This window comes from Streptomyces sp. NPDC007971, assembly GCF_042958635.1.
GTDB lineage: Bacteria > Actinomycetota > Actinomycetes > Streptomycetales > Streptomycetaceae > Streptomyces.
Genome location: NZ_JBIBJK010000005.1, coordinates 410,298 through 466,447, shown reverse-complemented (window position 1 = coordinate 466,447; position 56,150 = coordinate 410,298). Strand labels below are relative to the sequence as shown.

The following is a 56,150-nucleotide window of genomic DNA, read 5'->3' as shown; positions in this document are numbered from 1 at the left end:
GGCGCGGCCCTTCACCACCGGGCTGGTGACGCAGCTGGTGAGCCGCGGCATACAGTTCGCGCCGGTCTCGCTGCACACGGGGGTCGCGTCGGTGGAGGCGCACGAGCCGCCGTATCCGGAGCGGTTCACGGTGCCCGAGGCGTCGGCGCGGTCGGTCAACGCCGCGAGGGCCGGGGGCGGGCGGGTGATCGCGGTGGGAACGACGGCCGTGCGGGCCCTGGAGTCGGCGGCCGGGCCGGACGGGGTGGTGCGGGCCGTCGGCGGGTGGACCGACCTGGTGGTCACCCCCGAGCGCGGGGTACGCGCCGTCGACGGGCTGCTGACCGGGCTGCACGAGCCGGAGGCCTCGCATCTGCTGATGTTGCAGGCCGTGGCGGGGCGGGCCGCGGTAGCCCGGGCGTACGAGGAGGCACTGCGCGGGCTCTACCTGTGGCACGAGTTCGGGGACGTCCACCTCGTCCTACCGGAGGAGACCCCTCACACAGAGCGTTGCGACGGCAACTCCTGGTGAGACTGTTGCGCCTCCGATGTGAGCCCGCACATAGGGCGCGCATCACGTACGAACGGACATAGGAGATATACCGGCCCCAGATGAACGGGACAGACGGTCCAGTCTGTCCTGTTTTGCCCCTCCCTGATCCACTATGAGGGATCGTACGTCACACCTTTGCCACGGCATTTTGCGCCCGCTAAGAATTACTCCCGTCGCTCAGCGCCGCAGGGGTTCCCCCCCTCGGCGTTCGTGCGGAGGGACCGATTCCCCCGGCGGACGCAGGAGCGACCTCCGCGCTACACGAAGAGGTCCATCAGCCATGCCCAAGAACATCCTCACCCGTGGTCATAGTCGTACGCTGACCAAGCAGCACAAGATCGCGATCGCCGGTGTCGCCGCGCTCGGTGCCGCCGCCGTGGCCTTCTCGGCCGTCCCCGGCAACGCCCAGACCGTCACCACCGGTGCCCCGGCCGCCCAGGTGCAGTTCGCCACCCAGCCGGTCAAGGATGTCCAGGGCACGCTGACCACCCAGCTCGCCGCCCAGACCGTCAAGCTCGACGCCTTCGCCGCCAAGCAGAAGGCCGCGACCGCGGCCGCCAAGCAGCAGGCCCAGGCCCAGGCGAAGCAGAAGGCCGCCGAGGCCGCCAAGAAGGTCACCCAGGTGCGCGCCGCCCAGGACACCGCGAGCCGCTCCGCCCAGCGCCCCCAGATGCAGCTGGTCGCCGCGAAGTCCTACGCGAACAACCTCGACGGCTGGATCCGTCAGGCCCTGGACATCATGAAGTCCAAGGGCATCCCGGGCAGCTACAACGGCCTGCACAAGAACATCATGCGCGAGTCGTCCGGCAACCCGATGGCCATCAACAACTGGGACATCAACGCGATCAACGGCATCCCGTCGAAGGGCCTGCTGCAGGTCATCCCGCCGACCTTCAACGCGTACCACGTCGCCGGCACGTCCTGGGACATCTACAACCCGGTCGCCAACATCACCGCCGCCGCCAACTACGCGGCGGACAAGTACGGCTCGATCGACAACGTCAACAGCGCGTACTGAGGTCAGGCGCGGGACCTCTGACATACGCGGAAGGGCGGCACCCCTCGGGGGGATGCCGCCCTTCGCGTCGTTGCAGGTGCGGTTACTTCCGCATGACCTCCGGCTCGTGGCGGCGCAGGAAGCGGGCCACGAAGAAGCCGCAGATCACACCGAGGACGATCAGCGCGACCATGTCGATGCCCCAGGCCGAGGCCTGGTGGTTCCACAGCGGGTCCGTGTTGCCCGGGTCGTCGGCGTTCGGCGCGATGTTGTTGAAGTCCAGCGTGGCGCCCGCGGCGGCCACCGCCCAGCGCGACGGCATCAGGTACGAGAACTCGTTGACGCCGAGGGTGCCGTGCAGGGTGAAGAGGCAGCCGGTGAAGACGACCTGGATGATCGCGAACATCACCAGCAGCGGCATGGTCTTCTCGGCGGTCTTCACCAGCGAGGAGATCACCAGGCCGAACATCATCGAGGTGAAGCCGAGCGCCATGATCGGCAGGCACAGCTCGAACAGCGTGGAACTGCCGAGGACGAGGCCCTGGTCGGGGATCTCCCGGCTGGAGAAGCCGATCAGGCCGACCATCAGGCCCTGGAGCACCGTGACGGCGCCGAGGACGACGACCTTGGACATCAGGTAGGCCGACCGGGACAGACCGGTCGCGCGCTCCCGCTCGTAGATGACCCGTTCCTTGATCAGCTCACGCACGGAGTTCGCGGCACCCGCGAAGCACGCACCGACCGCGAGGATCAGCAGCACGGTGGTGGCCGTGCCGTTCGGCACGTGCTGGCCGGTGCGCGGGTTGACCGCCGCGTTGACCAGCAGGCCCCGGTTGTGGTCGATGAGCAGGCTGACCGCGCCGAGCACCGCCGGCAGGATCACCGTCAGCGCCAGGAATCCCTTGTCGGAGACGATGACCGCCACGTACCGCCGGATCAGGGTCATCAGCTGGGAGCCCCAGCCCTGCGGCTTGGGCGGCTTCATCGCCTGCGGCGGAGGCATGTGTACGGACTGCGGGGCGACCGCGTCGATGTCCGCGGCGTACATCTGGTAGTGCTGCGAGCCCTTCCAGCGGCCCGCCCAGTCGTAGTCGCGGTAGTTCTCGAAGGCGGAGAAGACGTCGGCCCAGCTGTCGTAGCCGAAGAAGTTCAGCGCTTCCTCCGGCGGTCCGAAGTAGGCCACCGCACCGCCGGGCGCCATCACCAGGAGCTTGTCGCAGATCGCCAGCTCGGCCACGGAGTGGGTGACCACCAGGACCGTGCGGCCGTCGTCCGCCAGGCCGCGCAGCAGCTGCATGACGTCGCGGTCCATGCCCGGGTCGAGGCCCGAGGTCGGCTCGTCCAGGAAGATCAGCGACGGCTTGGTGAGCAGCTCCAGGGCCACCGACACACGCTTGCGCTGACCACCGGACAGGGAGGTGACCTTCTTGTCCTTGTGGATGTCGAGCTTCAGCTCGCGCAGCACCTCGTCGATACGGGCGTCGCGCTCCTGGGCCGTGGTGTCGGCCGGGAAGCGCAGCTTGGCCGCGTACTTCAGGGCCTTCTTGACGGTCAGCTCCTTGTGCAGGATGTCGTCCTGCGGGACCAGACCGATGCGCTGGCGCAGCTCGGCGAACTGCTTGTAGAGGTTCCGGTTGTCGTACAGCACCTCGCCCTGGTTGGCGGGCCGGTAGCCGGTCAGCGCCTTCAGCAGGGTCGACTTGCCGGAGCCGGACGGGCCGATGACCGCGATCAGCGACTTCTCCGGGACGCCGAAGGAGACGTCCTTCAGGATCTGCTTGCCGCCGTCGACGGTGACCGTCAGATGGCGCGCCGAGAAGGAGACCTCACCGGTGTCGACGAACTCCTCGAGGCGGTCGCCGACGATACGGAAGGTGGAGTGGCCGACGCCGACGATGTCGCTCGGGCCGAGCAGTACCGAGCCGCCCTTGGCGATCGGCTGGCCGTTGACGTACGTGCCGTTGTGCGAGCCCAGGTCGCGGATCTCGAAGCGGCCGTCGGGCGTCGAGTGGAACTCGGCGTGGTGCCGGGAGACCTGCAGGTCGGAGACGACCAGCTCGTTCTCCAGGGCACGGCCGATGCGCATCACGCGGCCGACCGCGAACTGGTGGAACGTCGTGGGGCTGCGGTCACCGTAGACCGGCGGCGCCCCCGCGCCACCACCGGGTGCCTTCTGTGCGAACTGCTCCGGCGGCCCGCTCTGCTGCTGCGGGAACGGCGCGGGCTGCTGCGCCTGCTGCCAGTCGCCCGGAGCCGCCTGCTGCGGCACCTGCTGTGCCCAGCCGGGGCCCGCGCCCTGGGCGGCGTACGGCGCCGCCTGCTGCGGCTGCTGCTGAGGCTGCGCCACTGCGGCCGCGGCGGCGGACAGGCTCAGGCGCGGTCCGTCGGTCGCGTTGCCGAGGTGCACCGCCGAGCCGGCGCCGATCTCCATCTGCTGGACCCGCTGGCCCTGCACGAAGGTGCCGTTGGTGCTGCCGTGGTCCTCGATGACCCAACTGCGGCCGTTGAAGCTGACCGTGGCGTGCCGCCAGGAGACCCTGGCGTCGTCGAACACGACGTCTCCCTGCGGATCGCGTCCGAGTGTGTAGGCCCTGGACGAATCGAGCGTCCAGGTCCGTCCGTTTGATTCCAGTACGAGTTCCGGCACTCCATGCCCCACTGAGTTGTCCCCCGAGTTACCCCCATCACAGGGAGTCTAGGGATGTCGAACATCGTGGGGAACTATTTCAGGCTCGGCCCGGTGACCGAAAGTCGGGCCTTGTGAAGGGCGCCCGCGCGCGCTTCAACTCGCCCCGTTGACGGGGTTGAAACCGGGCCGGAGAGTGGTAATCCCCCGCGAGGGGGACAGGCGCGGCTGCGGTGCCGCGCCGCGGATCGGGGGGTCTGCCATGAGCGCTGCCACGGGCGTCGAGACCGCACGGCACGGCACATCGCTGCCGTGGGGCGACATCCTGCTGTCCGCGATCGCCTCGGTGAGCTGGGCGTTGATGGGGATGGCGGGCACGGCCGCGCTCGGTCTGCATCTGCTGCAGGCGGACGCGGCGGGTTCACTGGGCCCCATGACGGCGGCGGTTGTGGCGCTCGGGGCGGGTGGTTCGGTCTCTCCGGCGGGCGATGTGTCCGCTTTCGGACTGAAAGGCGCCGAGGCCCACACGGCCGTCGAGATCACGCCACTCGGCGTCAGCCTGGTCGGAGCCCTGCTGCTCTCCTGGTTCTTCCTGCGGTCCCTGCGCTCGGCCGGAGTTGTCGTCGCGCCCGCCGAACTCCTCGCGCGCGCAGGCACGGTGGTCGCGCTCTTCGTGGCGATGCTCGGCGGGCTGGCCTGGGCCGGACATGACGTCATCACGATCGACGGAGGCGCGCTCGGCCTCGGCGGGCTGCCCGGCGGGGGCGGCAAGGGGGGCGGCCTGAAGATCCCCGGCCTGGGGGATGTCGGCGGGCTGCTGCCGGACCGGATCACCGACCTGATCCATGCCAAGGCCGCCGTCGGCTTCACCGTGGACACGGTACCCACCCTCCTCGGCGGTCTCGGCTGGTCCGCAGGCATCCTGCTGATCGCCCTGCTCGCCTCCCGCCGCACTCCCCTGCCGCGCGGCTGGGAGGCCGTGCACCGGGTGGTGCGGCCCGCCGCCTCCGCGCTCGTCACCGTGCTGCTGGTGGCCGTCGTCGCCGGGCTCGCGGCGGCGGCGTACGCGGCGACCGGCGACGACCATCCGCGCCGGATCGCGGGCGCCGCCCTGCTCGGCGCCCCCAACGGCGTGTGGCTGGGCGTTCCCCTCGGCCTGTTCGTGCCCTGGGACGGCAGGGCGACCGGCGCGCTGGGCGGGGTGCTGCCCCACCCGCTCGACCAGGTGCTGAGCACCCGGTCGGACCAGCCCGTCACCCTGGGCCGGCTGGCCGGTCTGGACGGGCGGGTGTGGCTGCTCGCGGTGGCGGCGGCGCTGATGATGGTGCTCGCCGGGGTGCTCACGGCGGTCCGGACACCGGTACGGGGCTCGTCCGCCGAGCCGGGCGGCGCCGTGGGCTTCGCCGGGCGCTGCGCCCTGCGGCTCGGGATCGTGACGGCGCTGGCCCTGCCCCTGCTCGCCTGGCTGACCGACGTCTCGGTGGACGCCTCGCTGTCCGTCCTGGGCTTCGACGCCTTCGGGGCGGGCATCGAACTCCACGGCCACCTGGGCATGGCGCTGCTCCTTGGCGGCGTGTGGGGCGCGGGGGCCGGCGCGCTGGGAGCCCTGCTCGCCCGGGCGACGGGGGCCGCGGGATCCCGGGCGGTGTGGCCAGCCTCGGGTGACGCACGAGGCGGGACGGCCACTGGAGGGGGCGGGGGCGGGCACGGCGAGGGCGGACACGGCGAGGGCGGACACGGCGGGGTCAGGCGCTCGGAGTACTCCGGGCCCCCCGGGTATGCCGGGCATTCCGGGTACGACGGCACGGGCCCGGGGCACCCGGGGTACGACGACGGGACGTCCGGGCGTGGTGGCTACGGCGGCGGGGCACCCGGGCAGGCCGGGCACGGTGTGCATGGTGGGGTGGCAGGGCACGGGGGCGGAGCCGGGCAGCCCGGGCACGGTGGGGTGGCCGGGCACGGTGGGGTGGCCGGGCACGGTGGGGTGGCCGGCCCGTACGCGCCGGGCCTGCCGTACCGGCCGCCGAACCCCGACACGAACCCCTACCTCCAGGTGCCGGAGGAACTGCGGGCGGAGCCCGAGGACGCGCGACCGGCCTCGTCCGGGGACGACGTGTACGGCGCCCCCACCGTCGCCCGGCCCTTCGACCCGCCTCCGCCTGCGCGCCGGAACCGTCCCCGCGGGCAGGCGCGTGATCGCTCGCAGGACGAACCGGACGACGGACCACCGCCTCCGCCGCCCCTGCCCCCGCGACCGCCCGGGAAGCCCAGACGGTGAGCCCGCGGCGCCCACGGTGTGGATGAGGGCGGAAGGCCCGGCGCCCGTCCTGATGGGCCTGTGCGCCGAGGGCGCCGCCGTGGCACAGTCATGGTGAGGCGGTACTTCTCGTGCGGTCCCGTCCGGCCCGTCCACCGTCATTGGACCTCGTCCGACGTCATCCGGCCTCGTCCGGCCTCCGTGGAACCCCATCGGTATCGAACCCCATCGGTTTCGACCGGTTCCGTCCGACCGTGAGAGGTGGGTGGGAGGAGTCCGCCGGGGCCCGGGCGGCGTCGCCGCGCCACGGGTCCGACCGTACGAGCCGTCGCCGACAGGCAAGATCCCCTACATCGGACGGACACCCATTGTTCCGTGTCCGTCAGGCGGACCTCGAGGGCGCGAGGCACTGGGTGCCGGATACGGTGGTGACACCATGAGCGCTTCGCAGACCTCCGAGGTCCCCACTCTCCTCGTCAAGATCTTCGGCAAGGACAGGCCGGGCATCACGGCCGGCCTCTTCGACACCCTCGCCGCGTACCTCGTCGACGTGGTCGACATCGAGCAGGTCGTCACGCGGGGCCGACTGGTGCTGTGCGTGCTGGTCACCCAGCCCCCGGCCGGCCTGGAGGGGGACCTGCGGGCCACCGTGCACAGCTGGGCCGAGTCGATGAAGATGCAGGCGGAGATCATCTCGGGGCACGGCGACAACCGTCCGCGAGGTCTCGGGCGCTCCCTGGTCACCGTCCTCGGTCACCCGCTCACCGCCGAGTCGACGGCCGCCGTCGCCGCCCGGATCGCCAAGGCGGGCGGCAACATCGACCGTATCTTCCGGCTCGCCAAGTACCCGGTGACGGCGGTGGAGTTCGCCGTGTCCGGTGTCGAGACGGAACCGCTGCGCACCGCCCTGGCGACCGATGCGGCGGCACTGGGTGTCGACATCGCGGTCGTCGCGGCGGGCCTGCACCGGCGCGCTCAGCGGCTGGTGGTCATGGACGTGGACTCCACGCTCATCCAGGACGAGGTCATCGAGCTGTTCGCCGCGCATGCCGGCTGCGAGGACCAGGTCGCCGAGGTGACGGCGGCGGCGATGCGCGGGGAGCTGGACTTCGAGCAGTCGCTGCACGCACGCGTGGCGCTGCTGAAGGGACTGGACGTCTCGGTGGTGGACAAGGTGCGCAACGAGGTCCGGCTGACGCCGGGCGCGCGCACGCTGATCCGCACCCTGAAGCGCCTCGGCTACCAAGTCGGTGTCGTCTCCGGCGGTTTCACCCAGGTCACGGACGATCTGAAGGAGCGGCTGGGACTGGACTTCGCGCAGGCCAACACGCTGGAGATCGTCGACGGGAAGCTGACCGGGCGGGTCACCGGCGAGGTCGTGGACCGCGCGGGCAAGGCGCGGCTGCTGCGCCGGTTCGCCGCGGAGGCAGGGGTGCCCCTCTCGCAGACCGTGGCGATCGGCGACGGTGCCAACGACCTGGACATGCTGAACGCGGCCGGTCTCGGCGTCGCCTTCAACGCCAAGCCGGTGGTCCGCGAGGCCGCGCACACGTCGGTGAACTTCCCCTTCCTGGACACCGTCCTGTATCTGCTGGGCGTCACCCGTGAAGAGGTCGAGGCGGCCGACACGCACGACGAGGGCTGACCCGGCACTGCTCCGTTCGGCGTACGCGACGAGGAGGGCCCGGCACCGCAACGGTGCCGGGCCCTCCTGTCGTGCGTGCCGTCACTCGGAGGGTGCCCAGTAGTCCGCCAGGGTGGCCACGCCCGGCTCCAGGCTCTTCCAGACGCCGTCGAAGGTCAGCAGCGCGAAGCCGGCCGCAGGGAAGCCACGGCGGCTCATCCGCTCGCGGGCCTCGCCCTCGGAGTCGCCCGCGAGGATGTCGGCCAGACCGTGCACGCCCGGGTTGTGACCGATCAGGATCGCGTTCTGCACATCGTCCGGGATCTCGTTGAGCAGGGCGATCAGCTCGCCGGGCGAGGCCTCGTAGACCCGCTCCTCGTAGACGGTCTTCGGCCGGTGCGCGAGCTCGTGGACGGCGAGCTTCCAGGTCTCGCGGGTGCGGACGGCGGTGGAGCACAGGGCCAGGTCGAAGGTGAGGCCGGTGTCGGCCAGCTTGCGTCCGGCGACTGCGGCGTCCTTGCGGCCCCGCTCGGCGAGCGGGCGCTCATGGTCGGACACCTGGGGCCAGTCGGCTTTCGCATGCCGGAAGAGGATGATCCTGCGGGGTTCTGCGACGCTCATGGGACCCAGCTTCGCATGAAACAGGCCACCTGGCGCAGGGAGTTGACATGCGGATTCACCGCGTGAGGGGGCTCTGCGTCAGCGCGCGAGGAGTTCCTGCACGCGCTCGAGAAGGTGCGTGATCGCCGGATCGCTGCTCGCCGCGTGGGCGTCCGACGGGTTCAGTATCAGCGCGAGCAGGGTGATGAAGGCGAGCGCGGGCAGGGCGAGCGCCCACCAGGGCAGCCGGACGTCGACGCTGCCCGTGGTCGCCGGGTGGAGCCGGGTGTGCGTGCGGGCCGACATGGTCGCCTCCGTGGTCCTTCGAGCGGTCCTGGCCGCATGGTGCGGTCACATCTCGAAGCTACGGAACTTCGCTCTGCCAACCCATCCGGGCATCCACCCAGTTGACCCTGACCCTGCCCCCCTAGGGGATGGTGGGGACAGCCCCACCCCCCGGCCGCCGAGCGAGCCGGAGCGGGTCGGCCGGGTCAGGGGGAGGCGATCGTCGCGATGACGGCGATGACGGCGAAGATGGCGAAGAACGCGCCGAAGACGAGCAGCATCTTCTTCTGGCTGTTCTTGGGGTTCGGGTCGAGCACAGGCTGCATGCGCCCAGTCTCGCACCCTTCGTCCGGAACGGATCGACGGGGGCGGATCGGGGGCGGGGCGAGTCGGGGGCGGGGCGAGTCGGCGGGAGGCCGCCCGATCGCTCGGAGACCGCCTGATCAGCGAGGAGCCGGCAGGCCGGCCGCAGGGGCGGACCGGCGGACGGCCTCGTCCTCCACCGTCCGGTTGCGGCCGGCCAGGAAGCCCACCGCCATCTGGGGCACCATCAGGCCCGCCATCAGGGCGATCGGCAGCCCCCAGCTGCCGCTCTGCTGGTAGAGCACGCCGACCAGCAGCGGGCCGGGAATGGAGATCAGATAGCCGGTGCTCTGCGCGAACGCGGACAGCTGGGCCACGCCCTGCCCGGTCCTGGCCCGCATGCCGACCATCGTGAGCGCGAGCGGGAACGCACAGTTCGAGATGCCGAGCAGCACGGCCCAGGCCCAGGCGCCGCCGGCCGGCGCGACGTACAGACCGGCATAGCCCGCGAGGCCGCAGACGCCCAGGGCCAGCGCGATCGGCCCCTGATGAGGCAGCCGGGTGGCGAGGCGCGGGATGACGAAGGCCAGTGGCACACCCATCACCATGGTCACCGCGAGGAGCAGACCGGCCGTGCCCGCCGGGACGCCGGCGTCCCGGAAGATCTGCGCCATCCAGCCCATCGTGATGTAGGCCGCGGTGGCCTGCAGTCCGAAGAAGACGGCGAGCGCCCAGGCCGTGCGGCTCCGGGTGATGCGCAGCGGGGCCTGCTCCCGCCCCGCGCCCGCCTCCCGCGACCGCTCCCCCGGCGCAGGCGACTGCTCCGGGGTGTGGCTCGCACCCCGCTCGCGCGCGAGCGGCACCCAGGGCAGGACGGCGGCGGCCGCGAGCCCCGCCCACACCGTGAGCCCGGACTTCCAGTTGCCGCCCAGGGCGTCGGTCAGGGGCACGGTCACGGCGGCGGCGAGCGAGGTGCCGAGGGCGAGGGCCATCGAGTACAGGCCGGTCATGGAGCCGACCCGGTCGGGGAACCAGCGCTTGACGATGACCGGCATCAGCACATTGCTGACGGCGATGCCCATGAGGGCGAGTGCGCTGGCGGCCAGGAAGCCGGCCGTGCTGCCGGTGTACGGCCGTATCAGCAGGCCCGCCGTGATGGCGGCCATGCCGGCGCACACGACGGCGCCCGGTCCGAAGCGGCGGGCCAGACGCGGCGCGGTGACACCGAAGACGGCGAAGCAGAGCGGGGGCACGGAGGTCAGCAGGCCGGCCACGCTCCCGCTCATGCCGAGGCCGTCGCGGACCTCCTCCAGGAGCGCGCCGAGGCTGGTGATGGCCGGGCGGAGGTTCAGCGCGGACAGCACGATGCCCACGACGACCAGACGTGTCATCCACGCGCGCGCGGGTGGCGTCCGACGCGGTCCCGCCACCGCGGTCGCAGGCCCTTCGACCGGCATCCTCGTCGACGGCTTCGTCGACGGCTTCGTCGACGGCTTCGTCGACGGCTTCGTCGACGAGGATGCCGACGGCTCCGTGGACGGCTCCGTCCACGGCCTCTGGGCCGAAGCCATCTCCGTACGGGTCTCCGCGGTCCGGGTTTCCTCACTAGCCATGCGGCCCATCATAGAATCATGGGATGATTGGTTGTCCACTCCCGCGGCACCACCGCCCGGGCTCCCCGTGCGAAGGTGTGCCATGCCCCTGAGCCACCCGCGCCGTTCGGCGCTGTCCGAGCAGGTCATCGCCGCGCTGCGCAATCAGATCGCCTCCGGCGAGTGGCCGGTCGGCTCGCGCATCCCGACCGAGCCGGAACTGGTCGAGCAGCTCGGGGTCGCCCGCAACACGGTCCGCGAGGCCGTCCGCGCGCTCGCGCACAACGGCCTGCTGGACATCCGCCAGGGCTCGGGCACGTACGTCGTGGCGACCAGCGAGCTGGCCGGCGTGATGCACCGCCGGTTCGCCGAGGCCGACCCCCGGCACATCGCCGAGCTGCGCGCGGCCCTGGAGTCGGCGGCGGCGAGACTGGCCGCCGAACGGCGCACCGAGAAGGACCTCAAGCAGCTGGACGCGCTCCTGGCGCGCCGCGAGGAGGCCTGGGAGGCCGGCGAGGCCGAGGCCTTCGTGACCGCCGACGCGACCTTTCACCTGGCCGTGGTGGCCGCCTCGCACAACGACGTCATGACGGCGATGTACGCCGATCTCGGGGAGGTGCTGCGGGACTGGCTGCGCGCGGACGTCGGCGCCGAGCTGACGCCGGAGACGCACATGGACCATGCCCGGCTGGTGGACGCCGTCCGTGCGGGCGACGCGGAGGCGGCGGCCACGGAGGCCGCCAGCTATCCGTTCCTCTGCCGCCCGGACCGGTTCAGCGCTTCTTCTGGTGACTGATCCACACCGACTGGACGTTCTTCCAGCAGCGGCCGGTGAGCCGTACGGTCATCGCGGGCTCCGCGTCCACCGGCGCGCTGTCCGTGTCGATGTCCCACCAGCGGGCGCACTCGATGTGCAGGCGCACCCGGTCGACGTCGACGTAGGGGTTGTGGCAGTAGGCCACCACGTGGGAGCCGCGCACGTCCGTACGGCAGCTGGCGCCGAACAGGCTCGGCGCGGGCGGGTTGCCGCCCACGCGCGCGTGGGACATCGCGTCGTACGGCAGACAGATCACGAGGGCTGCGGCCACGGTCACCGGGGCCAGGCTGCGGGACAGGCGCACAAAAGGACCTCCTGGGCCGGGCTGCGGAGGAATGCGCGAGGTGAACGCTTCATCCAGAGTGCGCCGCCCGCTCCCGGCCCCGCCCGGCCGGATACGCCGAACGGGTGATGGCCGCTCCCCCCGGACACGAAGGGACACGTGACCTCCCGCCACCGCGAATGCGGAGGCACGATCGACGCCCCGCCACCTCCGCCCGGCGAAACGAACGGCTCACCGCCACCTCGGGCCCGGCGAAACGAACGGCTCACTGTCACCTCCGGCCCGGCGAAACGGAGAACGCCCGGCCCCCGTGGGTGCGCAGCGACGCAGAACGCCCCGCCCCCGCGGATGCGGGGAACGGGGCGTTCTGCGTCAGACGGAGGAGGTCACGCGCCGATGGCGTGCAGACCGCCGTCGACGTGGACGATCTCGCCGGTGGTCTTCGGGAACCAGTCGCTCAGCAGGGCGACGACACCCCGGCCGGCCGGCTCGGGGTCCTTCAGGTCCCACTCCAGCGGGGAGCGGCTGTCCCACACGGACGCCAGCTCCGCGAAGCCCGGGATGGACTTGGCAGCCATGGAGCCGATCGGGCCCGCCGAGACCAGGTTGCAGCGGATGTTCTGCTTGCCGAGGTCGCGCGCCATGTAGCGGCTGGTGGCCTCCAGGGCGGCCTTGGCCGGGCCCATCCAGTCGTACTGCGGCCAGGCGAACGAGGCGTCGAAAGTGAGGCCGACGACCGAGCCGCCGTTCTGCATCAGCGGCAGGCAGGCCATGGTGAGCGACTTCAGGGAGAACGCCGAGACGTGCATGGCGGTGGCGACCGACTCGAACGGCGTGTTCAGGAAGTTGCCGCCGAGCGCGTCCTGCGGGGCGAAGCCGATGGAGTGGACGATGCCGTCGAGGCCGCCCAGCTCCTCGCCGACGATGTCGGCCAGCCGGGCCAGGTGCTCGTCGTTGGTGACGTCCAGCTCGATGACCTTGGCCGGCTTCGGCAGCTTCTTGGCGATGCGCTCGGTCAGCGTGGGCCGCGGGAAGGCGGTCAGGATGATCTCGGCGCCCTGCTCCTGGGCGAGCTTGGCGACGTGGAAGGCGATGGAGGACTCCATCAGCACACCCGTGATCAGGATGCGCTTGCCCTCGAGGATTCCGCTCATGGTGATCAGTGACCCATTCCCAGTCCGCCGTCAACGGGGATGACGGCTCCAGTGATGTACGAAGCGTCGTCCGAGGCGAGGAACCGCACCGTCGCGGCGATCTCCTCCGGCTGCGCGTAGCGGCCGAGCGGCACCTGCGACACGATGTTGGCGCGCTGCTCGTCGCTGAGCACCTTGGTCATGTCGGTGTCCACGAAGCCGGGCGCGACGACGTTGAAGGTGATGTTGCGCGATCCCAGCTCACGGGCGAGGGAGCGCGCGAAGCCGACGAGGCCGGCCTTGGAGGCGGCGTAGTTCGCCTGGCCTGGGCCACCGTACAGCCCGACCACCGAGGAGATGAGGACGACACGGCCCTTCTTGGCGCGCAGCATGCCGCGGTTGGCGCGCTTGACCACGCGGTAGGTGCCCGTGAGGTTGGTGTCGATGACCGAGGTGAAGTCCTCCTCGCTCATGCGCATCAGGAGCTGGTCCTTGGTGATGCCGGCGTTGGCGACCAGGACCTCGACGGGACCGTGCTCGGTCTCGATCTCCTTGTAGGCCTGCTCCACCTGCTCGGCGTCGGTGATGTCGCACTTGACGGCGAGGCATCCCAACTCCGTCAGGGCGGCCGGCGGCTCTCCCGAACGGTACGTGATCGCGACCTTGTCGCCGGCGTCGGCGAATGCGCGGGCGATGGCGAGGCCGATGCCCCGGTTGCCTCCGGTGACGAGAACCGAGCGGCTCAACGGATCACCCTTTCGATAGCGGTCTGATGCGGTCCGACAACCCGCCCGAACACCTGGATGGCAGGCGGCTTCATCGAAAACCTATCGGTAGCGCCCCTTCCGTGGGCAAGCGGGCACCGACAGTGGCACGCGGCAGTCCCTGTCGGGTCCCTACAGAAAAAGGCGCACGGGAGCACCGCCTGTGGTCCGGCGAGCCGCTGCCGCGACATGATCGGATCCGACAGGCGACGACAACAGGGAGACCTCCGTGCCTCATTCCATCGACGAAGCCTTCACAGCGCTTCCGCTAAGGGCCCTCGCGGACGCCGCGCTCGCACGCGCGCGTGCGCTCGGGGCCGAGCACGCGGACTTCCGGTTCGAGCGGGTGCGCAGCGCGTCCTGGCGGCTCAGGGACGCCAGGCCTGCGGGATCGTCGGACGACACCGACCTCGGGTATGCCGTGCGGGTCGTGCACGGCGGTACGTGGGGCTTCGCGTCCGGGGTGGATCTGACCCTGGACGCGGCCGCCAGGGTCGCCTCGCAGGCGGTGGCCATGGCGAAGCTCTCGGCGCAGGTGATCAAGGCCGCGGGATCCGACGAGCGGGTGGAGCTGGCCGGTGAGCCGGTGCACTCCGAGAAGACGTGGATCTCGTCGTACGAGATCGATCCGTTCTCGGTGCCCGACGAGGAGAAGGCCGCGCTGCTGGCGGAGTGGAGCAGCCGGCTGCTGGCGGCGGACGGCGTGAACCATGTGGACGCCTCCCTGCTCACCGTGCACGAGAACAAGTTCTACGCCGACACCGCGGGCACCGTGACCACCCAGCAGCGGGTGCGGCTGTATCCGCAGCTGACGGCCGTGTCGGTGGACGAGTCGAGCGGCGAGTTCGACTCGATGCGGACCATCGCGCCGCCCGTCGGCCGCGGCTGGGAGTACCTGACCGGGACCGGCTGGGACTGGGACGGCGAGCTGGAGCGGATCCCGGAGCTGCTCGCCGAGAAGATGCGCGCGCCGAGCGTGGAGCCGGGCCTGTACGACCTGGTGGTCGACCCGTCCAACCTGTGGCTGACCATCCACGAGTCCATCGGGCACGCCACCGAGCTGGACCGCGCCCTCGGGTACGAGGCGGCCTACGCGGGCACCTCCTTCGCCACCTTCGACCAGCTGGGCAAGCTCAGGTACGGCTCCGAGCTGATGAACGTCACCGGTGACCGCACCGCCGAGCACGGCCTCGCCACCATCGGGTACGACGACGAGGGCGTCCAGGCGCAGTCCTGGGACCTGGTGAAGGACGGCACGCTCGTCGGCTACCAGCTGGACCGCAGGATCGCGAGGCTGACCGGGTTCGAGCGGTCCAACGGATGCGCCTTCGCCGACTCCCCGGGGCATGTGCCGGTGCAGCGCATGGCCAATGTGTCCCTGCAGCCGGATCCCGCCGGGCTGTCCACCGAGGACCTGATCGGAGGCGTCGACCGGGGCATCTTCGTCGTCGGCGACCGGTCCTGGTCGATCGACATGCAGCGGTACAACTTCCAGTTCACCGGGCAGCGCTTCTTCAGGATCGAGAACGGGCGGATCACCGGCCAGCTGAAGGACGTCGCCTACCAGGCCACCACCACCGACTTCTGGGGGTCGATGGCCGCCGTGGGCGGTCCGCAGACCTATGTCCTGGGCGGTGCCTTCAACTGCGGCAAGGCCCAGCCGGGCCAGGTCGCCGCCGTGTCCCACGGATGCCCCTCCGCCCTCTTCAAGGGCGTCAACATTCTGAACACCACGCAGGAGGCCGGCCGATGAGCGCGCCCAGCAGCAAGGCGAACAAGCCGCACGAGGTCGTCGAGCAGGCGCTCGCCCTGTCCCGGGCCGACGGCTGTGTCGTCATCGCCGACGAGCACTCGACCGCCAACCTGCGCTGGGCGGGCAACGCCCTGACCACCAACGGGGTCACCCGCGGCCGTACCCTCACGGTGATCGCGACCGTGGACGGCAAGGAGGGCACGGCCTCCGGCGTCGTGTCGCGCTCGGCGGTGACGGCCGGTGAACTGGAGCCGCTGGTGCGGGCCGCCGAGGCCGCCGCGCACGGGGCCGGGGCCGCCGAGGACGCCCAGCCGCTGGTCAGCGGCGTCCCTCAGGCGCCGGACTTCACGGACGCACCCGCCGAGACCTCCTCCGCCGTCTTCGCGGACTTCGCCCCGGCACTCGGCGAGGCCTTCGCACGCGCGCGTGCCGGCGGCCGCGAGCTGTACGGGTTCGCCAACCACGAGCTGGTCTCGACATATGTGGGCACGTCCACCGGGCTGCGTCTGAGGCACGACCAGCCCACCGGCACGCTGGAGCTGAACGCCAAGTCCCCGGACCGTACGCGCTCGGCGTGGGCCGGACACTCCACGCGGGACTTCAAGGACGTCGACCCGGGCGCCCTGGACGCCGAGCTGGCGGTGCGCCTCGGCTGGGCCGAGCGGCGCGTGGAGCTGCCCGCGGGCCGCTACGAGACGCTGCTGCCGCCGACCGCGGTGGCCGACCTGCTGATCTACCAGCTGTGGTCGGCGTCGGGCCGGGACGCGGCCGAGGGCCGGACGGTGTTCTCCAAGCCGGGCGGCGGCACCCGCGTCGGCGACAAGCTGGCCGAGCTGCCGCTGACGCTGCGCAGCGACCCGGACGAGCCGGGCCTGGAGTGCGCGCCCTTCGTGGTCGCCCACTCCTCGGGCGGCGACCAGTCCGTGTTCGACAACGGGCTGCCGGTGCGCGCCACCGACTGGATCGAAGAGGGTGTGCTCACCCACCTCACGACCACCCGGCACAGCGCGGGCCTGACCGGGCTGCCCGTCGCCCCTGCGCTCGGGAATCTGATCCTGGACGGCGGCCAGGACCGTTCCCTGGAGGAGATGGTCGCGGCCACCGAGCGCGGGCTGCTGCTGACGTGCCTGTGGTACATCCGCGAGGTCGACCCGGCCACGCTGCTGCTCACCGGCCTGACCCGGGACGGCGTCTACCTCGTGGAGAACGGCGAGGTGACCGGGCAGGTGAACAACTTCCGGTTCAACGAGTCCCCGGTGGGCCTGCTGGGCCGGGCCACGGAGGCGGGGCGGACCGAGAAGACGCTGCCGCGCGAGTGGAGCGACTGGTTCACCCGGGCCGCGATGCCCGCGTTGCGGATCCCGGATTTCAACATGAGCTCTGTCAGTCAGGGCGTATAACCTCGTACTCGGCTGTCACCCGACTGCCCGAAGACCACTGAGGAGACACGAGAACCGTGACGGACATCGTCGACGAGCTGAAGTGGCGTGGGCTGTTCGCCCTGTCCACCGACGAGGACGCTTTGCGCAAGGCGCTCGCGGACGGTCCCGTCACGTTCTATTGCGGTTTCGACCCGACGGCGCCGTCGCTGCACGTGGGGCATCTGGTCCAGGTGCTCACCGTGCGCCGGCTCCAGCAGGCCGGGCACCGGCCGCTGGCGCTGGTCGGCGGCGCGACGGGCCTGATCGGTGACCCGCGCCCGACGGCCGAGCGCACGCTGAACGACCCGGAGACGGTGGCCGGCTGGGTGGGCAGGCTGCGCGCCCAGATCGAGCCGTTCCTGTCCTTCGAGGGCGAGAACGCGGCGGTCATGGTGAACAACCTGGACTGGACCGCGAACCTCTCCGCGATCGAGTTCCTGCGGGACATCGGCAAGCACTTCCGCGTCAACAAGATGCTGACGAAGGACTCCGTGGCCCGCCGCCTGGAGTCCGACCAGGGCATCAGCTACACGGAGTTCAGCTACCAGATCCTGCAGGGCATGGACTTCCTGCAGCTGTACCGCCGCTACGGCTGCACGCTCCAGCAGGGCGGCAGCGACCAGTGGGGCAACCTCACGGCCGGCCTCGACCTGATCCACCGGCTGGAGCCGGACGCCGAGGCACACGCCCTGGCCACCCCGCTGATGACCAAGGCGGACGGCACCAAGTTCGGCAAGACCGAGGGCGGCGCCGTCTGGCTGGACCCGGAGATGACGACGCCGTACGCGTTCTACCAGTTCTGGCTGAACGTGGACGACCGTGACATCTCGAAGTACCTGCGGATCCTGTCCTTCAGGTCCCGCGAGGAGCTGGAGGAGCTGGAGGAGCAGACCGCGGAGCGTCCGCAGGCCCGCGCCGCGCAGCGCGCGCTCGCCGAGGAGCTGACGACCCTGGTGCACGGCGCCGAGCAGACGGCCGCCGTGATCGCCGCGTCCAGGGCTCTGTTCGGCCAGGGCGAGCTGGCGGAGCTGGACGAGCGGACCCTGGCCGCGGCGCTGTCCGAGGTGCCGCACATCCAGGTCGCCGAGCTGGGCCCGGTGGTCGACCTGTTCGCCGAGGTCGGTCTGGTGGCCAGCAAGTCCGCCGCGCGGCGGACGGTGAAGGAGGGCGGCGCCTACGTGAACAACGCGAAGGTCACCGCCGAGGACGCGGTGCCCGCGCGGGAGGACCTGCTGCAGGGGCGGTGGCTGGTGCTGCGGCGCGGCAAGAAGAACCTTGCCGCGGTGGAGGTCGTCCCCGCGTAGCGGCGCCTGCCGATGCGGAGGCGTGGCGGCGCCTGCCGATGCGGAGGACCTCCGCCGCGGAGGTCGTCCCCGCGTGGCGCCATGGGGGCGTGGGGTGTGTGCGGGCTGCGGATTGTCGTGGTTGCCCGTACAGGTCCTCGCGCCCCTCGCGGGCGCAGTTCAGGCCTGTCAGGGGCGCACTTCAGACCCGTTGTTTCCTCTTGCCCAGCGTGGCCATGTAGAGCCGGTCCACGGCGAAGACGATGATGATCGCGGCGACGAGCTGGAAGGCGTGGCGGCTCCAGTCGATGCCGCGGGTCTCCGCGACACCGAGGGCACGGGCGATCGCGTTGCCCGCGATGGCGCCCAGAATGCCGCAGATGGTCGTCAGCCACAGGGGACTGTGCTGCTTGCCCGGGATGACCGCCTTCGCGATGAGGCCCAGCACGAATCCCACGATGATCGCCCACAACCAGCCCATGGCTGCCTCCTCCTATGGCTCTGGATGACCTCAGGGCAAGTCTGGGACCGTCCGCCGTACGGCGCACGTCGGGTTCCCCCGTACGCGCCGGAGCCGACGGCATTCGCGCAGGCAGGAGGCGACCCGGTCTCGTGGGCGGCAGGGCCGCGGCGTACCGTGGGAGGTGTTCCGGTCCTGGTCCCCACCGGGTCCGGACGACCAGGGAACGGGCCGGGGAGAGTCCGATGCGGGCGGATGGTGGGTTGTGATGCGCAAGGAGCGCGGCGGTGTCCAGGTGTTCCGGATCACCGGAGCCCGGACCGGACTGGCCGAGGACGTACGGGGCAGGCAGCGGCGGTACGTCATCTCGATGACGGTCCGTACCGCTTCGGTGATCCTGGCGGCCACGCTGTGGAACGTCGAACGGCATGTCGCCGTCGTGGCGCTGGTGCTCGGTGCGCTCCTCCCCTATGTCGCCGTGGTGATCGCGAACGCCGGCCGGGAGCGGCCGCCCACGCTGCCCTCGACCTTCGGCGTCCCACCCGCGAGGGTGGGGGCGCCTCCCGCGCTTTCGGCAGGGGGGGAGATCGCGCCGCCGCGGGGCCAGGACGAGGCCGCGCGGACGGAATCCGTTCCGGAGGATGTGCCACCGGATCCGGCGGCGGGGACACATGGTGAGCGACCCCACAAGGCCTGACCACGGCGGATACGAAAGAGGCCGTTCGGGACCCCTCGTCAAGCTCAAGAAAAGCTCAGATCAATCGCGTTGTTCCAGTGCCGGGCGACGGGTTACCCGTGACATACTGCGTACGCGCTCCGCATCCCCCGTCGGAGCGACGGACCGACGCCGGGCAGCTCCCCCCGTGGCTGCTCGGCGTCGCCTTGTTTGCATCCCTCTTGTGAGACGAACCCATGAGTGAGACACCCATCTGTTCCGCCAAGGGGTGCCATGCCGATGCGGTGTGGGTGCTGGCGTGGAACAACCCGAAGATTCATTCGCCGGAGCGGCGCAAGACGTGGCTCGCCTGCGAGGAACACCGCGAGCATCTTTCGCAGTTCCTCGGGGTCCGGGGGTTCTTGAAGGACGTCGTGCCGCTGAAGGAGTGGGAGCAGCAGGCGGAACGCGAGGACGGGAACGGCTGAGGCCGACTCCAGAGCCGAGGCCGACTCCAGAGCCGAGGCCGACTCCAGACCGGGGCTCTCACGGCCTCATCGAGCCCGCACGGCGGAGCCATATGTCGACAAATCGTCACACCCCTTCGAGTGGGCCGGTCAGCCGCCGATCGCCGACATAGGCCGGTCCGGCTGGACGAACGACGGGTCGTCCAGGCCCGCCCCGGCCTTCTTGCCCCACATCGCCAGGCGCCAGATGCGGGCGATCTCCTCGTCGGGGGCCCCGGAGCGCAGGGCCGCCCGCAGGTCCGTCTCCTCCGTGGCGAACAGGCAGGTCCGTATCTGGCCGTCGGCCGTGAGGCGGGTGCGGTCGCAGGCCGCGCAGAACGGGCGGGTGACCGAGGCGATCACGCCGACCCGCTGCGGACCGCCGTCGACCAGCCACCGCTCCGCCGGTGCCGAGCCGCGCTCGTCCGCGCCCTCGGGGGTGAGGTCGAAGCGGGTGCGCAGGGAGGCCAGGATGTCTCCGGCGGTGACCATGCCCTCGCGCTTCCAGCCGTGCTGGGCGTCGAGGGGCATCTGCTCGATGAAGCGCAGTTCGTACCCGTGCTCCAGCGCCCAGGCCAGCAGGTCCGGGGCCTCGTCGTCGTTCAGGCCCGGCATCAGGACGGTGTTGATCTTGACCGGGGTGAGGCCTGCCCCGTGGGCGGCGCCCAGGCCCTCGATGACGTCCTTGTGACGGTCGCGGCGGGTCAGGGCTTTGAAGACATCCGGGCGCAGGGTGTCCAGGGAGACGTTGACCCGGTCCAGTCCCGCCGCCTTCAGGGCGGTCGCGGTGCGCTTGAGGCCGATCCCGTTGGTCGTGAGCGACATCTGGGGGCGGGGGGCCAGGGCCGCGACGCGCTCGACGATGCCGACCAGGCCGGGGCGCAGCAGCGGCTCACCGCCGGTGAAGCGGACCTCCTCGATGCCGAGCAGGCGGACCGCTATGCCGATGAGACGGACGATCTCGTCGTCGGTGAGCAGGTCGGGCTTGGCCAGCCACTGCAGACCCTCTTCTGGCATGCAGTACGTGCACCGCAGATTGCACCGGTCGGTCAGTGAGACCCTCAGGTCGGTGGCCACGCGGCCGTACGTGTCGATGAGCACGTGGGCCCCCTCCCTCGATCCGGAGCACTTGCCTTCTCTGTTACCTGCGAGCCTACGTGAGGCCACCGACAACGACAGCAGCCCGATCCCACGAGGTACGACGCGGCCGCGTCGTAGGACCCTACGATCCTGAACGACGCGGCCGCCCGTATGAATCCCGGTGCTGCGTCCCGGTGCGCCGCGCACCTGCGTGAGCTGCGCAGATCCGGCGCGCTCCCGACCGGTCGGCGCGCTCCCGACCGGTCGGTGCACTTCCGTCCCGTCGTCAGTGCACGCCCGTCCGGTCAGTGCACGCCCGTCCCGTCAGTGCGCTCCCGTCCCGGTCAGGGACCGGACCTCCAGCTCCGCGTACTTGCCGGCGTCCGGGGCCTCCTTGGAGAGCAGGGTGCCCACGGCGCCCAGGAGGAAGCCGACCGGGATCGAGATGATGCCGGGGTTCTCCAGCGGGAACCAGTGGAAGTCGACGTCGGGGAACATCGAGGTCGGCTTGCCGGACACCACCGGCGAGAACAGCACCAGGCCGACCGCGGTGACCAGGCCGCCGTAGATCGACCACAGGGCGCCCGCGGTGGTGAACCGCTTCCAGAACAGGCTGTAGAGGATGGTCGGCAGGTTGGCGGACGCGGCGACCGCGAAGGCGAGGGCGACGAGGCCGGCCACGTTCAGGTCGCGGGAGAGGGCGCCGAGGACGATCGAGACCGCGCCGATGCCGACGGTCGCGTAGCGGGCCGCGTTGATCTCCTGCTTCTCGGTGGCCTGCCCCCTCTTGATGACGTTGGCGTAGATGTCGTGGGCGAAGGACGAGGACGAGGCCAGGGTGAGGCCCGCGACGACCGCGAGGATGGTGGCGAAGGCGACGGCGGAGATCGTGGCCAGCAGGATCGCGCCCCAGTCGGAGTCCACTCCGCCCAGGTGCAGGGCGAGCAGGGGTGCGGCCGTGTTGCCCGCCTTGTTGGAGGCGATGATCTCGTCCGGTTTGATCAGCGCGGCCGCGCCGAAGCCGAGGGCGAGGGTCATCAGGTAGAAGGCGCCGATCAGGCCGATCGCCCAGATCACGGACTTGCGGGCGGCCTTGGCCGTCGGGACCGTGTAGAAGCGGATCAGGATGTGCGGCAGGCCGGCGGTGCCGAGGACCAGGGCGATGCCGAGCGAGATGAAGTCCAGCTTGGTGGTGCCGGTGGCGCCGTACTTCAGGCCGGGCTCCAGGAACGCCGAGCCCTTGCCGCTGTTGTCGGCGGCCTTGCCGAGCAGGTCCGAGATGTTGAAGTGGAACTTCAGCAGAACCAGGAAGGTGAGCAGCAGGGCGCCCGCGATCAGCAGCACCGCCTTGACCATCTGGACCCAGGTGGTGCCCTTCATGCCGCCGATGGTGACGTAGACGATCATCAGGAGGCCGACCAGGGCGACGATGCCGATCTTGCCGCCGTCGCTGGTGATGCCCAGCAGCAGGGAGACGAGCACACCCGCGCCGGCCATCTGGGCGAGCAGGTAGAAGATCGAGACCACGATCGTGGAGGTGCCGGCGGCCGTGCGGACGGGGCGCTGCCGCATCCGGTAGGCCAGCACGTCGCCCATCGTGTAGCGGCCGGAGTTGCGCAGCGGCTCTGCGACCAGGAGCAGGGCGACGAGCCAGGCGACCAGGAAGCCGATGGAGTAGAGGAAGCCGTCGTAGCCGAAGAGGGCGATGGCGCCGGCGATGCCGAGGAAGGACGCGGCGGACATGTAGTCGCCGGAAACGGCGAGGCCGTTCTGGAATCCGGTGAACTGGCGGCCTCCGGCGTAGAAGTCGGAGGCGTCCTTGGTCTGCCGGCCCGCCCACACGGTGATGACGAGGGTCGCGGCGACGAACACCGCGAACAGGGTGACGATCAGCGTCCGGTGCTGGCTAGCCTCGCCGGCGGCGAGCAGGGTGTGCTGTGCGGGGCTCATGCGCCGCCCTCCATCCGGGACTTGATGGCCTCGGCCCGGGGGTCGAGCTTGGCGGCGGCGTGCCGCGCGTACCACCAGGCGATGAGGAACGTGGTGAGGAACTGGGCGAGGCCCAGGACAAGGGCCACGTTGATGTTGCCGGCCACCTTGGTTCCCATGAAGTCGCCCGCGTAGTTGGAGAGCAGGACGTACAGCAGGTACCAGGTGATGAAGGCGATCGTCAGGGGGAAGGCGAAGGAGCGGTGGGCGCGGCGCAGTTCACCGAACTCCGCGCTCTGCTGCACCTCGATGAACTCCTCGGTGGAGGGAAGGTGGACTTGGGGTCTGGCGGGCGGCGGTGTCTCGGTGGCCACGGAGTCTCCTCGCGTTGCGGGCGTGCGTCTACGGACCTCACAGGGGCGGGGATCACGTTACCGAATGTCACCGAGCGACTCCTCGCTGCGATCCCCGCGGGAGCACGATCCTGCTGGGCCCTTCGCCCACGGTCACGACGCCACGCGCGCAGCGGTTCAAGTCCGCCGCGCCCTTTCGGAGATCGGGATGTGCGGATAGCTTCGCCCTGCACCACTCGTCATGCACCTGCCCGAGCACCATCCGTGTCTCGGGCGGTTTCGTATCCGGATGATGTGGAGATCCCATGGCTCATCTGCGTTCCAGACGCCGGCTCGCGCTCGCCGTACCGGTGGTGCTGTCGCTGACCGCCTCGCTCGGCTTCCTGCCGGCGACGGCCTCGGCGGCGGCCCCGGCACCCACGGCGGCGCGGGCGGCGGACGGCCCGGCCCTCGCGTATGTGGTCAACACCCGGACGGACCACCGCACGATCGGGTCGGTGCAGCGGGCGATCACCCACAACGGTGGCACCGTCGTGGCGAGTTACGACCGGATCGGCGTGATCGTCGTCCATTCGGCGAACCCGGACTTCGGCGCGCTGATGCGCGCGGTACCCGGGGTGCAGTCGGCGGGTGCCACGCGCACCGCGCCGCTGAGCGCGGCGGGCACGACGGACGAGGGCGCGGTCCAGGTCCTGTCGAAGGCCGAGGCCTCGAAGATCGCCAGGAGTGCGACGGCGGGCCAGGAGCCCCTCGAGGCCGACCAGTGGGACCTGCGGGCGATCGGCGCCGACAAGGCCGCGACGATCGACCCGGGCAGCAGGGACGTGACCGTCGGTGTGATCGACACGGGAGTCGACGACACCCACCCGGACATCGCCCCGAACTTCTCCGCCTCCCAGTCGGCGAACTGCGTGAGCGGCAAGGCGGACACGACGTACGGCGCCTGGCGGCCGGTGGACGCCGGCCACTACCACGGCACGCACGTGGCGGGTGAGATAGCCGCGGCCCGCAACGGCATCGGTGTGGCGGGCGTGGCACCCGGGGTGAAGGTCGCGAGCATCACGGTGGCCCAGCCGGACGCGACCTCGCTGTTCTACCCGGAGAGCGTGGTCTGCGCCTTCGTGTTCGCCGCCGACCACGGCATCGAGATCACCAACAACAGCTACTACGTTGATCCGTGGCTGTACAACTGCATGGACGACCCCGATCAACGTGCCATTGTGGATGCGGTCAACCGTGCGCAGATGTACGCCCAGCGCAGGGGCACGCTCAATGTGGCCTCCGCCGGCAACTCCGACGACGACCTCGACGCGAGCGCGCTCACGGACGCCTCCAGTCCCGACGACTCCACCGCCGTGCCCCGGACGGTCGACCCGCACGAGTGCTTCGACGTGCCGACCCAGCTGCCCGGTGTGGTCACGGTGAGCGCGACCGGCGTCAAGGGCGCCAAGTCGTACTACTCCAGCTACGGCCGCGGCGTGGTCGACGTGGCGGGGCCGGGCGGCGACAAGTACCAGATCCCGGACACGCCGTCGAAGAACGGCCGCATCCTGTCCACGCTGCCCAACGACCAGTACGGATTCCTCCAGGGCACGTCGATGGCCTCCCCGCACGTGGCCGCCGTGGCCGCGCTGCTGAAGTCGGCCCACCCGCACGCCACCCCCGCCCAGCTGCAGGCCCTGCTGAAGGCCCAGGCGGTCAACCCGGGCTGCCCCACCGACCCCTACGACGGGGACGGCGACGGGGTCGTGGACGCGACCTGCGTCGGCGGCAAGCGCGTCAACGGCTTCTACGGGTTCGGGATCGTCGACGCGCTGCGCGCGGTCCGGTAGACGTCCCCCGGCACGACGTCCCGCACGGCCCGCTCGTATCACAGCTTCCCGCACGGCCCGCTCGTATCGCGAACGAAGTGGAGACACAGACACATGACAGCGCTCCAGCCGCGCTACCGCCGCGCCCTGGCGATCCCGGTCGGGATGGCCATGACCACGGCCCTCGCGTTCCTGCCCGGCGTCACCGCGTCCGCGGCCGACACCGCGAGGACCACGGCCGCCGACGGCCCCTCGCTCAGCTACGTCGTCAACGTCCGCCCCGGACACGGTGTTCCGGCCCGTGTGCAGAAGGCCGTCACCGAGGCCGGCGGGTCGGTGGTGATCGCGTACGACCGGATCGGCGTGATCGTGGTGCACTCCTCGAACCCGGACTTCGCCAAGGAGATCCGCACGGTGCGCGGGGTCGACTCGGCCGGTGCCACGCGCAACGCTCCGCTGCCCGCCCAGTCCACCACCGACGTCGGCACACCGAAGGTGCTCGGCGCCGAGGAGGTCGCCGCCGCCGGGGCGAAGGCGACGGACGGGCAGGACCCGCTGGAGCCGCTCCAGTGGGACCTGCCGGCCATCAAGGCGGACAAGGCGCACGAGAAGACCCTGGGCAGTCCGAAGGTGACGGTCGCCGTCATCGACACGGGCGTCGACGACACCCACCCGGACATCGCGCCCAACTTCGACCGCGACGCGTCCGCCAACTGCGTGTCGGGCAAGCCGGACACGACCGACGGCGCCTGGCGGCCGAGCGCGTCGGAGAGCCCGCACGGCACGCACGTGGCGGGCGAGATCGCGGCGGCGAAGAACGGCGTGGGCGTCACGGGCGTGGCGCCGGGCGTCAAGGTGGCGGGCATCAAGGTCGCCAACCCGAACGGCTACTTCTACACGGAGGCCGTGGTCTGCGGCTTCATGTGGGCGGCCGAGCACCACGTCGACGTGACCAACAACAGCTATTACACCGATCCCTGGTACTTCAACTGCACCACCGACCCGGACCAGAGGGCGCTCGTCGACGCCATCACCCGGGCCTCGCGGTACGCGGAGAAGAAGGGCACGGTCAACGTCGCGGCGGCGGGCAACGAGAGCTACGACCTCGCGTCCGACTCGATCACCGACCCCGTCTCGCCGAACGACGGCACCCCGTCGGACCGGGTGATCGACCCGCACGAGTGCTTCGACATACCGACCCAGCTGCCCGGTGTGGTGACCGTGGCGGCGACCGGTGCGAAGGGGCTGAAGTCGTCGTTCTCCAACTACGGCCTCGGGGTGATCGACATCGCCGCTCCCGGCGGGGACTCGACGGCCTACCAGAAGCCGGAGCCTCCGGCGACCAGCGGCCTGATCCTGGGCCCGCTGCCGGGCGGCAAGTGGGGGTACATGGCCGGTACGTCGATGGCGACGCCGCATGTCGCCGGCGTTGCCGCACTGATCAAGTCAACCCATCCGCACGCTCCCGCCGCCCTGGTGAAGGCCCTGCTGTACGCCGAGGCCGACGCGACGCCCTGCACGGACCCGTACGACATCGACGGGGACGGCAAGGTCGACGCGGTGTGCGAGGGATCGAGGAACCACAACGGCTTCTACGGCTGGGGCACGGCGGACGCGCTGGCCGCGGTGACCAAGTAGCCGGCGGACGGACAGCCGACGGACGGGCAGCCGACGGACGGGCAGGCGGCCGGCGGAGGGACGGCTGACCGGACGTCCAGATCACAGCTAGATCGCCTCTCCCTTATGGATTGATTCAATCAATACTGCATAGTGCAGTCATGAATGAAATCAAGTTCGCATGGTCGGCCTTGGGCGGCGATCCGGCCCTGGCCGATCGCGTCACCACCGTGGTGCGGGAGGGCGCGCTCGCGGCGCGCCTGCCCGTACGGCGGCTCGCGCGCGCGTGCGTCGGCGCGTGCGCGCTGGCCGCGGCCGAGCTGGGGGCCCGGCGGGCCGGGCTCGCCGAGGTGCCACAGGCCCTGGTGGACGACGGCGCGGTCGCCGCCGCCTTCCACAGTGAACGCCTCCTGCAGGTCGACGGACGGGCACCGGTCGCCTTCGCGCCGCTGTCGCGGTTCTGGCGGACGGCCGACGGCTGGGTGCGCACGCACGCCAACTATCCGCACCACCGGGCGCGGTTGCTCGGCGCGCTCGGTCTGCGGGAGGGCACCCCGGTGGAGGAGGTGGCCGCGCGGCTCGCCGCACGGGCCGCCCTGGAGGTGGAGGAGACGGTCTACGGCGCCGGTGGCCTCGCCGTGGCCCTGCGCACCCCGAAGGAATGGGCGGCCCACGAGCAGGCCGCCGAGGTCGCCGCACGCCCGCTGGTCGAGCGCGAGCGCCTGGACTTCGCGCACGCACGCGTGCCGGCCCCGCTCGGCCCCGGCGCCTCTCCCCTGCTGCCCGCCGCCGGGCTCCGGGTCCTCGACCTGACCCGGGTCCTGGCCGGCCCGGTCGCCACCCGCACCCTCGCGCTGCTCGGCGCCGACGTGCTGCGCCTGGACGCCCCGCAGCTGCCCGAACTCTCCGACCAGCACGCCGACACGGGCTTCGGGAAACGGTCGGCGACCCTCGACCTCACCGCCGGCCGGGACACCTTCGAGGAACTGCTGGCCTCGGCGGACGTCGTGGTCACGGGCTACCGTCCGGGCGCCCTGGACCGGTTCGGGCTCTCCCCCCGGGCACTGGCCGAGCGGCGGCCCGGTCTGGTCGTGGCGCAGGTGTCGGCGTGGGGCGCGTACGGCCCCTGGGGCGGGCGGCGCGGCTTCGACAGCCTGGTGCAGGTCGCGACCGGGATCGCGGTGACCGAGGGTTCGCCCGGACAGCCCGGCGCGCTGCCCGCGCAGGCCCTGGACCACGGCACCGGCTATCTGCTGGCGGCGGCCGTACTGCGGGCACTGACCGAGCAGTCCTACGACGGGGGCGCGCGGCTCGTCCGCCTGGCCCTCGCCCGGACCGCGCACTGGCTGACGGACGGGACACCGGCGGACCGGGCCGAGGACGAGGACGAGGACGGCAGCGGGGACGGCAGCGGGGGCGGGGGAGGCACTCGGTACCGGGGCCCGGACCCCTGGCTGGCCGAGACGGACGGCCCGCTCGGGCGGCTGCGGCACGCCCGGCCGCCGGTGTCCTTCACGGGCGGCCCCACCGACTGGGCGCGGCCTCCGGCGCCGTGGGGTTCGGACCCGGCCCGCTGGGCATGAGCGCAGGAGCGACCGGAAACGTACGTATGGGTGGAATGCCGTAGCCACCGTTGTTTTCCGGGACTTGCCCGGTTCTGCGACGGCCGGCGGAGATCACGGGGGGACCTTGTCACGACCGAGTGCCGATGCCGCCGACGCCGACGACCCGGCCCGACGTCCCGGGACGGGCCGGGCGGTCGCCGTCCTGGTCCTTGCGGCCCTGGCCGCCCTGATACCCCTGCTCGGGCCGTCCGCCGCGCTGGACGGCACGGGCGAGGCCGCCGCTCCCGGCGTCGGGGGCATCGCTCTGCTGCGCGGGGTGCTGTTCGCCGCGCTGTGCGTCCCGCTGGGCGAGCTGTTCGTGCTCCGACTGGCCCGGCTCCTGCCCGGTGCCCCGCCCGAACGGCCGCGCAGCTGGGCCGCGTTCGCGAATGCCGCCGGGTTCGCCGCCGCGCTGGTGCTCGCCTCGGTGGTCGCCACCGGCAATCTGGTCCCGCACCGTCTTGGCGAGATCGACCCCGGCGGCCTGTACGACTCCCGTGACGGCAGGTTGGCCTTGCTGGAGGTGAACGCCTTCCTTGCGGCGGCGCTGTGCTCGCGCTCGCGCCGCCCGGCGGCCCAGGTGTGGCCGCTGTCCGCGGTGGTGGTCGCCGAGGCGCTGCGCGCGCACCCCGTGACCGAGCAGAGTCCGCTGACCGGCTCGGGTCTGACACTGGTGCATCTGACCTGCGCCGCGCTGTGGGTGGGCGGTCTGCTGCACGCGCTGCGGACCCTGCGCAGGTGGCAGGGCGACGCGGCCGGGGCCGCGCTGCTCGGGCTCTACGCGCGCGTGGCGGCCGTCCTGCTCGCGGCCCTCACCGCGACGGGCGTGTGCAGCGCGCTGCGGCGGATGCCGGCGGCCACGATCCTGGACCAGCTGACGACGACGGCGTACGGACGCACCCTGCTGGCCAAGGTGGTCCTGGTCGCCGCCGTCGCCGTGCTCGCCCTGCGGGCGCGGATCCGGCTGCGCCGGGCGGCCGACCCGCTGACCGCGTACGCCCCCGCCCGGGCCGAGGTGACCGCCCTGGGCGCGGTGATCGCGGTCTCGGGTCTGCTCACGGCACTGCCGCTGCCGATCCGCTGGTCGTAGCGGGGTTACCGGTCGTTGGTGACGAGCACCTTGAGGGCGGTGCGCTCGTCCATCGCCTTGTAGCCGTCCGGCACCTCCTCGATGCCGACGGTCATGTCGAACACGGGCGAGGGGTCGATCGTGCCGTCGAGGACGTCGGGCAGCAGGTCGGGGATGTAGGCGCGGACCGGTGCGACGCCGCCGCGCAGGGCGATGTTCCGGTCGAACATGACACCGAGGTCCAGGCCGGTGCCGCTGCCGTGGGGCACGCCCACGAAGCCGATCGCGCCGCCGTCGCGGGTGATGTTCACGGCCGTGCGCATGGACTGCTCGGTGCCGACCGCCTCGACGACGGCGTGGGCGCCCTGGCCACGGGTGAGTTCCCGGACGGCCTCGACCGCCGCGTCCCCGCGCTCGGCGACGACGTCGGTGGCGCCGAAGCGGCGCGCGATGTCGGTGCGGACCTCGTGCCGGCCCAGCGCGATGATCCGCTCGGCGCCCAGCCGCTTGGCGGCCAGGACGGCGCACAGGCCCACCGCGCCGTCGCCGACGACGGCGACCGTGGCACCGGGACGGGCGCCGGCGCCGAGGGCGGCGTGGTGGCCGGTACCGAGGACGTCGGAGAGGGTCAGCAGGGCGGACAGCAGGTGGTCGTCGGAGGCCGCGTCCTTGGGCAGCTGGACGAGGGTTCCGTCGGCGAACGGGACCCGCACGGCCTCGCCCTGGCCGCCGTCGTAGCCGACGGAGCCCCAGAAGCCGCCGTGCTCGCAGGACGTCGTCAGGCCCTCGCGGCAGTAGTCGCAGACGCCGTCGGACCACATGAAGGGCGCGACCACCAGGTCACCGCGCCGGACGGTGCTCACCTCGGAGCCGGTCCCCTCGACGACGCCGAGGAACTCGTGCCCGATGCGCTGCCCGGGCTGCCGGGCCGCCTCGCCCCGGTACGCCCACAGGTCGCTGCCGCAGATGCAGGCGCGCAGCACGCGCACCACGGCATCGGTGGGCAGCTGCACCACGGGCTCGGGCACGTTCTCCACGCGCATGTCGTACGGAGCGTGGATGGTGGTGGCGCGCATGGCGAGGGTCCTTCTCGTGCGGGGTGGGGTGGGGTGCGCCCGGGGGTGGTCGAGCGCACTTCACCGTACGCCGCCGCCTCCGCGGGCCGCTCGCCGAGGGGCCCGGACCAGCACGCACGACGGGTGAGCGGAGCCGGTGCGGACGGGCGACGAGCGGGGCCGACACGGACGGCGGGTGCCCGGGGCCGACACGGACGGCGGGTGCCCGGGGCCGACACGGACGGTGCGTGACAGGGGGCGCCACGCACGACGGACCACCGGGGCCGACAGACACGGCGGGTGACCGGGACCGGCACGCACGACGGACCACCGGGACGGCAGGCACGGCAGATGACCAGGACCGGGAGACACGACGGATCACCGGGGCCGGGAGGCACGACGGATGACCGGGGCCGGCGCGCGCGGCGGGTGTGGTGTCGCGGCCCGGTCACACCCCAGCCGCCCCCAGCAGGCTGCCCGCCGCGTAGGTCACCCCCATGGCGAGCGCGCCGCCCGCCATGTTCCGCAGCACCGCGCGCTTCGGGTCGGCCGCTCCGAGGCGGGCGCTGCTCCATCCGGTGAGGACGAGTGCGCCCAGCACGGAGACCACGGTGACCGGGACCCGCCAGCCGGACGGGGGCAGGACGATGGCCAGCAGGGGCAGCAGCGCGCCGGCCGTGAAGGCCAGGAAGCTCGCCCAGGCCGCGTGCCAGGGGTTGGTCAGCTGGTCCGGGTCGATGCCCAGCTCCACGCGCGCGTGCGCCTTCAGCGCGTCCCGTGCGGTGAGCTGCTCGGCGGCCTCCCGGGCCACGTCCGGGGTCAGGCCGCGCCTGCGCAGCAGCTCGGCCAGCTCTTCCAGTTCGGCCTCCGGCTGCTCCTTCAGTTCCCGCCTCTCCACGGCCAGCGCGGCCCTCTCGGAGTCGCGCTGGGTGGAGACGGAGACGTACTCGCCCGCGGCCATGGACATCGACCCGGCGAGCAGTCCGGCCAGGCCGGCGGTGAGCAGGGCGGCCCGGTTCTGGGTCGCACCGGCCACGCCGACGACGAGTCCCGCGGTGGAGACGATGCCGTCGTTCGCACCCAGCACGGCGGCCCGCAGCCAGTTCAGCCGGGAGCCGAGCGCGCCGCCGTGGGCCTCGTCATGGATCGGTTGCTCCGTCACACGACGGAGGATCGCACCCGAGGCGGCACCGGAGGCGCACCGACGCTCCCCGAGCGGGACCCGGCACGCACCGCCCTCCCCGAGCGAGACCCGACACGCACGGCCCTCCCCGAGCAGTACCCGATACGCACGCCCCCTCCCCGCCCGAGCAGTACCCGACACGCCCGTGGGGAAGGGCACCGCATGGGGTGCCGCACAGCGGGCCGCACGGGGGCACCGCACAGGGGGCCGCACCGGGCCGCACGGAGGGACCGCACGGGGAGGATCCGCACGGACGCCGACGCGCCCCCGGGTCACCGCCCTCCGCCGTCGTTCCTCCCTCCGCCGCCGCTCCCCCTCCGCGGTGCCCCCGAGGTCACCGCACCCCCGCCGACACCCCCCCAAGGAATCGCCGGAAGTACAGCCGGTGCCGTGCGCCTCACCAGACCCGCACCTTCGCCCCCCGCGCGAACACCGGGCTCGTCGCGTCCGCCGGAGGCGTCTGCAGCGGCTCGGCGATCTCCTCGACCGTCGGCCCGACCTTCGCCGCGATCGGGTCCAGGAGGTCCAGGTCGAAGCCGTAGACGCGGGCCGCGTTGCCGCCGAGCATGGCCGCGACCTGAGCGCGCGGGACGCCTGCGTAGGAGAACCGCAGGCCCTCACGTGTGTACGGGTAGGTGCCCTCGTCGTGCGGGTAGTCGCTGCCCCACATGATCTTGTCGACGCCGATGCGGTCGCGCAGCGGGACCTCGTGCGGGCGCATGAAGCTCGCGCCGACGTAGCAGTGGTCGCGCCAGACCCGCGACGGCGCCTCGCCCATGCCCTCGGCCAGTCCGGCGCCGAACCTGGCCTCGGCGGTGTCGGCCGCCGACGCCGCCGCGACCAGGCGGCCGTGGTAGTAGTCCAGCATGTCCAGGACGCCCGGGATCCAGCCGGAGCCCTGCTCGGTGAGCACCAGCTTCAGCCCGGGGTGGCGGCGGAAGGCGCCGCCGAAGACCAGGTGCCACAGCGCGCGGTGGGAGAACCAGGTCGTCTCGACCATGAAGACCGCGCGGGCGGCCGGTTCGTCACCGAGCGGCGGGGAGGCGGAGCCCGCGTGGTGGTTGACGGGGACGCCGAGCTCCGCGCAGGCGGCCCAGATCGGGTCGTAGGCGCGGGCGTACAGTTCGGGCAGGCCGGAGCCCGGCGGGGTGCCGGGCAGCATCAGGCCTCCCTTGAGACCCGCCGAGGCGGCCCACCTGATCTCCTTGACCGCCTCGTCGACGTCGCCGAGCAGGATCTGGAAGACGCCCGCCCGGCGGCCCGGCGCGGCCGCGCAGAAGTCCGCCAGCCAGCGGTTGTGGGCGCGCAGGCCCGCCCAGCGCCGTTCGAGATCCTCGGCGGTCCGTGGCTGCGTCATCAGCGAACTCGACGGGAAGAACGGCGGGATGGTGTTCGGGAAGATCACCTCCGCGACGATCCCGTCCGCCTCCAGCTCCGCGAGGCGCCGCTCGGAGTTCCAGTTGCGGTCGGCCGTGTCGGCGAGCAGGTCCTCGTGCGGGTTGACGTAGGTGGCCGCCCACACGTCGAAGTCGTCGTGGTGACGCTTGTCCAGGTACGGCCTGTAGTCCAGCAGGTCGGCCCCCGCATGGCAGTCCGCGGAGATCACCGTGTACCGGTCGCTCACCGTGTCACCCCCAGTACCGGGAAGTCGTGGTCGGTCAGCCAGTGCCGGCCCGTCTCGCGCGAGCGTGCCCAGGAGGCCTCCACGGCCGCCTGGTCGGCCGGCTGGCCGAGGTCGGCCGGGGTCGGGCCGATGCGCCGGGCCAGCGGGGCGAGCCTTCCGACGTCGAAGCCGAAGACCTCCGCCGCCGACAGGCCCAGCATCCGTCGCGTCTCGCCGACCGGGATGTCGTGGAAGGTACGGCGCAACCACGCGCGCGTGTCGGGCCAGGTCCCCTCGGGATGCGGGAAGTCGCTGCCCCAGAGGATGTTGCCGACGCCGATCTCGTAGCGCTGGGCCAGCTCGCGCCGCTTGGTGTTGGTGGCGCAGACGAAGACCTGCCGGTCCAGGTACTCGTGCGGTGGGCGCTTCAGCTCCTGGAACGGGGAGAGCTTCTTGCCGCCGTGCGCGCCGAGGTAGAGGCGGTCCATGAACCACAGCAGGTTGGGCAGCCACCAGCAGCCCGACTCGGCGACCCCGAACCGCAGGCCGGGGTGGCGTTCGAAGACCCCGGACCAGAGCAGGAACCACAGCGGCCGGGCGGGCCACCAGGTCACTTCGCTCACGTAGATGCCGAGGTGGTCGCCGTACTCCTCGCGCGGGGCCGCACCGGAGTGGGTGAGCACCGGCATCCCGCACTCGGCGGCGGCCGCCCACACGGGGTCGTAACGGCGGTCGTGGTACGGCTGCCGGCCCGCCCACATGGCCGGGATCATCAGGGCTCCCAGGCCGGACTCCCTGGCCCGGCGGACCTCGGCGACGACCTCGGACACCTCGCCGGTGACCGGCAGCAGGGCCACTCCGCAGTGCCGTTCGGGGTGCTCGGACACGAACTCCGCCAGCCAGCGGTTGTGCGCCTGCGCGCCCGCCATGCCGAGGACCGGATCCTGGTCGCCGGAGAGGCCGAGGCCCACGCCGAAGGGCGCGGCGGTCCGGCTGTCGACGGCATCGGCGTCCGGGAAGACGACCTCGGCGGCCACGCCGTCACCGTCCAGTTCCTTGAGGCGCTGTGCGCTGTCCCAGCCGCCGCGCAGGCCCTCCTCGTTGTCCTGGAACCACTTGGCCGCGAACGCCTCGTTGCGGATGCCGAGCCGCGTCGCCTCCTCGCGGCGCCGGTCGCGGCCCGCGAGGAACTCGTCGAAGTCCCGGTGGAAGCGGGACTCCAGGTAGGGCCGGTACCGCTCGGTGGGCAGCCCGGCGTGGCAGTCGGAGGAGATGATCAGGTACGGGTCCTGGTCGGTCATCGCAGTCCCTCTGGGTCCGGAAGGCCGCGTCCCCGGGAGCCGGCGCGTCGGCGGCTGCCGCCGCGGGCCCCGGCCCCCCGGCCGAGCGGGCGTCACCGCCGGCCGGGAGGTTCGGCAGCGCTCAGTCAAGGATGAAGTGCTCCAGGTACGACGGGTTCGCGCGGTCGAGCATCGAGCGTGCCCGCGCGCGGATCTGGGCGTCGCTGTGATCGCTCGCCGGCAGCAGCCAGAAGCGGTCGGCGCGGATGCCGTCCACGACCAGTGCGGCGACCTCCTCCACGGGGGTGAAGCGGACCTCCTTGCCGGACGCCCGCATCGCCGCCTCCCACTGGTCGAGGCTGCGGTACGGCGTCCTGCGGGGACGCTCCTTGGCGTAGCGTTCGGGCCGGTTGCGCTGGGACTCCCACAGGCCGGTGCGCAGCATGTGCGGCCCCGGGAAGAGCACCGAGGCGCCCACGCGCGCGTGCTCCGCCTTCAGATGGGCGTACAGGGACTCGGTCAGGGTGACGACGGCCGCCTTGGTGACCGCGTAGACGGAGGCGGTCGGCAGCGGTGCGATGCCGCCGTCGCCGGAGGACGTGTTGACGACATGACCGGGTTGACCGGACTTGATCATCCGTGGCACGAACGCCTGGACGCCGTGGAAGACGCCCCACACGTTGACGGCGAAGGCCCACTGCCAGTCGTTCGGCTCGTGCTCCCACATGCGCCCCTCGGCGCCCGAGCCGACCCCTGCGTTGTTGCACAGCACGTGCACGGCGCCGTAGGCCTCGTACGCCGACTCGGCCAGTTCCAGGACCTGTTCGCGCACGCCGACGTCGACCACGCGCGCGTGGACGTCGGCGCCCCGGGCGCGCAGGGCCTCCACGGCCTTGTCCAGCGCGGCCTCCTCGACGTCGGCGAGGACGACCTTCAGCCCCTCGGCGGCGAACCGCTGTGCCATCGCCAGCCCGATCCCGCTCGCCGCGCCGGTGACGACGGCGACCTGTCCTGCCCTCAGCTCCACGTCCGCTCATCTCCCCACCTCGCCGACGCGGCTCCCGGCCGGGGGTCCGGGGGTTGTCCCCCGGGCAGGCACAGCATCAGGCACTCCCCTCGGGCGGCCCGTCATGGGCCTGGAGCGGGTCGTCGTAGCGCTGGTGGACGTACGGCAGCAGGGCCTGGGCGTCGACCCGTTCGACCACCCGGCCGCTCTGGTCGCTGGTCTTCTCGCCGAGGGTGATCTCCAGCAGGCGCAGCACGGGAAGGTCGGCGACGGGGTCGTACAGGGACTCGCGGAGCACCACGTCCCCGGTGACCCGTTCCAGCCGGCGCACCTTCTCGTGCCGTACGCAGTGCACCAGTACGGGGTCGCCGTCGAAGCCGGAACCGTCCACGGCCGGGAGGAACTTGAAGTAGAAGTCGGTCTTGCGGGAGGGCTCCGGCAGGGGCAGCGCGCCGCTCACCGCCCCGCGTATCTCCACGAACGCGATGCCGTGCCGGGCCAGCGACGCTCGTACGACGAGGCCGTCGCGCTCGACGGCCACCTCGCCGAGTTTCTTGGGCTCGCCGAAGACCTCGCGGCCGCCGGTGAGGGCCCGCTCGTGGGTCATCGGCATCACGAGCGGATACCAGCCGTCGACGCCCGCGTGGGCCGCGGCGACCGCGAAGGAGCCCGCGCCGAGCGGGTATCCGGGCAGGTCGACCTTGCTGATGTTCACCCGCACGAGGGGCCGTGCGGTGGGTTTGAGCGGGGGTGGGAGCACCGCCGCCACCGCGTCCGGGTCGGTCTCCCAGACGGCCACCACGCCGGTGGACCAGATCTCCGGGAGCCGTGCACTCGCGGTGCGTGTGGCGGCGATCTCCCGCTCGGTCCGTGCGCCGTACCGTACGCGTGCCATACGCCGTACCGCCCTTCTTCTGACGGACCGTCATCTGTAACACAGTTACAGCAGACTGCGTGCGGGGTAAATACGCGTGCACCGACAGGAGTTGGGGGGGATCATGCCGCGAGGGGCACTCAGTCGGGAGGAGGTCCTGGAGGCCGCCGCCGAGCTGGTGCGGCAGCACGGCCCGGACGCGCTGACCATGCGGGGACTCGCGGCCGAGCTGAACACCGCCGTGACCTCGATCTACTGGCACGTGGGGGGCCGTGAGGCCCTGCTGGACGCCCTGGTGGAGCGGACCGTGGCCGGCCTCGGCGAGATCCGCCCGCTGGGCCGCACGCCCGAACAGCGGGTCGTCTCGGTGGCCCGCGCCCTGCGGCGGCAGCTGCGCGAGCGTCCGCACCTGGTGGCCCTGGTGCACGAGCGCGGACTGACCGAGCGGATGTTCCTGCCCGCCCAGCAGGCCCTGGTGCAGGAGGCGCACGCGGCGGGCCTGCGCGGCGCCCGGGCCGCCGCGTTCGTGCAGGCGGTGCAGTTCCAGGTCGTCGGCCATGTGCTGGTCGAGCGCAACCGCGAGCGCGCCCCGGTGCAGAGCCCGGGCGAGGAGGAGCTGTGGAGCGCCGAGACCGCCGGTGACGACCCCGCCCTGGCCCGCGCACTGGCGCTGCCCGTGGACACCGAGCGGCTGTTCGTCACCTCCGTACGGGCCCTGGTGGGGGCACTTCTCGCACCGCCCGGAGGATGACCGGCGACCACCCGCGCCGAGGCGGCCGGCCGCTCCGCCCCGGGACAGCCGACGGCCCCGCCGGAGACAGCCGGCCGCTCGCCCGGAGACAGCCGACGGCCCGTCCCGAACTGTCCTGCGGGTCCGCCGCGTTACGGGCCCGCGCGCGGTTACGGGCCCGCACGCGCGCGTGCGGTCAGCGGCACGCACGCGTATGCGGTCAGCGGCACGCACGCGTGCGCGGTCAGCGGCACGCACGCGTGTGCGGTGGCCGAGCGGGAGGGCGGGCGCGGGAGAGCGGGACCGGCCCCTGCGGGTCGGCGCTGTCGGTCACGGCCCGTATCCTCAATGACCATGCTCGAAGACCGTGGGACCGCAGTGTCCTCCCCCACCCGGTGGCCGGCCGCGTATCCGCAGGGATACGCGGTCGTTGACGTGGAGACCACCGGCCTGGCCCGCGACGACCGGATCATCTCCGCGGCCGTCTACCGGCTGGACGCGCGCGGCGAGGTCGAGGACCACTGGTACACGCTGGTCAACCCGGAGCGCGATCCGGGCCCCGTGTGGATACACGGTCTGACGAGCGAGGTGCTCGAAGGGGCGCCGCTGTTCGCGGACGTCGCCGAGGAGTTCGCCGCCCGCCTCGACGGCCGGGTGCTGGTCGCGCACAACGCGGTCTTCGACTGGCAGATGATCGCGCGGGAGTACGCGCGCGCGCAGCGCGAGGCGCCGGTGCGTCAGCGGCTGTGCACCATCGCGCTGTCGAAGGAGCTGGGGCTGCCGCTGCCCAACTTCAAGCTGGAGTCGCTGGCGTCGCACTTCGGGGTCGTCCAGCAGCGGGCGCACCACGCGCTGGACGACGCGCGGGTGCTCGCCGAGGCGTTCCGGCCGAGCCTGCGGGCCGCGGCGGCGGGCGGGGTACGGCTGCCGCTGCTGGAGTGCCGGCCGCTGACGGAGTGGTCGGACACGCCCCGGATCGGCCGGCAGGCGAGCGGGGACTACGGCGGCGGTTACCGGGCGACCACCTGGCGTCCGTCCCGCAAGCGTCCCGCCTGCCCCTATCCCAACCCGGGGCGGTACGAAGACGGCAAACGCCTCAAGCAGGGCATGCGGGTGGCGTTCTCCGGGGACACCTCCACCGAGCGGGAGCTGCTGGAGGACCGGGCGACCGAGGCCGGGCTGCACGTGGCGACAAGCCTGTCCCGGCTGACCAGCCTGCTGGTGACCAACGACCCCGACTCGGGCACTTCGAAGGTGGTCAAGGCACGGCAGTTCGGCACACCGGTCGTCGACGAGGCGGCCTTCGGGCAGCTGCTGCGGGACGTCGAGCCCGCCGGCGAGTGAGCGGACGCGGACCCGTACGGATGGGTGATTCACCGCGACTCGCCCGGCCCCCGTCCACCTTCGGGGAGAGCGACGGCTCACCCTGTGGCGCATGGCGAATTGTGAAGTTTGCGGGAATGACTATGGAATGACCTTCGAGGTCCACGCACAGGGTGCCGTTCACGTGTTCGACTGCTTCTCCTGTGCGATCCACCGCATGGCCCCGGTCTGCGAGCACTGCAAGGTCTCGATCATCGGCAAGGGCGTCGAGGCCGACGGCAGCTGGTTCTGCGGCGCCCACTGCGCCCGCGCCGAGGGAAAGGTGGGGATCGTCGACCGCGTCTGACCCCGTACCCGCGCGTTCGCACCCCACGACCGAGTTGTACCGTCGTGGGGTGCGCCGCTACCGCTTTCTGCTGACCCCCCAGTGGGTGATCCTCACCCTCGTCTCGATCGCGCTGATCCCGACGATGATCCGGCTCGGCTTCTGGCAGCAGCACCGGTACGAGGAACGCACCGCCCGGAACAACCTGGTCTCGCGGGCGCTGCACGCCGAGCCGGTCCCCGTCGAGCGGCTCACCTCCCCCGGCCACTCCGTGACCCGCACCGAGAAGTACCGCACCGTCACCGCGACCGGCACCTTCGACACCTCCCGGGAAGTCGTGGTCCGGCGCCGGACCAACTCCGACGACGAGGTCGGCTTCCACGTCCTGACCCCGCTCGTCCTGACCGACGGCAGGGTGCTGCTGGTCAACCGAGGCTGGATCCCGGCGAACGGCGTACAGACCGCCTTCCCCAAGATCCCCGCCCCGCCCGCCGGCCGGACCACGATCACCGGGCGGCTGAAGGCCGACGAGACCACCGCGGCGAGCGGCATCAAGAACGTCAAGGGACTGCCGGACCGGCAGATCATGCTGATCAACAGCGCGGAGGAGGCGCGGCGGCTGGGCGCGAAGGTGCTCGGCGGCTATGTCGAGCAGACGGCCCCCGGCCCCAGGAACGGCTCCCCGGAGCAGATCTCCGACCCGGGCAGCGAGGACGCCCCGCTGAACTACGCGTACATGATCCAGTGGTGGCTGTTCGCCGCGGGCGTCCCGGTGGGCTGGTGGTTCCTGGTCCGGCGCGAGATCCGCGACCGCGAGGAGGCCGAGGCCGCGCAGAAGCCGGAGGACAGGCAGGAGACGGCGCCCGCCGCCGTCTGACCCGGGGCCGCCCGGACACCGCCTGATTCCCGCCCCGTCGGACACCGTCCGGTCCCCGGCCCTTTCGGCCACTCTCGATCCCCGGGCGGTCCTGCCCCGCCCGGGCCCGCCCGACCCCGGCCCGCCCGGCCTGCGCACGATCCCCGTCCGTCCGGACACCGTCCGATCCCCGGCCCGTCCGGCCCCCGCCCGTCCGTACGGGCGTCACTCCCCCGGCGCACCACCTGATTGGCCCTGAGGCCGGCCGGGAACGCGCATCCCGTGAACGCGCGCATCGAGGACTACGCCCTCATCGGCGACGAGCAGACCACGGCTCTGGTCGGCAAGGACGGCTCGATCGACTGGCTGTGCCTGCCCCGCTTCGACTCCGGCGCCTGCTTCGCCCGGCTCCTGGGCGACGAGGACCACGGCTACTGGAGGATCGCGCCGAAGGGGGCCGACACCTGCACGCGCCGCGCCTACCGGCCCGACACCCTCGTCCTCGACACCGAGTGGGAGACCGCCGAGGGCACGGTGCGCGTGACCGACCTGATGCCGCAGCGCGACCGCGCCCCCGACGTCGTACGCATCGTGGAGGGCGTCAGCGGGCGCGTCACCGTCCGCAGCACCCTGCGCCTGCGCTTCGACTACGGATCCGTCGTCCCGTGGATGCGCCGTTCCGACGGCCATCGGGTGGCCGTCGCCGGACCCGACTCGGCGTGGCTGCGCACCGAGCCCCATGTGGACATGTGGGGCCAGGACTTCGGCACTCACGCGGAGTTCGCGGTCGCCGAGGGCGAGCGGATCGCCTTCGTCCTCACCTGGCACCCCTCGCACGAGCCGCGCCCCGCGCTCGTCGACCCCTATCAGGCTCTGAGCACCAGCGTCCGCGACTGGCGGCGCTGGACGTCCCGCTGCCGCTACGAGGGGCCGTACCGGGACACCGTCGTGCGCTCCCTGGTCACACTCAAGGCCCTCACCTACGCCCCGACCGGCGGGATCGTCGCCGCGGCCACCACCTCGCTGCCCGAGGAGCTGGGCGGTGTGCGCAACTGGGACTACCGCTACTGCTGGCTGCGCGACTCCACCCTCACCCTCGGCGCCCTCCTCTCCGCCGGCTACCACAAGGAGGCCGAGGCCTGGCGCGACTGGCTGCTGCGCGCGGTCGCGGGCGACCCGGCGGACCTGCAGATCATGTACGGGCTCGCGGGCGAGCGACGGCTGCCCGAGTGGGAGCTGCCCTGGCTGCCCGGCTTCGCCGGGTCCGCACCCGTACGGGTCGGCAACGGCGCCGTCGATCAGCTCCAGCTGGACGTGTACGGCGAGGTCATGGACTCGCTGTCGCTGGCCCGCAGCGCCGGCCTGCCCACCAAGCCGCACATGTGGGCGTTGCAGTGCGCGCTGATGAGGTTCCTGCAGTCGGCGTGGCACCAGCCCGACGAGGGTCTGTGGGAGGTGCGCGGCGGCCGGCGCCAGTTCGTGCACTCCAAGGTGATGGCGTGGGTGGCCGCCGACCGCGCCGTGCGGACCCTGGAGCAGCGCCACGAGCTGAAGGGCGACCTCGCGGGCTGGCGGGCGATGCGCGACGAGGTGCACCGGGAGGTGTGCGAGAAGGGCTACGACCCCGGGCGCAGGACCTTCACCCAGTACTACGGCTCGCGCGAACTGGACGCCTCCCTGCTGCTGATCCCCCGGGTCGGCTTCCTGCCGCCCGACGACCCGCGCGTGATCGGCACGGTCGACGCGATCCGCGCGGACCTGGGCCACGGCGGCTTCGTGCGCCGCTACGACACCGATGCCGTCGGTGTCGACGGCATGCCGGGCGGCGAGGGCGCCTTCCTCGCCTGCTCGTTCTGGCTCGCGGACGCCCTGCACATGACGGGCCGCACGGACGAGGCCAGGGAGCTGTTCGGGCGGCTGGTGAGCCTCACCAACGACGTGGGACTGCTGGCGGAGGAGTACGACCCCGGGCTGGGCCGCCAGGTGGGCAACTACCCGCAGGCGTTCAGCCACATCGCGCTGGTGAACACCGCCCTCACGCTGTTCGGGGGCGAGGGGACCGCAGGGGCCGGGCACGGGGCAGGATAGGGGCCATGGATCTTGGACTGAAGGACCGGGTGTACATCGTCACCGGCGCCACGCGCGGGCTGGGAAACGCCGCCGCGCGGGAACTGGTGGCCGACGGGGCGAAGGTGGTCATCACCGGCCGGGACGAGAAGCGCGTGGCCGACGCCGCCGCCGAACTGGGCCCGAACGCGGTCGGCGTGGCCGTCGACAACGCCGACGCGGACGCGCCGGAGCGGCTCATCGAGGTCGCCCGGGAGCACTTCGGCGGCTTCCACGGCGTCCTCGTCAGCGTCGGCGGTCCGCCGCCCGGGTTCGTCGCCGACAACACGGACGAGCAGTGGCGGACCGCGTTCGAGTCGGTGTTCCTCGGCGCGGTGCGGTTCGCCCGCGCGGCGGCGGCCGAGCTGCAGCCCGGCGGGGTCATCGGGTTCGTGCTGTCCGCCTCGGTGCACGAGCCGATTCCCGCGCTGACCATCTCCAACGGGCTGCGGCCCGGGCTCGCCGGCTTCGCCAAGTCGATCGCCGACGAGCTGGGGCCGCGCGGGATCCGGGTCGTGGGACTGCTGCCGTCGCGCATCGACACCGACCGCGCGCGGGAACTGGACGCGCTGTCCGCGGATCCCGAGGCCACTCGCGCGGCCAACGAGTCGCGGATCCCGCTGCGCAGGTACGGGACGCCCGAGGAGTTCGGGCGGGTCGCGGCTTTCCTGATGTCCGAGGCCGCGTCCTATCTGACGGGGATCATGGTGCCCGTGGACGGGGGGATGAGGCACGGGTTCTGAGCGTCCGGCCACCGGGTGGGGCGTGGTGGGAGCCGACCGGGGACTGAGACGTGGTGTGGAGCCGGCCGCCGGCTGAGACGTGGTGTGGAGCCGGCCGCCGGGTGCGGCGTGGTGTGGAGCCGGCCGCCGGGTGCGGCGTGGTGTGGAGCCGGCCGCACGCTCCCCGCACCCTGAGTCGGGGACGCCCCCGCACCCCGACTCGGCGACGCTCCCCCTCTCCCCCGCTTCTGAGCCGGCGTCCTCGCCCCGGCTGTCAGCTCACCCTCTCCGCACGGTGCCTGACGGCCCTCAGCCACACCTCCGCCGGAAGGGACACCAGGCCCGCCGACTCCCGTGCGTGGGCCAGTGCCCGGGCCGTGAAGTCGCTCAGCGAGGGGCCGGGGTCCACATGGGGCTCCAGTCGGAGCCGGACCCTGGCCTCGGGCGACGTGCGGCGGCGTCCCGTCAGCAGGATCTCGGAGTGCGCCACGCCCTCCTGCCGGCCGGCGTCCGCGGCGAGGGCGGCCTCCAGGGTCCTGCCCCGCAGCAGGGCACCCGCGCCGTCGCCGGTGTCGACCAGGACCTCGCCCAGGCGACGCCGGCGCAGGACGGCGGCGAGCCACCACAGCGCGAGCAGAACGAGGACGGCCAGGGCCGCGATGACCACCGGCCACCACCAGCCGGTGTCCCGCCAGCGGGTGCGCTCCGCGCGGCTGAGCAGGACGTCGTGCGGGCCGGAGTGGATCCAGTGCCGCGGCGGCGGCGTGCCCAGGCCCACGGCCAGCACCGAGCCGCCGAGGACGAGCAGCAGCACGCCCACGAGCGCGAGCAGGACACGGTTGACGGCACCCCTGCGCATCCGCCTCACCCCTTCCGTCCGGGCCGCCGGACGCGCACCGACAGCGCGGGCGGCCGGGTCAGCCCGAGCCCCCGGACCGCTTCGTCGAGCACCGTGTCCAGGTCGGCGTGTACGTCGTCCAGGTCGCGGAAGTGCGCCAGAGCGCGGACGTCGGCCTTCCGGCGGCGCATCCGCACCCCTACCGCCCGCACGCCGGAGACGTCCATCGCCCGGTCGCGCAGCACCAGCGCCGCCGCCTCGCGCCGAAGGCCGGCGCGGACGTCGGGGTGCGGGCGCCGCATGGGCAGCAGCCCGCGCAGACCGGGCGTGACGGCGAGCACGATCAGCCACAGGCCGAGGGCCGCGACGAGGCCCGCCGCGGCCAGCACCCAGGTGTCGTCCAGGGGCCGTTCGGCGAGCTGCCGGGCCAGGGCACGGCGCCAGTGCATCGCGGGACGGTGGGCGCGGACCGCGACGACGTCGTACAGGAGGACGCCCGCGGCGGCCAGCAGGAGCAGGGCGACGACGGCCGCCGGAACGCGGCGCGCGGACCAGAAACGGCCGCTGCCCTCGGGGAACAGGGGCGGCGGGGAGTCGGGGGTCTTCTCGAGGACCGGCAGGCGCCGGGTGGTGCTCTCGGACGGCCGGGGCTCGCTCATGGCGTCCTCCCGTGTGGCGGGCCGGGTGCCGGTGTCAGGTGCAGCCGCTCGACCTGGACGGCGACCTCCGGCACCTCCATGCTCACCAACGCGCCTACCCGTTCCTCGACATGGCGACGCACGGCGGCGCAGCGGCCGCCGATGTCGCAGGGGTAGCCGAGTTCGAGATGGACGCGGACGCGGGCCGTTTCGTGGTGTACGACGACGGTGGCGCGCGGGGGCGCGGCGTCCGCGGGCAGCGGGGCGAGGGCCTCGCGTGCGGCCTGTGCGGCGATCTTCGCGACCACCCGGTCGGCGATCCGGGTCGCGCCCCGCTCGCCCGGTGGCACCATGTCCAGGGGCAGGCGTGCCGTGCCGGTCTGCGCGCTCACGGCGGCTCACCGCCGCCGGTCGCGCCGGTCGTCGCGGGTGCGGAGGAAGTCACCGAGTTCCAGGTCGCCCTCCGCGAACCGGCCGACGACGAACCCGACCACTCCCAGCGCCGCCACCAGCAGGAAGGCTCCGAACCCGCCGAAGTACCCGGCGAATCCCAGCGCCATTCCGGCGATCATGCCGACCACGGCCATGCTCATGCAGCGCTCCTCAGCTCGTCGGGCAGACGTTGTGCGCCACGGGGGCGCCTCACTGGATGCGGGGCTCCGGCTCCTCTTCCTCTTCGTCGGGCAGCTTGACGTCGCTCACCGCGATGTTGACCTCGACGACCTCCAGCCCCGTCATGCGTTCCACGGCGGCGATCACGTTCTCCCGCACCGCGCGGGCGACTTCCGTGATGGACACGCCGTAGTCCACGACGATCTCCAGGTCGAGCGCCGTCTGGACCTCGCCGACCTCGGCCTTCACCCCCCGGGTCACCGACTTCGAGCCGCCCGGCACCCGGTCGCGCACGGCTCCGAGGGTGCGCGAGAGCCCGCTGCCCATGGCATGCACGCCGAGGACGTCCCGGGCGGCGAGCCCGGCGATCTTCTCCACCACTCCGTCGGCGATGGTCGTCCGGCCCCGGGCCGCCGGGTCTCCACCGCCGCGCCGGGTGGCCTTGCGGGTCGACACCTGGGGTTCGCTGTCACCGTCTGGGGTCGTCGTTGTCTCGCTCATCGCCGTACGTCCCTTTCGGTCGTCGTCCTTCGACCACCGTAAGCAAGGTTGCTCGGTTGCGCGCCGGATGTACGGCAGGCTGGAGGAATGACGGACCGGTGGGCACAGGCAGTACGGCATCAGGTCGGGATGGGCAGGCTGCTGCCGCTCGGCGGCCCGCGCGACGGGGCGTGGATCGCGGAGCAGGCCGCCGCGGCGGTCCTGGGCCGTGCGGCCGCGGCAGGCGTGCCGGATGCCCGGCTGGGGGCGCTGCGGATCACGCTCGCCGATCCGGAGGAGGTCCACGAGCCGGTCGTACCGTCGCCGCCGAGCGCGCTGGTGCCGGGACCGCTGCGGGTGACGGCGGACGTCACCGTGACGGCGGCCGAGCCGCTGCCGACGACGGCGGCCCGGCTGCGGCGGACGCTGGCGACGGCCGCGGCGGAGCAACTGGGCCTCGCGGTCACGGAGGTCGACCTGCGGGTGACGGACCTGGTGGAGCCGGACGGGCCGGCTCCACAGGCGCCGGGACCGCAGCCGCCCGCGGCCCGGCAGATCACGGATCCGCAGGAGTCCGGCGTGGCCGCCGCCGCGCTCTCCGTCCCCGGGGTGACCCGCCTGACCGGCTCGCTGGGCGGTCTGGCGCGCGCGGTCCACATCGAGGAACGTCCGGACGAGACCGCGCTGCCGCGCCGTCATGTCCGGGTGGAGGTGGCGGTGGACGCGGACCACCGGGCGGTGGACGTGGCCCGCCAGGTCAGAGCGGCCGTACGGGACGCCCTGGACGACCACCCGACGGTGGCGGTGCTGATCACGGCGGTGGGCTAGCTCACTGTTGCGGCCGGCCGTTCCCGCTCCGCTCCGGGCGGTGTTCCCTCTCCGCTCGGGCCGGCGTTCCCTGTTCCGCTCCGGCCGGCGCTGCCCCTCCTCGGCGGCGGTCAGCCGTCCGTGCTCCGCTACGGGCAGCCGTCCGTGCTCCCTTACTCACTTGGCAGCCGTCCGTGCTCCGCTGCGGGCAGCCGTGACTGTTTCCGCCGTGGGCAGGCATTCCGCCGGGCGTCGGGGGTCCGCCGGTCCGCGGGAAGCCGAGAACTCGGGGAGGGTGGGCACAGCGACCGGCGCCGGGTGCCTGCCCACCCGACGGCTCATTCGCCGACGCCGGCCAGGTCCCGCAACCGCCGGGCCTGAGCAGCCCGCTCCGCCGCACGCTGGGCCTCGTAGTCGCGCCCCTGCGCACCGCGCAGCAACGCCTTCGTCTCCACCACCGCGTCCCGGGGCGCGGCCAGCAGCGCCGCGGCCAAGTCCCGCACGGCACCGTCGAGTTCCGGGGCGGGCACCGCGAGGTTGGCCAGCCCGGACGCGACCGCCTCCGCGGCCTGCACGAAGCGCCCGGTGACACAGATTTCGAGCGCGCGCGCATACCCGACCAGTCCGACCAGCGGATGGGTGCCGGTCAGGTCGGGGACGATGCCGAGGCTGGTCTCACGCATGGCGAACTGCACGTCGTCGGCGACGACCCGCAGGTCGCAGGCGAGCGCGAGCTGGAACCCGGCTCCGATGGCATGACCCTGCACGGCGGCGATGGACACGATGTCGTTGCGCCGCCACCAGGTGAACGCCTCCTGGAATTCGGCGATGCTCGCGTCGAGTCCGGCGTCGTCACGGCGCGCCAGATCGGTGAAGGTCGGCTCGCCCGGGATCCCCTCCGGGGTGAACATCTGTCGGTCCAGCCCGGCGGAGAAGGACATGCCCTCGCCGCGCAGCACCACGACACGGACGGAGCCCGGCAGCAGCCGGCCGGCCTCGGTGAGCGCCCGCCACAGGGCGGGGCTCTGCGCATTGCGCTTGGCCGGATTGGTCAGCGTCACCGTGGCGAGCGCGTCGTCGACGGTGAGCCGTACGCCGTCCTTGTCGAGTACAGGAGCGAGGTCCTGGTCGGGCGAAGCCATGGGGCGCCTCCGATGAGTGCGGTCATCACACATTGCCGTAGTGGCATGCTAAGTGACTGCACAGTAACCACCCGGCCGATCAGTCGGCCGACCGGGTGGTCACCATCGAAGGCGATGGCCGCCCGGAGTCAGGACGATGCGGCCTTCTTGCCCCGGGTCGCTCCGCCACGCCCACGGAGCGTGACGCCCGACTCGCTGAGCATCCGGTGCACGAAGCCATACGAGCGGCCGGTCTCTTCGGCCAGCGCCCGGATGCTCGCACCGGAGTCGTACTTCTTCTTCAGGTCTGCCGCGAGCTTGTCGCGCGCGGCGCCGGTCACCCGGCTGCCCTTCTTCAGAGTCTCGGCCACCCGTGCCTCCTCATGGGAAGTGCGCTCTGGTCTCCTCATGATCACCCCTCCGGGGCGTGATGGCCACCCATTCGGCAAGGTCCGTGGGACATCGTTGTGACGACAGGAGCGCATCCCCACATCCGGAATCGCCAATTCCATGAGGGTGTGCGGGCGGCGACGAGCGGCCGGATCCACGAAGTGCCAGGTCAGGGACGCGAAACGGCCGACCCCCGGAAGACCTGGGGATCGGCCGCAAAATCGATGTACGACACACCTCGATACGAGGAGATCTCACACAGATGATGGATCACGGATAGGCCGAATGATCCATACGCGGTGGATCAGGCTTTCGATCAAGCGAGGGCGACGAGATCCGCGTAGTCGGAGCCCCACAGGTCCTCGACGCCGTCCGGCAGCAGGATGATCCGCTCGGGCTGGAGCGCCTCCACGGCACCCTCGTCGTGGGTGACGAGGACCACCGCGCCCTTGTAGGTGCGCAGCGCGCCGAGGATCTCCTCGCGGCTGGCGGGGTCGAGGTTGTTGGTGGGCTCGTCCAGGAGCAGCACGTTCGCCGAGGAGACGACCAGGGTGGCGAGGGCCAGCCGGGTCTTCTCACCACCGGAGAGGACACCGGCGGGCTTGTCGACGTCGTCGCCGGAGAACAGGAACGAGCCCAGCACCTTGCGGACCTCGACGAGATCCATGTCCGGGGCGGCCGAGCGCATGTTCTCCAGGACCGTGCGGTCGGCGTCCAGGGTCTCGTGCTCCTGGGCGTAGTAGCCGAGCTTGAGACCGTGGCCGGGGACGACCTCGCCCGTGTCGGGCTTCTCGACGCCGCCGAGCAGGCGCAGCAAGGTCGTCTTGCCGGCGCCGTTGAGGCCCAGGATGACGACCCTGGACCCCTTGTCGATGGCCAGGTCGACGTCGGTGAAGATCTCCAGAGAGCCGTACGACTTCGACAGGCCCTCGGCCATCAGCGGGGTCCTGCCGCAGGACGCGGGCTCCGGGAAGCGGAGCTTGGCGACCTTGTCGGACATCCGGACCTCTTCGAGGCCGGAGAGCAGCTTCTCGGCCCGGCGGGCCATGTTCTGCGCGGCGACCGTCTTGGTGGCCTTGGCCCGCATCTTGTCGGCCTGCGCGTTCAGCGCGGCGGCCTTCTTCTCGGCGTTCTGCCGCTCGCGCTTGCGGCGCTTCTCGTCGGCCTCGCGCTGCTGCTGGTAGAGCTTCCAGCCCATGTTGTAGATGTCGATCGCCGCACGGTTCGCGTCCAGGTAGAAGACCTTGTTGACGACCGTCTCGACCAGGTCGACGTCGTGGGAGATCACGATGAAGCCGCCGCGGTAGGTCTTCAGGTAGTCGCGCAGCCAGATGATCGAGTCCGCGTCGAGGTGGTTGGTCGGCTCGTCGAGCAGCAGGGTGTCGGCGTCCGAGAACAGGATGCGGGCCAGCTCGATGCGGCGGCGCTGACCGCCGGAGAGCGTGTGCAGGGGCTGGCCGAGCACACGGTCGGGGAGGTTGAGCGCGGCGGCGATGGTGGCGGCCTCGGCCTCGGCCGCGTACCCGCCCTTGGTGAGGAACTCGGTCTCCTGGCGCTCGTACTGCCTGAGGGCCTTCTCGCGGGTGGCGCCCGTGCCGTTGGCGATGCGCTGTTCGTTGTCGCGCATCTTGCGGATCAGGACGTCCAGGCCGCGCGCGGACAGGACGCGGTCGCGGGCGAGCACGTCCAGGTCCCCGGTGCGGGGGTCCTGCGGGAGGTAGCCGACCTCGCCGGAGCGGGCGATCTGGCCCCCGGCCGGGATGCCCTCGCCGGCCAGGCATTTCGTGAGGGTGGTCTTGCCGGCGCCGTTACGGCCGACCAGGCCGATGCGGTCGCCCTTGGCGACACGGAAAGTGGCGTTCTCGATGAGGACGCGCGCACCGGCGCGCAGCTCGATACCGGAGGCGGAGATCACGGACAGACTCCAGGGCGATGGGGTCCCAGCTCGGGCGAAGCCGGCAGTGGGGGCGGATTGGCGGGATGGGCGGCTGAGGACTTTCCCGCCGTCTAATGCGCGAGGAGAATGGCCATGCAGACAAGTCTAACGGGGCCGTGCAAGCCGTTTTCCTGCGTCCACGGTCCGGGACCTGCGCTCCGGGCGACGAGCGCGAAGGCGGCGTGACGTACAGCACGCCCCGAGCGGCCGGCACGGCTCCACGGCCGGGGTACCTGCCGTCGGGCGACACCTCGCCCGCGCCCGCGTCCTCCTCGCCGGCGCAGGTCCAGCAGACCTGCCGCACCGGACGGGACGCGAACACCCGGGACGACTGCCGGATCGTGGCCGTGGTCAACAGCGTGCAGGACTACTGGTCGCAGGAGTTCCGCCGCCGCGGGCGGACCTACACCGCCGCGCCGACCGTCCTCTTCGGCGGCCGGGTCGCCACGGCGTGCGGGACGGCCACTTCGGAGGTGGGGCCCTTCTACTGCCCCGGGGACCGGAAGGTGTACCTGGACCTCGGCTTCTTCGACGAGCTGCGGACGACGTTCGGGGCGAGCGGCGGAAGCTTCGCGCAGGCCTACGTCGTCGCGCACGAGTACGGGCACCACGTGCAGGATCTGCTGGGCGTTCTGGGCCGCTCGCAGCAGGGTCCGGCCGGCGCGAACAGCAACTCCGTACGGACCGAGCTGCAGGCGGACTGCTACGCCGGGGTCTGGGCACGGCACGCGACGACGACGCCGGACGAGTCGACGGGGCGGCCGCTGATCACCAGCCTGGACAGCGCCGACGTCCGGGACGGTCTGGGCGCGGCGGCGGCCGTGGGCGACGACCGGATCCAGGAGCGGTTCCAGGGGCGGGTCAGCCCGGAGACCTGGACGCACGGCTCGGCCCTGCAGCGGCAGCAGGGGTTCCAGCAGGGCTTCCGGACCGGGGACCCGGCCCGCTGCAACACATTCCGCTGAGGCGTTGTCAGTGCTGCCTGCCAGACTCGCAGTCACGGCAGAACCGACGCACGAAGGAGTGATCGGCATGGCAGGCATGGGCGGACGGCCGAGCATCTACCCGTCGCTGTTGTACACGGACGCGAAGGCCGCGATCCGGCAGCTCACGGAGGCCCTCGGCTTCACCGAGCTGTCGGTGTACGAAGCGGCGGACGGCACGGTGATGCACGCCGAGCTGGTCCAGGGCAACGGGGCGGTGATGGTCGGTTCCAAGGGCCGCGGCGGACGGTTCGACGCGGCGATGAAGGACGCGGGTCCCGCGGGGGTGTACGTCGTGGTGGACGACGTCGACGCCCACCACCAGCGGGCCGTGGAGCACGGTGTGGAGATCCTGATGCCCCCGACGGACCAGGACTACGGCTCGCGGGACTACATGGCCCGGGACGCCGAGGGCAACATCTGGAGCTTCGGGACGTACGCCCCGGAGATCGGCGCCTGAGCGGCCCGCTCGCGCCGGGCTCGGGCTAGCCCCCGGTGTGCACCTGGAAGGCGGCCCGGCGCACGGCCTTGGCCAGGGCGGGGTCGGGGTGGGCCGCGGCGAGCGCGACCAGGACCTGCACGGTGCGCGGGTGGCCGACGGCACGGACCTCGTCCAGCAGCGCCGGGACGGTGGGCTGTACGGCGGCCTCCAGGTGCCGCACCAGCATCTCCGTCTCGCCGTGGTCGGAGACGGCGGCGGCGGTGTCGACCCACAGCCAGGTGGCCTCCTCGCGGGTGAGGACCTCGTGGGCGTCCTCCGGATCGATGCCGTCGTGCTCGGCGAGCCACAGCAGGGCGTACGGGCGCAGGGCCGGCTCGTCCACCACGGCGTGCACATCGGGCTCGGCGGGGGCGCCGACGACGCGCAGCGCCTCGAAGGCGAGGCCGCGCAGCAGGGCGTCCTCGCCGCGGGCGGCGCCGAGCAGTTCGGTGACGGCACTGCCGACGGGGCGGGCGGCGAGCCAGGCGCGGTATTCGGCGCGGGCCGCGTTGGGGCGCAGCTGGGCGCAGCCGCGGAGCATGTCCTCGGCGGACTGCTCGATGTTGCCGGCGGGGCTCTGCGCGGCCACGCAGATCTGCTCCAGCTTGACCCAGACCGCCCAGCTGCCGAGCGGGGTGAGCGTGCCGTGGCCGTCGCCGTAGGTCAGGGCGCCGACGGAGGCGAGCGCCTTGAGGGCCCAGTCGAGGAGGGGCAGGAGCGGGGCGAGCGGAGTGTCCCCGGCAGCTGCGCCGTGTGCCGGGCCGAGGGTCTTGGCGGGCGCCGCGGACCCGGCGGGCCCTGGCCCGTAGGAGACCTCGCAGCGCTCGGTGCGCAGTTCGATGACCCGCTGCTGGAGCAGGTCGAGCAGCTGCTCGACCGGGACGGGACCGGCGGACAGCTGGAGGAAGGAGAGGATCTGGGGCATCGCCGAGACGACCTCGGCGACGGCCGCCGGCTCCTGGTCGGCCGGTTCCGGGGAGGCCAGCGACCAGGCGTCGAAGAGGGCGACCCAGCCGCGCAGCACGGCGCTGTCGTCACGGTCCCAGGCACGCAGCCGCCAGCTGGGGCGCGCGCTGTCCCCGTGCACCTCGATCAGTCCCGCGAGGCGCGCGGTGTCCCAGTCGGCGCGGACCTGCGCGCTGCTCAGGCCGAGGGCGGCGGCGGCGCCCTGCGTGGTCGCGTCGGAGAGCGTGGCCTTGCCGTCGGTGGTGGCGCCGTTGCGGCCGGGCCCGAGTGCCGCGTCTGCCCAGCGCGCGACGCGGACCGCGCCGGCCAGGCCGGTGCGCGCCATTCTGGCCAGTTCACCCGGGGCGGGAGTGCCCTCCGGCGGCCGGGGGGCGGGGCGGCGTGGGCGCCGCTGGTTCACAGCTGTGGGGGCGGCGGCCAGGGGTCGCGGTCGGACGAGTCGAAGCCTGGAGTCGCGCGGGATACGGGACGTCACGGGTGCAGTCTTCCGGTTGACGGTCCGAAAACCCAAACGGAATGTCACGGGGGGCGACGGGGCTGGCCAACGCACCGGGTCCGGTGCCGGGCGAAGAGACACGTTCAGGCCAGTCGTACGGGCTTAAACGGAATGGCTGGAACCGGGGCATCCGCCTTGTGCCGGAGAGGCGGGTGGCACGCTCACATCAGCGGTGTCAGGAACCGGCGCAGGCGCTCCTCGTACTCCTTGGGGTCCGCGTTCCACATCGCCGCGTGCGGGGCTCCGGGCACGGTGTGCAGGGCGACGCGGTCGGGGTGGCGGGCGGCCAGGCGCCGGGAGTACTCCCACGGGGCCACCCTGTCGTCCGGGCCGTGGACGATCAGGGTGGGCACGGCGAGCCGCTCGGGGTCGGTGATCTCCGCGACCCCGTCGGGGTGCAGCCCGGCCCGGCCCTGCGCGGCTCGCACGGCGAGCGGCAGCAGCGGCTCGGGGGTGTGACGGGCCTGGGCGAGGGCGCGCAGGGTGGCTTGCCAGCTGAGCACCGGCGAGTCGAGGACCAGCCCGGCGACCCGCTCGCGCACGGCGGAGTGCTCCGCGGCGCGCAGGGCCATGGTGGCGCCGGTGGACCAGCCGAGGAGGACGACCCGGCGGGCGCCGTAGCGGACGGCATAGCGGATCGCCGCGTCCACGTCGCGCCACTCGGTCTCGCCGAGGTGGCCCAGCCCGTCCGGCGAGCGCGGGGCGCCGAGGTCGCCGCGGTAGGCGAGGGCGAGGATCGGCAGGCGGCGGCGGTGCAGGAAGTCCATGACGTTCATGGCGTGCTCGCGGGTGGTGCCCAGGCCGTGCACCGCGATCACCCAGGTGTCCCGGTAGCCGGGCACGAACCAGGCGGGCAGGGCCCCGAGTTCGCCGGGAACGTCGATGTCGGAGTGGTCGAGGCCGAGGGCGGCGTCCGGGTTGCCGACGTAGAGGTTGGGGGTGAGCCAGACGGCGTCGCCGGGGGCGAGGGTGCCGTGCGTGACGCGTACGAGACGGCGTACGACGGTGTCGGCGGTGTGCTCGGCCGACTCCAGGACGGGGCCGACGACCGCGTGGGAGCCGTCGCCGGCCAGGCCGTAGGTGCCGGGGCGCAGGGAGGCCAGGTCGCGTGTGAGCGCGATCCGCCCTGCGGCGGTGCCGTGCACGGTGAGCCGGGGTTCGGTGGGCAGGGGACGGCCCGCGGGCGCCTTCAGCGCGGCGTCGCTGGCGAGGCGGCCGGCGGCCACGGATGCCGCGCCGGCGGCCAGGACGGCGGTCAGTGCGGCGGCGGTCGCTTTGACGGTGCGCACGGATCCAGTGTCGTGGGGCTGGCCGGTACCGGCCAGCCGAAAGAGTGATCAGCGGCCGGCGGCGGAGGGAAGAGCGGACCGGCCGGCGGAAGGACCGGGCCGCCTGGCCGGCGGAAGGGCGAGGCCACCTCGTCGGCGGGCGCGCGGGGGGGAGCCGCCGTCGCGGGGTCAGCCTCGTTGGCCGTAGCCCTTCAAGCGGGTTCCCGCCTCCGCCATCTGCGCCTCCGTCAGCAGGGACGGTGTCAGCCCCGGCACCGCCGACGCCGTCAGCCACAGCCGGCACATCCACTCCAGCTGGGCGGTGCGGTCGTAGGCCTGGTCGAGGGTGGCGCCGTAGGTGATCATGCCGTGGTTCTGCAGGAGGCAGCCGGAGCGGCCGTCGAGGGCGCGGAGCATGTTCTCGGCCAGTTCGTCCGTGCCGTACGCCGCATAGCGGGCGACCCGCAGGGGGCCGCCCAGAGCCGCGGCCATGTAGTGGACCGGGGGCAGCTCGGTCACGAGGAGGGAGACGGCCGTGGCGTGCACCGCGTGGGTGTGGACGACGGCGCGGGCGTCGGTGGTGCGGTAGACGGAGAGGTGCATGGGCAGTTCGCTGGTCGGCACGAGCGAGCCGAGCACCCGCTGCCCGTCGAGGTCGACGCCGGTGATGTCCTCCGGGGCCAGCCGGTCGTAGGGCACGCCCGAGGGGGTGACCAGCACGACGTCCCCGGCGCGCGCCGACACATTGCCGGAGGTGCCGACGACCAGCCCGTCCGCGACGGTCCGGCGGGCCGTCGCGACCACCTCCTCCCAGACCCGCGCCTCTTCCTCGTTCGCGTCCCGCAGCTGTTCGGCCATGCGGGGATCCTGCCAGCGAAAGCGTCCCCGGGCGGACCGGTCACAGGGATCAGGCCGGAAGCCGCGCAGCCGAACAGGCGGACATCAGCGCAAAGCCGAACGAACAGAAACACATCGAATGAAACAGACCGCGGCAGTGGCGAGGGCGAGCGGACGGACAGCGACCCTCCAGCCGCCTCCAGCCGCCTGCGCCCCCGCCCGCCGGCGGAAGGCCCGCACCGGCGACAGCCGCGCGTTCTCCCCGGACCGTCCGCGGCGGACCGCCCGGCACGGCGTTGATCGTCCGTCATGCACGCCGGACGCGGGACCGCTGCCGGGCGGGCGGCCCTCCTGGACCTTGTGGCAGCACGCCGCGGGGGTCGGCCGGACGGGTGACCGGAATCTCTTTCACGGGCCGCCGGACCGGATGCGGGCCCTCGCGGGAGGCCGATGGCCAAGGGGCGTCTGAGGCTTCGAATCCGGACAGAATCACGCACTCCTCCTGCCGATACCCTGACGCCCGCTTGAGTTCACCTTCCGTTCACTCAGGTTGCCTACGGTCCAACACCCAATGACTTCGAATGATTGCCTGGGTAAATGGAAAGCTTCTCGCTGATCCTCGCGATTGTGGTGGTGACCGCACTTGCGTTCGATTTCACGAACGGTTTCCACGACACCGCCAACGCGATGGCCACGACCATCTCGACCGGTGCACTCAAGCCCAAGGTCGCGGTGGCCATGTCCGCCGCCCTCAACCTTGTGGGCGCTTTCCTCTCCGTGGAGGTCGCCAACACGATCTCCAAGGGTCTCGTCGATGAGAACGGCATCCGTCCCGAGGTCATCTTCGCCGCCCTGGTCGGCGCGATCCTCTGGAACCTGGTGACCTGGCTCGTGGGCCTGCCCTCCAGTTCCTCGCACGCCCTGATGGGCGGCCTGATCGGCGCCACCGTCGCCTCCGCGGGCTTCGGCGCCGTCCACGGCGACGTCCTGGTCACCAAGGTTCTGCTGCCGGCGGTCGCCGCCCCGGTCGTGGCCGGTGTCGCGGCGCTGCTCGCCACCCGGTTCTCCTACGGCATCGGGCGCGGCGCCGAGGGCGAGGCCACCCGCAAGGGCTACCGCGCCGGGCAGATCGCCTCCGCCGGTCTGGTCTCCCTGGCCCACGGCACCAACGACGCGCAGAAGACGATGGGCATCATCACGCTGGCGCTGATCGCGGGCGGTGCGATCGCCCCCGGCTCGAACCCTCCCACCTGGGTGATCCTCTCGGCCGGCCTCGCCATCGCACTCGGCACCTACATCGGCGGCTGGCGCATCATCCGCACCATGGGCACGGGGCTGACCGACCTGGAGCCGCGCCAGGGCTTCGCCTCCCAGACCAGTGCGGCCACGGCCATCCTGGCCTCCTCCCACCTCGGCTTCTCCCTCTCCACCACCCATGTCGTCTCCGGCTCGGTGATGGGTGCGGGCCTGGGCCGCAAGGGCGGCGTGGTCCGCTGGTCCACCGCGACCCGCATGGCCATCGCCTGGGTGCTCACCCTCCCGGCCGCCGCGCTGGTCGGCGCCGGCGCCGAGTCCGTCACGGACCTGGGTGACTGGGGCACCGCGGTCGTCGCCGTGTTCCTCGTCGGCTCCAGCGCCGCGATCTGGAAGCTCTCCCGCCGCGAGGTCGTCGACCACACCAACGTCGTCGGCGGCGACGTCGAGCCTGCCGGCGTGGTGACCACCGCCATCGCCGCGGTGACCCCGCCCCCCGCGGGCGTCGTCACCGAGGACCTGACGGCCACGATCCCGGCTCCGGCCACCACCGACCCGGCCCCGGCAACGCCGCCGGCCGCCACCGTCTGAACCCGAGCACCCGGTAACTGAAGGAAGCATTCCCA

54 protein-coding genes (2 of these 54 cut by a window edge) are annotated in these 56,150 nt (G+C 72.4%); 25 read left to right on the top strand and 29 right to left on the bottom strand.

Annotated features, from left to right (window positions below; genetic code table 11):
- Window positions 1-511, top strand: partial view of an S-adenosylmethionine:tRNA ribosyltransferase-isomerase gene (locus ACFZCP_RS13450; RefSeq protein WP_391426859.1) — the end only. 764 nt of this gene lie to the left of the window's left edge; only the last 511 of its 1,275 coding nucleotides appear in the window; its start codon lies beyond the left edge, outside the window; its stop codon occupies window positions 509-511.
- Window positions 512-812: 301 nt separating this feature from the next.
- On the top strand, window positions 813-1,550 hold the full coding sequence (locus tag ACFZCP_RS13445; protein WP_391426857.1) for a transglycosylase SLT domain-containing protein: 738 nt from the start codon (window positions 813-815) through the stop codon (window positions 1,548-1,550).
- A gap of 82 nt (window positions 1,551-1,632) precedes the next feature.
- Here ACFZCP_RS13445 and ACFZCP_RS13440 read toward each other — a convergent pair whose 3' ends face one another.
- Window positions 1,633-4,176, bottom strand: a complete 2,544-nt coding sequence (locus ACFZCP_RS13440) for an FHA domain-containing protein (protein ID WP_391426855.1) — start codon at window positions 4,174-4,176, stop codon at window positions 1,633-1,635.
- Window positions 4,177-4,417: 241 nt separating this feature from the next.
- Here ACFZCP_RS13440 and ACFZCP_RS13435 point away from each other — a divergent pair, with 241 nt between their 5' ends.
- Window positions 4,418-6,433: a streptophobe family protein gene (locus ACFZCP_RS13435; protein ID WP_391426853.1), complete on the top strand. Its 2,016-nt coding sequence runs from the start codon at window positions 4,418-4,420 to the stop codon at window positions 6,431-6,433.
- 415 nt (window positions 6,434-6,848) lie between these two features.
- Window positions 6,849-8,057, top strand: coding sequence for a phosphoserine phosphatase SerB (serB, locus tag ACFZCP_RS13430; protein WP_362696913.1), 1,209 nt, complete (start codon window positions 6,849-6,851; stop codon window positions 8,055-8,057).
- Window positions 8,058-8,138: 81 nt separating this feature from the next.
- On the opposite strand, the gene ACFZCP_RS13425 is transcribed toward serB, so the two are convergent.
- From ACFZCP_RS13425 to ACFZCP_RS13410, 4 genes are all read right to left on the bottom strand, one after another.
- Window positions 8,139-8,657, bottom strand: coding sequence for a histidine phosphatase family protein (locus tag ACFZCP_RS13425; protein ID WP_362696911.1), 519 nt, complete (start codon window positions 8,655-8,657; stop codon window positions 8,139-8,141).
- Window positions 8,658-8,735: 78 nt separating this feature from the next.
- A complete protein-coding gene (locus ACFZCP_RS13420; RefSeq protein ID WP_391426850.1) occupies window positions 8,736-8,942 on the bottom strand; it encodes a hypothetical protein in 207 nt (68 codons plus the stop codon).
- A gap of 185 nt (window positions 8,943-9,127) precedes the next feature.
- On the bottom strand, window positions 9,128-9,247 hold the full coding sequence (locus ACFZCP_RS13415; protein WP_362696907.1) for an SGM_5486 family transporter-associated protein: 120 nt from the start codon (window positions 9,245-9,247) through the stop codon (window positions 9,128-9,130).
- Window positions 9,248-9,364: 117 nt separating this feature from the next.
- Window positions 9,365-10,681, bottom strand: a complete 1,317-nt coding sequence (locus tag ACFZCP_RS13410) for a CynX/NimT family MFS transporter (protein ID WP_391426916.1) — start codon at window positions 10,679-10,681, stop codon at window positions 9,365-9,367.
- Between the two features lie 238 nt (window positions 10,682-10,919).
- Here ACFZCP_RS13410 and ACFZCP_RS13405 point away from each other — a divergent pair, with 238 nt between their 5' ends.
- Complete coding sequence (locus tag ACFZCP_RS13405) at window positions 10,920-11,612, top strand: FCD domain-containing protein (RefSeq protein WP_362696903.1); 693 nt, start codon at window positions 10,920-10,922, stop codon at window positions 11,610-11,612.
- Here ACFZCP_RS13405 and ACFZCP_RS13400 read toward each other — a convergent pair.
- From ACFZCP_RS13400 to fabG, 3 genes are all read right to left on the bottom strand, one after another.
- A complete protein-coding gene (locus ACFZCP_RS13400) occupies window positions 11,590-11,937 on the bottom strand; it encodes a hypothetical protein (protein ID WP_362696901.1) in 348 nt (115 codons plus the stop codon). The genes ACFZCP_RS13405 and ACFZCP_RS13400 overlap by 23 nt on opposite strands.
- A gap of 365 nt (window positions 11,938-12,302) precedes the next feature.
- Window positions 12,303-13,070 carry an enoyl-ACP reductase FabI gene (gene fabI, locus ACFZCP_RS13395; RefSeq protein ID WP_362696899.1) on the bottom strand — a complete coding sequence of 256 codons (768 nt, stop codon included), beginning with the start codon at window positions 13,068-13,070 and terminating at the stop codon, window positions 12,303-12,305.
- 5 nt (window positions 13,071-13,075) lie between these two features.
- Complete coding sequence (gene fabG, locus ACFZCP_RS13390; protein WP_362696897.1) at window positions 13,076-13,795, bottom strand: 3-oxoacyl-[acyl-carrier-protein] reductase; 720 nt, start codon at window positions 13,793-13,795, stop codon at window positions 13,076-13,078.
- Window positions 13,796-14,042: 247 nt separating this feature from the next.
- Here fabG and ACFZCP_RS13385 point away from each other — a divergent pair, with 247 nt between their 5' ends.
- The 3 genes from ACFZCP_RS13385 to tyrS are packed head-to-tail and all read left to right on the top strand — an operon-like array spanning window position 14,043 to window position 18,291.
- Window positions 14,043-15,566, top strand: coding sequence for a metallopeptidase TldD-related protein (locus ACFZCP_RS13385; protein WP_391426846.1), 1,524 nt, complete (start codon window positions 14,043-14,045; stop codon window positions 15,564-15,566).
- Window positions 15,563-16,966 carry a metallopeptidase TldD-related protein gene (locus ACFZCP_RS13380; RefSeq protein WP_391426845.1) on the top strand — a complete coding sequence of 468 codons (1,404 nt, stop codon included), beginning with the start codon at window positions 15,563-15,565 and terminating at the stop codon, window positions 16,964-16,966. The genes ACFZCP_RS13385 and ACFZCP_RS13380 overlap by 4 nt, the downstream gene beginning before the upstream one ends.
- A gap of 56 nt (window positions 16,967-17,022) precedes the next feature.
- On the top strand, window positions 17,023-18,291 hold the full coding sequence (gene tyrS / locus ACFZCP_RS13375) for a tyrosine--tRNA ligase (RefSeq protein WP_362696891.1): 1,269 nt from the start codon (window positions 17,023-17,025) through the stop codon (window positions 18,289-18,291).
- A gap of 181 nt (window positions 18,292-18,472) precedes the next feature.
- Here tyrS and ACFZCP_RS13370 read toward each other — a convergent pair whose 3' ends face one another.
- On the bottom strand, window positions 18,473-18,751 hold the full coding sequence (locus ACFZCP_RS13370) for a GlsB/YeaQ/YmgE family stress response membrane protein (RefSeq protein WP_391426842.1): 279 nt from the start codon (window positions 18,749-18,751) through the stop codon (window positions 18,473-18,475).
- A 247-nt stretch (window positions 18,752-18,998) separates the two neighbouring features.
- Between ACFZCP_RS13370 and ACFZCP_RS13365 the strand changes: the two genes are divergently transcribed.
- Window positions 18,999-19,427 (top strand): DUF3099 domain-containing protein, encoded by a 429-nt coding sequence (locus tag ACFZCP_RS13365; RefSeq protein ID WP_391426840.1) that lies wholly within the window; start codon window positions 18,999-19,001, stop codon window positions 19,425-19,427.
- A gap of 215 nt (window positions 19,428-19,642) precedes the next feature.
- Entirely contained in the window at window positions 19,643-19,873 is a 231-nt protein-coding gene (locus ACFZCP_RS13360) for a hypothetical protein (RefSeq protein WP_391426838.1), read from the top strand.
- 129 nt (window positions 19,874-20,002) lie between these two features.
- On the opposite strand, the gene moaA is transcribed toward ACFZCP_RS13360, so the two are convergent.
- From moaA to ACFZCP_RS13345, 3 genes are all read right to left on the bottom strand, one after another.
- Window positions 20,003-20,992, bottom strand: coding sequence for a GTP 3',8-cyclase MoaA (moaA, locus tag ACFZCP_RS13355; protein WP_391426836.1), 990 nt, complete (start codon window positions 20,990-20,992; stop codon window positions 20,003-20,005).
- Window positions 20,993-21,295: 303 nt separating this feature from the next.
- Window positions 21,296-22,921, bottom strand: coding sequence for a sodium/solute symporter (locus ACFZCP_RS13350; protein ID WP_391426834.1), 1,626 nt, complete (start codon window positions 22,919-22,921; stop codon window positions 21,296-21,298).
- The gene (locus ACFZCP_RS13345) at window positions 22,918-23,274 is read right to left on the bottom strand and encodes a DUF485 domain-containing protein (RefSeq protein WP_391426832.1); all 357 of its coding nucleotides are present in this window, start codon (window positions 23,272-23,274) and stop codon (window positions 22,918-22,920) included. The genes ACFZCP_RS13350 and ACFZCP_RS13345 overlap by 4 nt, the downstream gene beginning before the upstream one ends.
- A 284-nt stretch (window positions 23,275-23,558) precedes the next feature.
- Between ACFZCP_RS13345 and ACFZCP_RS13340 the strand changes: the two genes are divergently transcribed.
- The 4 genes from ACFZCP_RS13340 (at window position 23,559) to ACFZCP_RS13325 (ending at window position 29,375) form a co-directional block, all read left to right on the top strand.
- Window positions 23,559-25,085, top strand: a complete 1,527-nt coding sequence (locus tag ACFZCP_RS13340; protein WP_391426829.1) for a S8 family serine peptidase — start codon at window positions 23,559-23,561, stop codon at window positions 25,083-25,085.
- A 93-nt stretch (window positions 25,086-25,178) separates the two neighbouring features.
- Window positions 25,179-26,702, top strand: coding sequence for a S8 family serine peptidase (locus ACFZCP_RS13335; RefSeq protein WP_391426827.1), 1,524 nt, complete (start codon window positions 25,179-25,181; stop codon window positions 26,700-26,702).
- A 140-nt stretch (window positions 26,703-26,842) separates the two neighbouring features.
- On the top strand, window positions 26,843-28,264 hold the full coding sequence (locus tag ACFZCP_RS13330; RefSeq protein WP_391426825.1) for a CoA transferase: 1,422 nt from the start codon (window positions 26,843-26,845) through the stop codon (window positions 28,262-28,264).
- A gap of 106 nt (window positions 28,265-28,370) precedes the next feature.
- The gene (locus ACFZCP_RS13325; protein ID WP_391426822.1) at window positions 28,371-29,375 is read left to right on the top strand and encodes a CopD family protein; all 1,005 of its coding nucleotides are present in this window, start codon (window positions 28,371-28,373) and stop codon (window positions 29,373-29,375) included.
- A 5-nt stretch (window positions 29,376-29,380) separates the two neighbouring features.
- On the opposite strand, the gene ACFZCP_RS13320 is transcribed toward ACFZCP_RS13325, so the two are convergent.
- The 6 genes from ACFZCP_RS13320 to ACFZCP_RS13295 all read right to left on the bottom strand — a co-directional run bounded on the left by ACFZCP_RS13320 (window position 29,381) and on the right by ACFZCP_RS13295 (window position 36,376).
- Entirely contained in the window at window positions 29,381-30,430 is a 1,050-nt protein-coding gene (locus tag ACFZCP_RS13320; protein ID WP_391426820.1) for a zinc-binding dehydrogenase, read from the bottom strand.
- 427 nt (window positions 30,431-30,857) lie between these two features.
- The gene (locus ACFZCP_RS13315; RefSeq protein WP_362696867.1) at window positions 30,858-31,571 is read right to left on the bottom strand and encodes a VIT family protein; all 714 of its coding nucleotides are present in this window, start codon (window positions 31,569-31,571) and stop codon (window positions 30,858-30,860) included.
- A gap of 418 nt (window positions 31,572-31,989) precedes the next feature.
- Entirely contained in the window at window positions 31,990-33,216 is a 1,227-nt protein-coding gene (locus tag ACFZCP_RS13310; RefSeq protein ID WP_362696865.1) for an amidohydrolase family protein, read from the bottom strand.
- Window positions 33,213-34,496 carry an amidohydrolase family protein gene (locus ACFZCP_RS13305; protein WP_391426817.1) on the bottom strand — a complete coding sequence of 428 codons (1,284 nt, stop codon included), beginning with the start codon at window positions 34,494-34,496 and terminating at the stop codon, window positions 33,213-33,215. Before ACFZCP_RS13305 ends, ACFZCP_RS13310 begins: the two co-directional genes overlap by 4 nt.
- 121 nt (window positions 34,497-34,617) lie before the next feature.
- On the bottom strand, window positions 34,618-35,502 hold the full coding sequence (locus ACFZCP_RS13300) for an SDR family NAD(P)-dependent oxidoreductase (RefSeq protein WP_391426815.1): 885 nt from the start codon (window positions 35,500-35,502) through the stop codon (window positions 34,618-34,620).
- A 76-nt stretch (window positions 35,503-35,578) separates the two neighbouring features.
- Window positions 35,579-36,376, bottom strand: coding sequence for an acetoacetate decarboxylase family protein (locus ACFZCP_RS13295; RefSeq protein WP_391426814.1), 798 nt, complete (start codon window positions 36,374-36,376; stop codon window positions 35,579-35,581).
- Window positions 36,377-36,479: 103 nt separating this feature from the next.
- Here ACFZCP_RS13295 and ACFZCP_RS13290 point away from each other — a divergent pair, with 103 nt between their 5' ends.
- From ACFZCP_RS13290 to ACFZCP_RS13265, 6 genes are all read left to right on the top strand, one after another.
- Entirely contained in the window at window positions 36,480-37,106 is a 627-nt protein-coding gene (locus ACFZCP_RS13290) for a TetR family transcriptional regulator (protein WP_391426812.1), read from the top strand.
- A 333-nt stretch (window positions 37,107-37,439) separates the two neighbouring features.
- On the top strand, window positions 37,440-38,429 hold the full coding sequence (locus ACFZCP_RS13285) for a DEDDh family exonuclease (RefSeq protein WP_391426811.1): 990 nt from the start codon (window positions 37,440-37,442) through the stop codon (window positions 38,427-38,429).
- A 91-nt stretch (window positions 38,430-38,520) separates the two neighbouring features.
- The gene (locus ACFZCP_RS13280; protein WP_391426810.1) at window positions 38,521-38,754 is read left to right on the top strand and encodes a hypothetical protein; all 234 of its coding nucleotides are present in this window, start codon (window positions 38,521-38,523) and stop codon (window positions 38,752-38,754) included.
- 49 nt (window positions 38,755-38,803) lie between these two features.
- On the top strand, window positions 38,804-39,610 hold the full coding sequence (locus ACFZCP_RS13275) for an SURF1 family cytochrome oxidase biogenesis protein (protein ID WP_391426808.1): 807 nt from the start codon (window positions 38,804-38,806) through the stop codon (window positions 39,608-39,610).
- Between the two features lie 261 nt (window positions 39,611-39,871).
- On the top strand, window positions 39,872-41,677 hold the full coding sequence (locus tag ACFZCP_RS13270) for a glycoside hydrolase family 15 protein (protein ID WP_391426806.1): 1,806 nt from the start codon (window positions 39,872-39,874) through the stop codon (window positions 41,675-41,677).
- A 5-nt stretch (window positions 41,678-41,682) separates the two neighbouring features.
- Entirely contained in the window at window positions 41,683-42,438 is a 756-nt protein-coding gene (locus ACFZCP_RS13265) for an SDR family oxidoreductase (RefSeq protein WP_391426804.1), read from the top strand.
- Between the two features lie 253 nt (window positions 42,439-42,691).
- Here the strand turns inward: ACFZCP_RS13265 and amaP are convergent, their stop codons facing one another.
- From amaP to ACFZCP_RS13240, 5 genes are read right to left on the bottom strand one after another with little or no spacing between them, the layout of a single operon-like run.
- Window positions 42,692-43,276 carry an alkaline shock response membrane anchor protein AmaP gene (gene amaP, locus ACFZCP_RS13260; RefSeq protein ID WP_391426803.1) on the bottom strand — a complete coding sequence of 195 codons (585 nt, stop codon included), beginning with the start codon at window positions 43,274-43,276 and terminating at the stop codon, window positions 42,692-42,694.
- 5 nt (window positions 43,277-43,281) lie between these two features.
- On the bottom strand, window positions 43,282-43,914 hold the full coding sequence (locus ACFZCP_RS13255) for a DUF6286 domain-containing protein (protein WP_391426801.1): 633 nt from the start codon (window positions 43,912-43,914) through the stop codon (window positions 43,282-43,284).
- Entirely contained in the window at window positions 43,911-44,246 is a 336-nt protein-coding gene (locus ACFZCP_RS13250; protein WP_391426914.1) for a hypothetical protein, read from the bottom strand. The genes ACFZCP_RS13255 and ACFZCP_RS13250 overlap by 4 nt, the downstream gene beginning before the upstream one ends.
- Before the next feature lie 45 nt (window positions 44,247-44,291).
- Window positions 44,292-44,486 (bottom strand): hypothetical protein, encoded by a 195-nt coding sequence (locus tag ACFZCP_RS13245; RefSeq protein ID WP_391426800.1) that lies wholly within the window; start codon window positions 44,484-44,486, stop codon window positions 44,292-44,294.
- A gap of 49 nt (window positions 44,487-44,535) precedes the next feature.
- On the bottom strand, window positions 44,536-45,006 hold the full coding sequence (locus ACFZCP_RS13240; RefSeq protein ID WP_391426798.1) for an Asp23/Gls24 family envelope stress response protein: 471 nt from the start codon (window positions 45,004-45,006) through the stop codon (window positions 44,536-44,538).
- Between the two features lie 87 nt (window positions 45,007-45,093).
- Between ACFZCP_RS13240 and ACFZCP_RS13235 the strand changes: the two genes are divergently transcribed.
- Window positions 45,094-45,813: a nucleopolyhedrovirus P10 family protein gene (locus tag ACFZCP_RS13235; protein ID WP_391426796.1), complete on the top strand. Its 720-nt coding sequence runs from the start codon at window positions 45,094-45,096 to the stop codon at window positions 45,811-45,813.
- 317 nt (window positions 45,814-46,130) lie between these two features.
- Here the strand turns inward: ACFZCP_RS13235 and ACFZCP_RS13230 are convergent, their stop codons facing one another.
- From ACFZCP_RS13230 to abc-f, 3 genes are all read right to left on the bottom strand, one after another.
- A complete protein-coding gene (locus ACFZCP_RS13230; RefSeq protein WP_391426794.1) occupies window positions 46,131-46,934 on the bottom strand; it encodes an enoyl-CoA hydratase-related protein in 804 nt (267 codons plus the stop codon).
- A 128-nt stretch (window positions 46,935-47,062) separates the two neighbouring features.
- Window positions 47,063-47,284, bottom strand: coding sequence for a helix-turn-helix domain-containing protein (locus ACFZCP_RS13225; protein ID WP_004002281.1), 222 nt, complete (start codon window positions 47,282-47,284; stop codon window positions 47,063-47,065).
- Between the two features lie 335 nt (window positions 47,285-47,619).
- Entirely contained in the window at window positions 47,620-49,218 is a 1,599-nt protein-coding gene (abc-f, locus tag ACFZCP_RS13220) for a ribosomal protection-like ABC-F family protein (protein WP_362696832.1), read from the bottom strand.
- 203 nt (window positions 49,219-49,421) lie between these two features.
- Here abc-f and ACFZCP_RS13215 point away from each other — a divergent pair, with 203 nt between their 5' ends.
- Together ACFZCP_RS13215 and ACFZCP_RS13210 are read left to right on the top strand one after the other, a co-directional pair.
- Entirely contained in the window at window positions 49,422-50,204 is a 783-nt protein-coding gene (locus ACFZCP_RS13215) for a neutral zinc metallopeptidase (protein WP_391426792.1), read from the top strand.
- 67 nt (window positions 50,205-50,271) lie between these two features.
- Window positions 50,272-50,682 (top strand): VOC family protein, encoded by a 411-nt coding sequence (locus ACFZCP_RS13210; RefSeq protein ID WP_391426790.1) that lies wholly within the window; start codon window positions 50,272-50,274, stop codon window positions 50,680-50,682.
- 25 nt (window positions 50,683-50,707) lie between these two features.
- Here ACFZCP_RS13210 and ACFZCP_RS13205 read toward each other — a convergent pair whose 3' ends face one another.
- The 3 genes from ACFZCP_RS13205 to ACFZCP_RS13195 form a co-directional block, all read right to left on the bottom strand.
- On the bottom strand, window positions 50,708-52,144 hold the full coding sequence (locus ACFZCP_RS13205) for a hypothetical protein (protein ID WP_391426788.1): 1,437 nt from the start codon (window positions 52,142-52,144) through the stop codon (window positions 50,708-50,710).
- A gap of 182 nt (window positions 52,145-52,326) precedes the next feature.
- Window positions 52,327-53,454, bottom strand: a complete 1,128-nt coding sequence (locus ACFZCP_RS13200; protein ID WP_391426786.1) for an alpha/beta fold hydrolase — start codon at window positions 53,452-53,454, stop codon at window positions 52,327-52,329.
- Between the two features lie 168 nt (window positions 53,455-53,622).
- Window positions 53,623-54,291 (bottom strand): class II aldolase/adducin family protein, encoded by a 669-nt coding sequence (locus tag ACFZCP_RS13195; protein WP_391426784.1) that lies wholly within the window; start codon window positions 54,289-54,291, stop codon window positions 53,623-53,625.
- A 576-nt stretch (window positions 54,292-54,867) separates the two neighbouring features.
- On the opposite strand from ACFZCP_RS13195, the gene ACFZCP_RS13190 reads away from it, so the two are divergent.
- A complete protein-coding gene (locus tag ACFZCP_RS13190; protein ID WP_391426782.1) occupies window positions 54,868-56,115 on the top strand; it encodes an inorganic phosphate transporter in 1,248 nt (415 codons plus the stop codon).
- A gap of 34 nt (window positions 56,116-56,149) precedes the next feature.
- Window position 56,150: a 1-nt sliver of a hypothetical protein gene (locus tag ACFZCP_RS13185; protein WP_362696818.1), read on the top strand. Its footprint extends 227 nt past the window's final position; only 1 of the gene's 228 nt is visible here; only part of the start codon is in view: it crosses the right edge, with 1 base visible at window position 56,150; its stop codon lies off the right edge, out of view.

Coding starts and splice junctions, on each gene's coding strand:
- amaP (WP_391426803.1), bottom strand. CDS start 43,276: ATGCGCAGGGGTGCCGTCAACCGTGTCCTGCTCGCGCTCGTGGGCGTG.
- ACFZCP_RS13410 (WP_391426916.1), bottom strand. CDS start 10,681: ATGCCGGTCGAAGGGCCTGCGACCGCGGTGGCGGGACCGCGTCGGACG.
- ACFZCP_RS13380 (WP_391426845.1), top strand. CDS start 15,563: ATGAGCGCGCCCAGCAGCAAGGCGAACAAGCCGCACGAGGTCGTCGAG.
- ACFZCP_RS13285 (WP_391426811.1), top strand. CDS start 37,440: ATGCTCGAAGACCGTGGGACCGCAGTGTCCTCCCCCACCCGGTGGCCG.
- serB (WP_362696913.1), top strand. CDS start 6,849: ATGAGCGCTTCGCAGACCTCCGAGGTCCCCACTCTCCTCGTCAAGATC.
- ACFZCP_RS13230 (WP_391426794.1), bottom strand. CDS start 46,934: ATGGCTTCGCCCGACCAGGACCTCGCTCCTGTACTCGACAAGGACGGC.
- ACFZCP_RS13195 (WP_391426784.1), bottom strand. CDS start 54,291: ATGGCCGAACAGCTGCGGGACGCGAACGAGGAAGAGGCGCGGGTCTGG.
- fabI (WP_362696899.1), bottom strand. CDS start 13,070: ATGAGCGGAATCCTCGAGGGCAAGCGCATCCTGATCACGGGTGTGCTG.
- ACFZCP_RS13245 (WP_391426800.1), bottom strand. CDS start 44,486: ATGAGCATGGCCGTGGTCGGCATGATCGCCGGAATGGCGCTGGGATTC.
- ACFZCP_RS13250 (WP_391426914.1), bottom strand. CDS start 44,246: ATGGTGCCACCGGGCGAGCGGGGCGCGACCCGGATCGCCGACCGGGTG.
- ACFZCP_RS13295 (WP_391426814.1), bottom strand. CDS start 36,376: ATGGCACGCGTACGGTACGGCGCACGGACCGAGCGGGAGATCGCCGCC.
- ACFZCP_RS13445 (WP_391426857.1), top strand. CDS start 813: ATGCCCAAGAACATCCTCACCCGTGGTCATAGTCGTACGCTGACCAAG.
- ACFZCP_RS13280 (WP_391426810.1), top strand. CDS start 38,521: ATGGCGAATTGTGAAGTTTGCGGGAATGACTATGGAATGACCTTCGAG.
- ACFZCP_RS13435 (WP_391426853.1), top strand. CDS start 4,418: ATGAGCGCTGCCACGGGCGTCGAGACCGCACGGCACGGCACATCGCTG.
- ACFZCP_RS13335 (WP_391426827.1), top strand. CDS start 25,179: ATGACAGCGCTCCAGCCGCGCTACCGCCGCGCCCTGGCGATCCCGGTC.
- ACFZCP_RS13415 (WP_362696907.1), bottom strand. CDS start 9,247: ATGCAGCCTGTGCTCGACCCGAACCCCAAGAACAGCCAGAAGAAGATG.
- ACFZCP_RS13365 (WP_391426840.1), top strand. CDS start 18,999: ATGCGCAAGGAGCGCGGCGGTGTCCAGGTGTTCCGGATCACCGGAGCC.
- ACFZCP_RS13240 (WP_391426798.1), bottom strand. CDS start 45,006: ATGAGCGAGACAACGACGACCCCAGACGGTGACAGCGAACCCCAGGTG.
- ACFZCP_RS13340 (WP_391426829.1), top strand. CDS start 23,559: ATGGCTCATCTGCGTTCCAGACGCCGGCTCGCGCTCGCCGTACCGGTG.
- ACFZCP_RS13210 (WP_391426790.1), top strand. CDS start 50,272: ATGGCAGGCATGGGCGGACGGCCGAGCATCTACCCGTCGCTGTTGTAC.
- ACFZCP_RS13350 (WP_391426834.1), bottom strand. CDS start 22,921: ATGAGCCCCGCACAGCACACCCTGCTCGCCGCCGGCGAGGCTAGCCAG.
- ACFZCP_RS13290 (WP_391426812.1), top strand. CDS start 36,480: ATGCCGCGAGGGGCACTCAGTCGGGAGGAGGTCCTGGAGGCCGCCGCC.
- ACFZCP_RS13255 (WP_391426801.1), bottom strand. CDS start 43,914: ATGAGCGAGCCCCGGCCGTCCGAGAGCACCACCCGGCGCCTGCCGGTC.
- ACFZCP_RS13370 (WP_391426842.1), bottom strand. CDS start 18,751: ATGGGCTGGTTGTGGGCGATCATCGTGGGATTCGTGCTGGGCCTCATC.
- ACFZCP_RS13235 (WP_391426796.1), top strand. CDS start 45,094: ATGACGGACCGGTGGGCACAGGCAGTACGGCATCAGGTCGGGATGGGC.
- ACFZCP_RS13265 (WP_391426804.1), top strand. CDS start 41,683: ATGGATCTTGGACTGAAGGACCGGGTGTACATCGTCACCGGCGCCACG.
- ACFZCP_RS13330 (WP_391426825.1), top strand. CDS start 26,843: ATGAATGAAATCAAGTTCGCATGGTCGGCCTTGGGCGGCGATCCGGCC.
- ACFZCP_RS13360 (WP_391426838.1), top strand. CDS start 19,643: ATGAGTGAGACACCCATCTGTTCCGCCAAGGGGTGCCATGCCGATGCG.
- ACFZCP_RS13305 (WP_391426817.1), bottom strand. CDS start 34,496: ATGACCGACCAGGACCCGTACCTGATCATCTCCTCCGACTGCCACGCC.
- ACFZCP_RS13425 (WP_362696911.1), bottom strand. CDS start 8,657: ATGAGCGTCGCAGAACCCCGCAGGATCATCCTCTTCCGGCATGCGAAA.
- ACFZCP_RS13190 (WP_391426782.1), top strand. CDS start 54,868: ATGGAAAGCTTCTCGCTGATCCTCGCGATTGTGGTGGTGACCGCACTT.
- ACFZCP_RS13405 (WP_362696903.1), top strand. CDS start 10,920: ATGCCCCTGAGCCACCCGCGCCGTTCGGCGCTGTCCGAGCAGGTCATC.
- ACFZCP_RS13420 (WP_391426850.1), bottom strand. CDS start 8,942: ATGTCGGCCCGCACGCACACCCGGCTCCACCCGGCGACCACGGGCAGC.
- ACFZCP_RS13320 (WP_391426820.1), bottom strand. CDS start 30,430: ATGCGCGCCACCACCATCCACGCTCCGTACGACATGCGCGTGGAGAAC.